This is a genomic window from Yersinia massiliensis, from assembly GCF_003048255.1.
In the GTDB taxonomy this organism is placed as follows: Bacteria; Pseudomonadota; Gammaproteobacteria; order Enterobacterales; family Enterobacteriaceae; genus Yersinia; species Yersinia massiliensis_A.
Genome location: NZ_CP028487.1, coordinates 1,326,444 through 1,384,114, shown reverse-complemented (window position 1 = coordinate 1,384,114; position 57,671 = coordinate 1,326,444). Strand labels below are relative to the sequence as shown.

Below are 57,671 nucleotides of genomic sequence, written 5' to 3'. Positions count from 1 at the left end.
AGCCACAAAGCAAAGATAATTGGCAACAATCCAATGTAGAAAAGCATGCGCCAGCCAAATGCAGGAACGACAAAGCTATAGGCTTGAGCCGCTAATACCGCGCCGATGGAGAAACCCGAAATCAGGAAACCACTGGCTTTGTTACGCATGTGCTTAGGCCAGCTTTCCATGACATAGGTGGAACTGGAGCCATACTCCCCTGCCATCCCAATGCCAATCACCAATCGGGCAATAAACAAGGTGGTGTAACCCGGCGCTAAGCCACAGGCGAGTGTTCCGAAGGAAAACAGCACGATACTGGTGATCATCGCCAATTTTCGGCCATAACGGTCACCCATGGCCCCGAGCACCAATCCCCCGAACCAGCGCGAAATAAAGGCCGCTGAAATCAGGCTCGTGGCTTGAATCAGTGTCAGACCAAATTCTTGCTTAATATCAGTCAACACCAGCGTAATCAGAACAAAATCGAAACCATCCAGGGCGTAACCGATCCAGGCGGCAATAAATGCCTTCCATTGCGCGGGGCTTAGCTGCTTGTACCAACGCAATGGTTTGTCTCCTCGAGACTCTACTGATGTGCTCATATCGTCGCTCTCTCCACCACCAGCAAAGCTCACTGGCAGAAACTGTTTTCCCCGCGGCAGGTATAACCACAGTAACCAACTGTTTTAAATAATGTAATCGGTTACTACCCGATGGTTCTCGCCACATTTATATTTATGTCATTTTACTCCACATAAAAATATACAAAGGAGTAAAACTCCATTTGAGTGTATAAGATTAGTTCGCTAATACAATCACAATGTGTTTAAAACGTGACAAAGATGGCGAAATGCTAATGTGCGGCAGAGAAGCAACAGGATAACGGGGTATTCACCCCCGCTGACGGAATATCTCCGCAGCGGTCGCGAGGAATTACAGTAGGAAATGTATTACCGATCAGCCATTTTGGCTGACCGCTTGGGTGGTTTTACGCTTAATACTTTCGGCCTGCGCCGGATCGGCTTTAACCAGCAATGCGTAGATCAAATCCAACACAAACAGTTGCGCGATTTTGGTGCCGATAGAGTCTCCTTGCAACTGACCCTGACGGTTACCGTTAATCAATACATAATCAGCCAATTCAGTAATGGTTGACCCCATATTGTGAGTCAATGCCACCGTGGTGGCTCCCGCTTGTTTAGCCAGTTTCAAAGCATGTACTGTTTCAGCCGAGGTGCCCGAGTGGCTAATCCCCATGGCGACATCACCGGGGCGCATCAAAGAGGCTTGCATATACATGAAATGGTTGTTTGTCGCCGCATCGACCCGCAGCCCGATACGCATTAATTTACCTTTGGCATCTTCCGCCGTTATCCCCGAAGAACCCACGCCAAAAATGCAGATTCGGTCAGCAGGGCGCAATAGCTTAACCACCTGCTCAACACTCTCAAGAGACAGCAGATTTAACGTTTCAGATAACACATTATTGATAGCCGATTGTAATTTAGTGCCGATCGCCAGTGCATCATCCCCTTCTTGCACATCCGCATCTAACAAGCTGTTCTCATCGTGATGACGGGTCGCCACCTCAATGGCCAGATCCATTTTGAAATCCTGAAACCCTTTGTAACCCAGCGTTCGGCAAAATCGAATAATGGTGGCTTCACCGGCCTGTGTCTGCGAGGAAAGATCAGCAATGGACAATTGGGTGACTTTAGCGGGTTCCGCCAGAATATAGGCGGCAATTCGTTGAGCTGAACGTGTCAGGCTGTTTTGCATCGCACCCAAGGCATCAAGAATTTTACCTGGCTTAAAACGGGGAGCACCAGTTTTCACGTGGACACCTCAAGGGAAAGAGAATTGATGAACAGGGGACATATCTGGGGCGCATCATTACATAGTTGGCTCATTTCGTGAAGAAAAATGGCGACATTGTGCGAAATACATTCCATTAAAAAGCATAAAAAAAACCCCGGGGGGCCGGGGAAGATGTCAAAGGTAACGGGCGTTTTTATTATTGAAAGATCAGTGCGAAGCTGGGCCATGCAATAAGCTGTGGTGCACTTTGACCACCACTTTTTTAATCGCACCCGAACCCGCAATCTGGCAGCCTGGTTTGTGTGGCTCACCGGGTAAAAAGACGGCAAACATTCCCGGCAACATGCGTAACTGGCTTTTATCAGGAATATCGGCGATGAGTTGGTAGTCATCCTCCGCATGATAAGGCTCGAGATGCTCGGTTGGGGTTAAGGTCGAATATTCGATGCCTTCAATGCCGCTGATGAGCAGTTGGACATCCGCATAAGTGCGATGCATTTCTGCTTTCTTGCTCTCAGCCGGTTGGGTATCAAACGCCATCACATTCATAAAAAGCAGCTCGCCATCAATTTCATGGCGACCGCAGCTCAGCTCTGCCAAAGGCTGTTTAGCCAAATACGCTAACACCCACTGGAGCCGTGCGGGTAACCCATCAAAAAATGCCGTTTGTGATAATGAACCGCTGATCATACTTGCCTCTATTGTTAATCGTCATTATTCGCCCTAGCGCAATTGGCGTAGGCTCAGGAACGAAGGGTTTCTTTGGCCCAGAGAGCCGCCCCTAGCAATCCACTGTCCTGCCGATGAGATGCCTCTTGCACTGGCACGCGATATATTTCCGGCAGCATTTTTTGTGCACCAATGACGCGCTCCAAATACCCGACCGCCAGCCCGACACTGCCACCCAAAATCACAACTTCCAGATCCAATGCCATTTTCATGTCTGCCAGCATCAAGGCGATTGCCGTCGCCGAGCGGCTGATGATGTTTTCCGCCTGTGCATGACCAAGTTGCGCCATTTCAAACACTTTGGCGGCGGCAACTGGCTGCTTCCAACCCAAGGTTTCAGTCCCGATGGCCGTACCTGATGCCACACTTTCAACACATCCTCGGCGACCGCAACCACACAAGGGGCCATGAGGGTCTGCCAGTGTGTGGCCGATATGACCTGCTAATCCGTGATTGCCCACCAGCAGCTTTTTATTCAATATGATGCCGCCACCGACACCGGTTGATACGGTCACAAACATCATGTTGTTCACATCACGCTGATCACTTAAAGCCTGATACTCAGCCCACGCGGCGGCTTGCCCATCATTGAGTAGCACGCAAGGTAAGTCCGTCATCGACTGGATGCAGTCTTGCAATGGGAAATCTGCCAGCCCGCCCAGATTAGCGGGGTTCAGTGCGGTCAAACGGCCACCACTGATAATGCCCGTTGAGGCGACTGCAATATAATCGACCAAATGTCGATAAGGGAGAATCAAGGATTCGAGCGCGAGAGCCAGTTGCCCTGCACCTCCCCGTGGCGTCGCCACTTGTTGGCGTCCAATTAACATGCCACTTTCAGTGACCACTGCCGCAGCAATCTTTGTTCCACCAATATCCAGTGCTAACACTTTACCCATTTGGCCCAACCCTCACGCGTCTATCACGAATATTCTGCCATTGACTATCGCAACTTTTCAGCCATAACTCCATTAATTTTTCACAATTGGAGTTACACTCCACAAAGACCGTTAATTTCACTTTTTGACCATTGCACCCAGCAAACAAAAGATCTAACATGATGGAGTAAAACTTCATTTAATTTTTAAGATCGGAGCATAAAACCGTGCGCAATCTGACTGCCAGTGACCCGACCATGAGTACCACCAGTGATCTTCGCCACAAGCTCCAAAATGGCCTGATCGCCTCTTGCCAACCCGTCCCCGGTAGCACCATGGACACGCCTGAGATTGTGGCAGCGATGGCGTGTGCGGCACTCGCTGGGGGAGCAGTTGGCCTGCGAGTTGAAGGCATCAACAATATACTGGCGGTGCGCCGAGTTACAGATGCACCGATTATCGGCATTATTAAACGTGACTTGCCCGATTCAGAAGTCAGAATTACGCCGTGGTTGGAAGATGTCGATGCGCTGAGTGACGCAGGTGCTGACATCATTGCATTCGATGTTACTTGCCGTGCTCGTCCTGTCACGGTTGAGGCATTATATCAACGGGTACGAGCAACTGGTCGCCTAGTGATGGCAGACGCTTCCAATCTTGAGGATGGGCTGTTAGCACACCGATTAGGCATCGACTTTATCGGTACAACACTCTCTGGCTATACCCAAGATCCCGTTCCGACTGAGCCTGATCTGGCATTGGTGAAACAACTGTCCCAAGCCGGTTGTCGGGTGATTGCTGAAGGCCGCTATAATTCGCCTGCACTGGCAGCAGCCGCTATTTCAGCGGGTGCCTATGCCGTGACCGTCGGTTCGGCGATTACGCGTATCGAACATATTTGCGGTTGGTTCTGCGACGCTATCGAGCAACATGAAGCCGCAAAACTGACTGAATATTAATGACATTGATGATAATTGCACCCATTTGGGTGACCCACTCTCTCTGATGTTTAAGGATGCGTATGAAAAAGTTAACTGGTCTTATCGCAGCACCGCACACCCCCTTTGATGAGCAGGGTGAGGTCAACTACCCTGTGATTGACCAAATTGCCGAGCATCTGGTCAACGATGGCGTGAAAGGCGTCTATGTTTGCGGCACCACTGGCGAGGGCATTCATTGCTCGGTCGAAGAGCGAAAAAAAATTGCTGAACGTTGGGTCAAAGCGGCGCAAGGTCAATTAAGCATCACCTTGCACACTGGCGCTCTGAGCATCAAAGATGCTGTCGATCTTTCGCGCCATGCGGAAACACTGGATATCTTCGCGACGTCAGCCATCGGCCCCTGCTTCTTTAAACCGGGTAACCTCGATGACCTGATTGCCTATTGTCAGGCCATTGCGGATGCAGCACCGTCAAAAGGTTTCTATTACTACCACTCAGGCATGTCCGGCGTGAATTTGGATATGGAACAGTTCCTGATCACAGCAGAATCCAAAATCCCGAATCTGTCAGGGATTAAATTCAATAATGCCGATTTGTATGAATTCCAGCGTTGCCTGCGGGTCAGCGGCGGTAAATTTGATATTCCATTTGGTGTGGATGAGCATCTACCCGGTGGTTTGGCGGTTGGCGCAATCGGTGCTGTCGGTAGTACCTATAACTATGCGGCTCCTTTGTTCCACAAAATCATTGCTGATTTCAATGCTGGCAATCAAGTTGCGGTACAGCGTGGCATGGATCAAGTGATTGCACTGATCCGTGTGCTGGTCGAGTTTGGTGGTGTAGCGGCGGGTAAAGCTGCAATGCAGTTGCATGGCATTGATGCGGGTAATCCACGTCTGCCACTGCGCGCATTGACCAAAGAGCAGAAACAAACTGTCGTGAACAGAATGCGTGACGCCATCTATTCTGCGTAAGGATAAAGAGAGTAGAGAACAAATAAAGGCGGGCTTTTGGTTTGATACTGAGCCAGTGGCGGAGAGAACAGGCAGATCGTAAAGACGCCGTAAATACATCCTTGTAGGCTCGAGCCGCGCCATCCTTGGCGCGGACGCTTTACTCTTCTGCCTGTTCTCACCGTTCAAGATTGAGTCATCGCGGTTTGCCAGCAATCAAAGGCCAGTTATCTGGCCTTTCGCTATTAGCATGTAAAGTGACAGCGACAACGATAATTACAGCGACAACAATTTAGTCAGCGATGGGGCAAAGTAATAGCTGCCGGTCACCGGTTTGCTGAAACCGAGTAATAAATCATGCTTGCCATCTACTGAGCCAAACATGCTCAATAATTGCTGCTCGATATTGTGCAAGCGCGCGCAATAAGCGATGAAGTACAAGCCATGTTTGCCACTGGCTTTACCGTAAGGCAGGCTTTGGCGCAAAATTTTCAGCCCTTTGCCGTTCTCTTTCAGATCGACTCGGCTAACGTGGGAGGTATCAGGGCGTTGATCAGATGACAATTCTTGGCTGTCGTGCTTGGTACGGCCAACAATTTGTTCCTGCTTATGCTCAGGGATGCGCTGCCATTTTCTCAGATCATGCTCATAGCGCTGAACTAAAACGTAACTGCCACCGGCATCTTCTTCGCCATTGGCGATCACCGCCACTTCAGGCCGACTGTCGCCTTGCGGGTTCTCGGTACCATCAATAAAGCCGGTAAAATCACGTTCTTCAACCCAACGGAAACCGTGTGTTTCTTCTTCAACCGCGATGGCATCACCAAAAGCAGCCAGCGCCGCTTGCGCTAAGGTAAAGTTAATATCCTGACGCAGTGATTGAATATGAATTAATAAATCGCGTTGTGTTGCAGGGGCAATCATTGGCGCTTTGCCCAATGGTACAAAAGGCTTCAATTCTTTCGCGCCCTGCCCGTTAGATAAATCGTGCCAAATATCAGAACCGAACGCGATAACAGCCCCTAAATGTTCATTCGGAAATTGTTGCTGCAACTCTTGCAATGAATGGCAGAACTTTTTGCATCCCTGACGAATTGCATCAAATTCACCCTGCACTTTTGCTTCCATGAATATGGCAAAACGACAATGCTCCAACAAAATGCCACTCTGTACTTGAGTCATTTTTTTCCTCACTAAAAAACCGTAGTAATACCGAATGTTTACCCAAATTAATTGGCGTAAAGGCTGAGCAGCAGCGACTGCGGCTAACGATGCTGTAGCGCCAAGTCAGGAGCGTATAATAGCTGATGCGATTAAAATAACCTTGCGTCAACGCAAAATAAAATTGAGCTAAGTAATATGGCATCAGAATATGATTAAAGCGCTAGGAAAATAGCGCCTTAATAGGAGAGTTATTGAGAAGATAATAATATTTATTCGCTTTTGGCGCGCCAGATAATCTTACTCACCTTCCAACTCTGCAAGGAATCATCCGCTGGCATTAAACCTTCTGGACCATGCCAGTCACCGGTAAATAAATAGCTCACATGTTTGCTCTCTGGCGCAGCACATTCTATTTGCGCGGCATCATCGCCAGTGCCTTTGCGGCAAGCGCCAAATGCTTTTTGATATAAATCACTAAAGGGGGTGCCTATCTTGACGCCCCATTGGCTTGGGATGGTGGTATCCATGACATCGATACGCTCTACCGTCCCTTTAGCTTGGCCGGATATCACCAGCTTAATTTGGTCATCTTTCATCGCCTGATAGAAAGAGACTAATTTGCCATCATTGGTCGCCATCCCACTGCGTAACCGAAAGTCACCTTTCAGCCCCGCTTTGATGTCATTTTCTACCAGTGGCGTGCTGGCGGTAATGCCGCCGACACCTTGATCAGTCACCTGCATACTGCTGCTACTGCCACTAAACCAGTTAAGCGGAGACAAACTTGACCAAGAAAAACCGGACATGCTTGAACACCCAGCCAGCACCAAAGGGGCTCCCAGTAACAACAACCGCACCCCAGACAACCGTGGGCGAATATTCATCTAACGCTCCTTAAAAAAGCACTACATCCAATTCGTTTTGCTGCAAAAAGCGCGTCACAGCAACATCTGTATGGGCAGTGAGAAAATGATAACCAGTGATTGGAGTCCTGAGCGGCGAAAAAGTGCCATCGCTAAGTGAAGCATTGCACGTGACCACGGGTTTGCAGTGCGACTAATTTACTGCGCGCACAAGGTGAAAGCCACTAAGGGTACTTGATATGGCGCAACTGAATCCCCATTTATTCAGCGAATTTTGATATATCAGTCTGCCTTAACGAGAATTGGACTACGCTTGAGTACCATAGCGATTTTATCGTTTCCTGTTTCAGTCGTTATTATTCATTCATTGAAGGAGCAATATGATGAAGAAATTCACTTTAGCAGCCACACTGATGATGTTATGCAGTGCCCCTCTGTTGGCCCATAGTGCCACTGACACGGCAAAGGGCGGCTTTGATGGCCCTGTAACCACGCAAACTCAGCCTGCCACTCAGGGCGGATTTACCGGCCCTAGCGCTTCGAATACCACTGTTGATAAAGTCAAAGAGATGCGAGATGACAGCCGCGTGACCTTGCAAGGGAATATCGTCGAGCGTTTAGGCCACGATACTTATACTTTCCGCGACAGTACCGGCACCATTACGGTGGATATCGATAGTAAACGTTGGCAGGGCCAAACCATCACGCCACAAGATAAAGTTCAAATTGAAGGGAAAGTCGATAAGGACTGGAACTCAGTAGAAGTGGATGTGAAAAAGATTACTAAAATTAAATAAGTTGTCACTTAATCTGCTTGAACCCCAAGGCCAGTCGGGGTTCAAGCAAGCAAACGCATCCCGATGAGCTGACACTCGTCAGTGATTCGGGTAAGTGCGCGCCGCTAACAACCTTGCGGCTTCAAGGATGAAACAGCATCAATCCCCAAAATCATTGGAGTCGCAAGTAGGCAGCAAGCAAACGCATCCCGATAAGCTGACACTCGTCAGTGATTCGGGTAAGTGCGCGCCGCTAACAACCTTGCGGCTTCAAGGATGAAACAGCATCATCCCCAAAATCATTGGAGTCGCAAGTAGGCAGCAAGCAAACGCATCCCGATAAGCTGACACTCGTCAGTGATTCGGGTAAGTGCACGCCGCTAACAACCTTGCGGCTTCAAGGATGAAGGGGATCGGGATTAACCCAAGAAGAGCCCGCCAACACCCCCCCATCTATCGTAATCGCCTGCCCCGTCAAATAAGCGGAGGCTGCTGAACTTAAAAATAACACCACACCGATTAAATCATCGGGATTCCCTAGACGCCCTTGAGGAATGAAGTTCTGGAACCATTTGGAACGATACTCGTCATCCCACAGTGGGCGGGTGAATTCTGTTTTAATAAACCCTGGTTCGATAGCATTGACTTGAATATTGTCCCCAACCCATTCACGGGCCATGGCCTTGGTTAATTGACTCACCGCCGCTTTTGATGCGGCATAAACTGAAATGGTATTAAAGGCATGTTTGGCGCTGAGTGAACTGATATTCACAATTTTCCCGCCCCCTTGCTTTGCCATGTAAGGTTGGACAGCTTGCGCCAAAAAGTAGACGCTGCGCAGATTGATATCAATGATGGCATCGAAATCCTCGGCGCTAACGTCTTTAATGGGCTTTCTGCGATTGACCCCCGCACTGGTAAGCAGGATATCAATCCGCCCCAACTTGTCATGCACGGTATCAACTAACTGCCGGCAAGCGGCAACATCGCTTAAATCAGCGGTGATGGATAAAGCCTTGCCTCCTTCCGCCTCAATCGCTTCTTGCACTGGTTTGATGCGCGCAAGATCAATGTCATGTAAGGCGACTGTCGCCCCCGCATTCGCCAACGCTTGACTCAACACTCGCCCAATGGCTCCACCTGCACCCGACACCAACACCACTTTGCCCTGTAAAGAAAAGAGTTTTTCAATAATATTGCTCATAGATACCTTCTGTCGTCGCCTGCTGACGCGCCCGCCAGCAGTGAAATAAAATGTTAAAAATGGCTATGCTGCAAAGATCTATAACTCCACGGGCCGTGAGGGATCGGTAATCCATTCACTCCATGAACCCACATAGTGTTTGGCATTCCCCAGCCCCGCATGCACCACCGCCAAAAGGTTCTGCGCAGCCGTCACGCCAGAGCCGCAATAAAATATGGTTTGCTCAATTGGCACATCGCCCAATAAATCGGTGTAATGCTGGCGCAGCGCTTGCGGTGTTCTAAAGCGCCCGTCGCTGTCGAGTGTGTTGGCGCGATCTGCCAGCCTTGCGCCCTGAATGTGGCCGCGCACCGGATCATGATAGATGCCGCCTCCGTGGAAACCCGCCTCAGAGCGGGAATCAAATACTGCCCATTCAGGGTTTTGGCGGACGTTATCGACCTGTGCCACTGTGGCAATAAAATCAGGTCGCTCTTTCGCCACAAATGCCGCAGGAGTGGGTGTTGGCACCTCGGTATCGGTTGAATTGCCTGACGCTAGCCATAAAGGCCAGCCACCATCCAATACCGCCACCGCATCGTGTCCTAACCAACGCAGCATCCACCAGGTTCGAGATGCCGCCATCAATCCCCCACTTGCGTCATACACCACGACTTGAGTGTCAGGGCCAATGCCCCACTGAGAAAGCGTATTGGTAAACACCTCAATCGGCGGCAATGGCCGCCTGCCGGTATGACCGGGAATGACGGTACCCGATAAATCAGTGGCCAAATTAGCGTAGTGCGCACCGGAAATATGGCCTGCCAGATATTGATTTTGCCCCCAGTTTTCATCATCCAACGTGAATCGCGCATCTAAGATGACCCAATTTGTATCGTGCAAATGTTCAGCTAACTCATCGACTGAAATGATTGTTTTATAAGTTTTTTTATCTGTCATATAACCCCTCCTGGTAAAATAACGGGTCTGCACTTATACCGGCAGGCCGGGTAGTGGAATCTGTTCCGCAATCAACCCCTGCTCTCTGAGTGCCAGCCAAAACGCGGTTGGGATGGGGTACTGAAAACTCGCTGAATTTTGCGTGACTTCAGCGGGTCGAGATGGGCCGTACAGCACACTGGCGACGGCGCTGAACCCCAGCGGGAATTGCAACGCTGCCGCCGCCAACGGAACCGCAAAGTCAGCCGCGATGGTTTGCAGTTTTCTGACTTTATCGGCGACGGAATGCGGCAATTTTCCGTAGTCATAACGTGCGTCATCATGGATACCGGTCGCCAATACGCCGGAATTAAACACCCCACCAATGACGATACCGGCCCCCTGTTGTTGTGCCCGCAGCAGTTCGTCAGCGTAAAGAGTCTGTTCCAGTAAGGTGTAACGCGACGCCACCAAAAACACATCTAAGGGGTAGCGATCCAGAAAACGGTTAATCATGCCCACTTCATTGATCCCAGCCCCGAACGCAGCAATCTCCCCTGCCGCTTTCAGTTCTTCCAGCGCTTTGAAACCACCCGATTCCAACTCTTTTAGCTTGCCGAGCAAATCTTGCTCATTAGGGAAATAGCCAGTATCCAAGTCATGGATATACAAAATATCGACTTTATTGATCCCCAAGCGCTGGAGGCTATCCTCATAGGAGCGCAAAATGCCGCCATAGGTATAATCATGAACATGATCAAAGGCTAAGCCGCCTTGCCAAGGGGCGGTTTGAAACGTTTTTCGTGTATGAGGCGCGAATAAACGCCGGCCCACTTTGGTTGACAGCACATAGTCATCTCTGTCTTTGCGATACAAGAATCGACCGGTTCGATGCTCGCCTTGTCCGCGCCCATACCAAGGTGCCGTGTCATACAGCCGGATACCGCTATCCCATGCGGTTTCCAGTGTTGCTTGCGCGTCCTGCTCGGTAATTTCCTCGAATAATTCGCCGAGTGGACAAGTGCCCACCCCAACCGTGGGTATCTGAAACCCTGAGTTGCCCAATGGCCGCGTGCTAGTTAGTCCCATGATGTCTCCTCGCGTCACTTAATCTCTCTCGGGCCGTTCTAGCCGCCCAGTCGACGCTGATAAATAGGCCGCTTCAAGCAAACCGTAAGTTAATAAACTGTCTCGCCCCGAGGTATCCGGTTCGCGATGTTGGCGTAAACAGTCAATAAAATGGCGCTGCGTGTGTACCACACTGTCTTGAATTTGCGTCCAAGGCTCACGGGTCCATGAACGTGCGTCAGGCGCTATTTTTTGCAGTGTGGATTCACCTTGCTTGTGCAGAGTCAGCTCTTGATTCAGCCCGATTAACAACGTGCCTGCCGTCCCTTCAATCTCAACGCCGGTCTGTGGGAAGGGATCAGGGTAGCGCCGTGAGGCATAGCTAAAATCCAGTACCGTTGTGGCACCATTGTCATGGGTAAGCAGCAGCGTGGCGGCATCCTCACCGGCGATCCCCTCTTTGATTTGCTGGGTGCGACAAAAAACACCGTCCACCTCGCCAAAGAGAAACCTCGCCAAATCCAGTAAATGGATGCCAACATCCATGATCATGAAACGCTTCACGTTGATCAGATAGGGCTGGTTCGAATAGACATCAATGGCGGTGCGCCACGAGAGACGGCCAAAGGTTAATTCGCCTAATTCACCTCTATCAATAATCTGCTTGGCGGCTCTGAAAACATGCTGAAAGCGAAAGTCCTCATGCACCATCAAGGGTACATTTGCCGCCTGTGCGAGGGCCACCATCCGGCGGCACCCCGCCAGATCAGGCGCAAACGGCTTTTGCACAATCACGGGGATCTGGTGCGACACCGCTAACGCCACCAATGCTTCATGGGTTTCCATCGTGGTAGGCAGATCAACGAAATCGAGTTTTTGTGTCGCAAACAGCGCATTAACATCATCGGTGTAATGCGCGATGCCAAATTTCGCTGCTGCCGCTTTGGCTTTCTCAATATCCAGATCGCAGACCGCCACAATCTCGACATCTTCAATATCATTCCAACCTGCCAGATGGTTCTGGGCAAAAAAGCCACAGCCCACCACCGCGCCTCGTAATCTTGACGTCATTTCGTTATTTTCTCTGATAGCTGATTTTTGCTACTGCATATGCATCCAAATTGATGCCCTGACCGATATCCCGCTCTTCACTGTGTTGGCGGAAAATAGCGGGTGATAACGCCGCCAGTTCACTGTGAGCAACATCTAAGATACGCACCCGAGCTACGTCCACATCCGCGAGCGTGACATTCACGGATTCGCTAGCAAGATTGGCGATGAGTAAGACATGCTTATCGCCATCGACCCACCCTAGCACTGCCAGTTTTTCACTGTTCGATGTGGTTTCGAGGCGCGGTTTTCCGCTACCAGAGGCTAAGTCGGCTACCACATGGAACAACGGGTACACCGCGCCTTCAACCTGCTCATCCCACCACTGACGCGCATAGGGCTGCTGGGTTGATACCACGCCAAACGGCCCCGTCGGTGCGCCCAAGACCAAGGTATCGATCCCATGTTCAGCCACCACGGCGGCGTAACCGACATGCCATGCCGCCGCCAATAGCCCTCTTTGACGTGGGTCATTAGCGGCTAGCCCCACTCTGGCAGAATCCGGATTCGCCACCGGACCACTACCATAGGGATTGAGCCGCGCGCCAATGCCTATCGGGCCGATGCGATAAGGCACACTTTCGGCGACTCCTTGGTCAGCACTGATAATTTGTCTGGCCGACCGAATGATATGCGGCAGTGACTGCAAGGTTTCGACAACGGAGGCATCGTCTGCCGCATGCACCGTCGGAGCCGTCGCGTGAGTGATAAAGTCAAATGCTCCCGCCGAGGGGCGCTTACGGTTAAGTTCAGTAAAGAAGGCCGGACTCCCACCGCCAACAGCCAGCGTAGGAAAGGCTTTTTTAGCTTCGCTGTAGATTGCCGTATCCGTAGGGGATGGCGGTCGCACCTCATCCGGCTGGAATGAACGCTCATCCACTTTCGGGAAGATAGCGACAGAGATGGGTGAAATGCCGACAATTTCCAGCCATTTTGCTGCCTGTGCAATTTCCGGCGCAGGGTCATGACTGGCCGTCAGCAGTAATTCAAACGCCACCGGTAAATGCGCGTTAGAAGCCAATTGGCTCGCCGCCGCAAGATGATCAATCGAGTGCTGAGCAGCAGGATCAAATCGCAGCAATAAGTGAACGGGGCCAAGCGCCGCCAACTGAAAGGCATAAGGAATAGCATCGGCACTTTCATTTGCAGATAGCCCTAAACCAATGGCAGGGAGAGTCTGTTTTGTCTTTTTCCCCACCGCCACTCGTATCGATTGAGCCGTATTAGCCACCGGTTCATCAGGTTGCGAAATGGCGTGGTCGTGAATATTGATGGTGACCGATTGGTGCGTCACCAGCTCAGGCAACAAGCGATAAGGATAAGGTAGCCCAATTGGGCGGCTGTACATTTTAAAGGACGCATCCGACCAATTACGATGATCTTCGGCCTCAAAAATATCACCATCAAAACGAGTCACCACCGATAGCCCCTCAATCGGCCGATGGGTTATCGCACGAATATCAAAAATGGGTTGCCCAGGGCTAATGGCCTCGGGGATCGTTAATGCTGCGCTTTCCCCTTGCGCATGTTCGACTTGGATCTCTGTCCCCGCAAATCCAGCGAGTGGATACAACACCACGAATCCAGTGCGGTTGGTATCAAAGGGCGTCTCTGCCGCAATCCGCGCCGTGGCTGACAATGTTCCATCGCTACGCCCCGCAAAATGAAGATCGACTTTGACCCGCTCGTCGCCATTGACGTATCGTGCCTGATAGCTCACTTCAAAGGCATTATCACTCTGCTGAATATCCAATCCGCTAATTTGTGGCTCGGGGGTTCCCCAACCCGGCGTGCGAACTAAAAAGGTCAGTGCGCGTAACACCTCGACACCGCGCCAGCGAATCCAGCGTAAAGCGCCATGATCAAACTCAACGGATAAAGATGCGGCTGACAGGGTAAATTTCGGCGTCTCGACAACAGAGGTGCCGGTGAGAAAGACCGCTCTGCTCATCGTTTTTGCCTCTTGATGAAGATATCAAATGTCACTGCTGCCACAATGATGATGCCAATCAGTAATTGCTGGATGTACGGCGAGATATTCAAAATGACCAGCCCATTGAGCAGGACACCAATCAGTAAGGTGCCAATCACCGTTCCCCAAATACTGCCCGTGCCGCCATACAAACTGGTGCCGCCGATCACTACTGCGGCTATCACATACAATTCATACTGATTACCCGCCACGGCTTCCGCGGAATTTAGGCGCGCCGTCAGTAAAAAGCCGCCTAGTCCCGCGAGTAATCCGGTCAACACATAAACACTGGTCACCACCCCTTTCACGTTCAGGCCACATAAACGCGCCGCTTCAGGGTTGGATCCAATGGCATAAATTGAACGGCCGTAGCGGGTAAAGTGCAGGGTCACTGAGGCGACAATCGCCACTAACGCGAACACAATCACGGGCACCGGAACCGGCCCGATCATGCCCCGCCCCCACCACCCCAAGGCGTCATCAAACCCGCTCACTGGGCTGCCGTTACTTATCATCAACGTCAGGCCACGAAATATCGTTAGCCCCCCGAGGGTCACGACAAATGCAGGCACAGCCAAGCGTGCGATAATCAATCCTTGCAATGCACCGGCCAATCCGCCGGTGAGAATGGCGGCCAATGCTGCCCATTGCCAGCCCATCGCCCGTCCATCAGCGAAAAACATAAACTGGCCTTCAATGCCGCCCTTAGCGACCACGGCGGCAACCATTCCCGCTAAAGCCGCGATGGCCCCGACGGACAAATCAATGCCTCGAGTCAAAATAATGAATGTCATCCCGACGGCGATAATGCCGTAGATAGACACTTGCCTGACGATATTAAAAAGATTGATTGATGAGAGAAAACGCGGAGCCAATAACGTAAATAGCGCCATCAATAGCACCAGAAAAATAAGCGGCGCATAGCGTGCTAACGTTGCTTTATTCTTGTGGCCGTCTTTGTTTCCAATCTGAATTGGCGAGCTCATAGTCATATCTCTAATCCAATAAATTAAGTCACACTTGCGGAATATGGCGCGTCATCAATTGCATGACGTTCTCTTCATTGGCTTCATGCGCCGACAATTCGCCCGTTAATTGGCCCGCGTGCAGCGTGAGAATGCGGTCACTGACCGCCAGGACTTCAGGTAAATCAGAGGAGATCAAAATAATCGCCACGCCTTTTGCCGCCATGTCACGTAGCAAACGATGGACGTCCGCTTTGGCGGCGATATCCACTCCACGCGTCGGTTCATCGACAATCAATAGCACTGGGTGCTGCGCCATCCAGCGAGCCAGCACCACCTTTTGTTGATTGCCCCCTGACAGCGTGGCGATTTTTGCCTCAAGGCTGACAGCGCGCAGGTTGAGCTGCTTTTTGAAATCGAGAAAGGCGAGACGCTCACGTTGACGATCAATAAATTGGCGTGCCGTGCGCGTAGGTGAATGAATGATCGCGAAATTTTCTTCTACCGTCAGAGACATAAATAACGCTTGTTGCTTGCGATCTTCTGGCACTAAACCGATACCGGCAGCAATCGCATCTCGGGGAGAGGATGGGCGGTAAGTCTTCCCCTGAAGACGCAATGTGCCGCTGCCGATTGGGTCAGCACCAAATATCAGCCGAGCAATTTCCGTTCTGCCTGCGCCCACTAACCCCGCAAACCCAACAATTTCGCCGGCTTTCACCGTAAAACTGACCTTGCGTACGCTGACGCGATCGGCACCCACTCCCACACTCGACAGATTTTCAACTTCTAGGATGGTGCTTCCGGTGTCGCCACGCGCCCCGTGGTCAACATCCGCTAAATCACGCCCCACCATGAGTCGAACCAAGTGGTCAATGGAGACATCCTCAACCGCCCCCTGCCCCACCAGTTGACCATCCCGTAATACTGTGTAGGTTTCACATAAGGATTTAATTTCTTCTAGCCGATGGCTGACATAAATAACCGCAACACCGCTGGCTGCAATGGTACGTACTACCTGTTTTAATTTTTCGACTTCTGTTGGGCTTAATGCCGCCGTTGGCTCATCCATAATAATTAAGCGAGGTTTAGACGTTAATGCCCGCGCAATTTCAACCAACTGCTGTTCTGCAATACTTAATTCAGCAATTCGCCGTGATGGATTAATCGATACACCCAGCAATGCCAATACTTGGCGCGCATCATTATTAATTGCATTCCAACGAATAAAGCCAAACCGATTAACCGGTAGATGCCCAGCAAAAATAGTTTCAGCGACAGTTAAATCAGGGAAAAGGCTAAATTCCTGATGAATAGTTGTAATACCGGACTTCCACGCATCCAGTGGTTGATTAAATGATATTTCTCGGCCTTGCAATATAATATGGCCACTATCCGGCTGATGTACGCCGCTTAATAGATTAATCAGTGTCGATTTACCCGCGCCATTCTCCCCTAATAGCGCTCTTATTTCTCCGGTTTGCAAAGAAAAAGAGACACTATCGAGCACGGTCTGACCAAAAAATGATTTAGTCAGATTCCGGACACTAATATATTCATCTCTATCCTGATCCCCCGCCAAAGAATCAGGATGTGAAGATAATGATAGAGTATCGAGTGACATTATTTTACAAGCCCAATGCGTTCTGCATCATTTAGGTTTTCACGGGTAATTGCCACCGGGCTGACTAATACGTCTGCTGTTGCTGGACGTGCGCCAGTACGGATGTAATCGGTTAGAATTTTGACCGCTTCACGGCCTTGTTTCCCCGGATACTGATCGACAGTGGCCGTGATCACGCCATCACGTACCGCTTTCAATGCATCCGTTGAGCCATCGTAACCAAAGATAGCAATCTTGCCCTTCAGGCCGCGTGCTTCAACTGCTTGAGCCGCACCCAATGCGCTGTCGTCATTGCCTGCCACGATCACGGTTGGTGGCGTCGCCAAACCGGTTAATAGGTTTTCGGTGACCGATAAACCTTGGTCACGGTTAAAGCGGGCTGTTTGCTCAGCAACAAATTTGTACAGCTCAGGATGTTTGTCTAAAGCGTCATGCACCCCTTTACTACGGTCATTAGCCGTTTTATCCCCTGGGATACCCTGCAAATTAATAATGGTGGCCCCTTGAGGGAATAATTTCGCGACTGCCTCCCCTTGGTGTTGCGCCCCAATTAAATTATCTGCCGCCACATTCGCAATCACTTCAGGTACGCCATTAACGGGACGGTCAATCGTCACGACCGAAATACCTTCTTTAATTGCAGTACGTAATACCGGCGCTAATGCCGTTGCATCCGCGGGTGCAATAATAATGCCATCAACCCCTTGAACAATTGCCGCTTCAATATCAGCAATTTGTTTCGGCGCGCTTAATTGACCATCAGAGCGAATGATTTTTACATGCCCTAATTTTTGAGCTTCATCTTCAAGTTGTTCTTGTAGAAAAACAAAATGTGGGAAGCTGTATGATAATGCAGAGACTAAAATCGTGACGTCTGCATCTTTACCTTTCGGTGCTGCATTAGCAGAAAGTGCGACTGTGCTCAGAGCAATAGCTAATGTTGTGAATAAATAAGTTATTTTGCGCATAAGATAATACTTCCCCGTTATATAAAACCATCTAATTCATAAAAATTAGAAAGATAAATTCAAAAAATCGATTAATTAAAATCGCTGTTGGTCTTTTGGGTAAAACGAATTGAATTTGACTATATCACGAGGGAAGTTAATTAAAATGACAGTCCTACAGAATATTTTCACATTTAATTATGCGAAAAATAGAATATCAATTTCAGCAAAAGCTCTCGCTAAAAAGACATCATAAATTTGGCGATACGATGGTTCAGCACATCGCCAGTTGGGGTATTAACTGCCAGAGGTAGGTAGATCGGGGCCAAGTAATAAAATAGATGCGCCTAGCTATGACGCATTGAAATGGCGTTTAGAGTTATAGCGTATCAGACGAGATTAATACTCCTGATCCACAATCAGCCGCTTGCCCAGCATGATGCTATCTTGGGTTTCGTAATCGAGTTTTTCATACATGCCGATCACCGCGTCATTATCTTCGCGCACCATGATATTGAGTTTCGGGCAGCCGCGGGCAATGAGCTTTTTCTCGAGGCGGCTGATCAGCGCATTGGCAAAGCCACGGCCACGGAAATCAGGGTGGACCCCCAGATAATAAGCCGAGCCACGGTGCCCGTCATAACCGCCCATCACTGAGCCGACGATTGCCCCGCTGACCTCGGCAACTAAAAACAACTCGGGATCATGATTCAGCTTACGTTCAATATCCATTTCCGGATCGTTCCAAGGCCGCAGCAAGTCGCAATGCTCCCACAGCAGAATTACCTCTTCAAAATCGTCTTGCTGAAATACGCGGATTTCCATGGATGTTCGCACCGTTGAATAAAATGGACGTTTTGATTATACCCAAAATAATGACGATTACAGCTAACCCCTTGTCACTTCAAGTCAGAAAGGCCTACTGAGGGGATTAATCCACACTGACGGTACAACAATCAAGGGAGATCGAGGTATACTTAGCCCCTGAACATTTCTAGGTCACAAGTAGAACCCCGCTAATGAATTTACCCGATATCGCCCAAATCAAAACCTATCTGCTCGATTTACAGGATAAAATCTGTGTTGCCTTGGCTGCTGCGGATGGCAGTGCAACCTTCACAGAAGAGAACTGGACCCGTGAAGAAGGGGGTGGCGGTCGTAGCCGCGTGTTGGTAAAGGGTGCGGTATTTGAGCAAGCGGGGGTTAACTTTTCCCATGTTTCTGGCGCGACATTACCGGCATCAGCCACTGCGCATCGCCCCGAATTAGCTGGCCGGAGCTTTCAGGCACTTGGGGTATCGCTGGTTATCCACCCCCTTAGCCCTTATCTGCCTACCAGCCATGCGAATGTGCGTTTCTTTATTGCCGAGAAACCCGGCGAAGATCCGGTTTGGTGGTTTGGTGGCGGCTTTGATTTAACGCCATTTTATGGTTTTACGGAGGATGCCGTTCACTGGCATCAAACCGCCCATCAGCTTTGCCAACCCTTTGGTGAACAGGTTTATCCACGCTATAAAAAATGGTGCGATGAGTACTTCTTTATTAAGCACCGTAACGAAGCCCGAGGTATTGGCGGCTTATTCTTCGATGATCTCAATAGCCCCGATTTTGACACCTGTTTCCGCTTCACGCAGGCGGTCGGTGATGGCTTCCTCGACGCTTATTTGCCCATTGTTGAGCGCCGCAAAACATTAAGCTGGGGGGAACGTGAACGTCAGTTCCAGCTTTATCGCCGTGGCAGATACGTTGAATTTAATCTGGTTTGGGATCGCGGTACGCTATTTGGCCTGCAAACGGGTGGACGCACCGAGTCTATTTTGATGTCTCTGCCGCCATTGGTGCGCTGGGAATATAATTATCAGCCAGAGGCCGATAGCGCAGAAGCGGCATTGTGCCGTGATTTTCTGCCGGTCAAAGATTGGCTGGCTGTAGGAGAACATCACTGATGCAAATTTGGGTTGATGCGGATGCCTGTCCGAATGTGATTAAAGAGGTGCTGTTTCGCGCCGCGGATCGTACCGGCATGATGGTGACACTGGTGGCAAACCAGCCGCTAAAAACGCCGCCTTCAAAGTTTATTCGTACTTTGCAGGTCGCTTCTGGCTTTGACGTTGCCGATAACGAGATTGTGCAGCGGGTGGAAAAAGACGATCTGGTGATTACAGCTGATATTCCATTGGCAGCCGAGGTGATTGAAAAAGGCGGTATTGCGCTCAATCCGCGCGGTGAGCGCTACACCCCAGATACCATCCGTGAGCGTTTGAATATGCGTGACTTTATGGACACCATGCGCGCGAGCGGCATTCAGACCGGTGGCCCCAATACCCTTAATCAGCGGGATCGTCAGCAATTTGCCAATGAATTAGATAAGTGGCTACAGCAGGCCCGCAAAGCTCGCTGAAAGAAAGGTTTATCCGCAAAGAAAAAACCCGCACAAGGCGGGTTCAGACTGCTGACCAATACCGATGACTCGGTCTGGAACGGTGAGGACAGGTAGAAGAGTAAAGCGTCCGCGCCATCAGGGATGATTTTACGGCGTCTTTACGATCTATTTGTCCTCTCCGCAATGAGCACCTTGTCAGCTATCTCAACCCGCACAAGGCGGGTTTTTGTTAACTGACTGAATGGAGCAACGCGTAATTACAACGGCTGGGTTTGCGCCTCCACCACGGCTAACGCCACCATATTGACGATACGCCGCACCGAGGCAATCTGCGTCAAAATATGAATCGGTTTTGAGACGCCCATTAATACTGGCCCAACAGTCACGCCTTCCGAAGAGGTCACACGCAGCAGGTTATAACTGATTCGTGCCGCTTCCATATTCGGCATAATCAGAATATTTGCCGCCCCTTTCAATGGGCTGTCCGGCATCAGGTTATGACGGATACTTTCCACTAACGCCGCATCGCCATGCATCTCACCGTCAATTTCCAGTTCTGGGGCCATCTGATTAACCAGTTCCAATGTCCGGCGCATTTTACGCGCGGCTGGACAATCAGAAGAGCCAAAGCTGGAGTGAGATAACAATGCAACTTTCGGCTCGATACCGAAGCGGCGCACGGTTTCCGCTGCCATTAAGGTGATCTCCGCCAACTGCTCAGGGGTAGGATCATCGTTCACGTAAGTATCAGCAATAAAGGTGTTACCGCTTGGCAGTAACAGCGCATTCATTGCCCCCGCCACATGAGCACCCTCGCGGAAGCCAAACACTTTCTCGACCACATCATAATGTTCATGATAGGTACCAATTGTGCCGCAAATCATCGCGTCAGCTTCGCCGCGATGCACCATGATGGCTCCAATCAGCGTCGGATTGCCAATCACGGCACGACGAGCCTGTTCCTGCGAGACACCACGGCGCTTCATGATTTGATAGTATTCATGCCAATATTCGTTAAAGCGCGGGTCAGACTCATTGTTGACCACTTCGAAATCTGTCCCGATGGCAATTTGCAGGCCCAATTTCTTCAGGCGAGTTTCAATCACACCTGGACGGCCAATCAAGATAGGGTAAGCCAGCCCTTGCGAAATCAGCTCTTGGGTCGCGTGCAGTACGCGCTCTTCTTCCCCTTCCGCCAACACGACCCGTTTCATCTCTTTCTTCGCTTGCGAGAAGATCGGCTTCATAAACAGGTTGGTTTTGTAGACGAATTCCGTCAGTTTTTCTATGTACGCATTAAAGTCAGTGATAGGTCGCGTTGCGACACCGGAATCCATCGCGGCTTTGGCGACAGCGGGCGCAATTTTGACAATCAGACGGGGATCGAATGGTTTCGGAATAATGTATTCAGGGCCAAAGGAAAGATCTTGCTCACCATAGGCTGATGCCACCACATCACTCTGCTCAGCCAGTGCTAAGTCAGCAATGGCATGCACACAAGCCAGTTTCATCTCTTCGTTAATGGTGGTGGCACCCACATCGAGCGCGCCACGGAAGATAAACGGGAAGCAGAGAACGTTATTGACCTGATTCGGGTAATCCGAACGACCGGTGCAGATGATCGCATCTGGGCGCACTGCTTTTGCCAGTGGCGGCAAAATTTCAGGCTCTGGGTTCGCCAGCGCCAGAATCAGTGGGCTAGCTGCCATGGTTTTTACCATGTCTTGGGTGAGGACGCCTGGGCCGGAACAGCCGAGGAAAATATCCGCGCCCGGCATGGCATCACCCAACGTGCGCTGGCCTTTATCCTCAATGGCGTAAACGGCTTTGGTTTCCGCCATATTGGCTTCACGGCCCTTATAGATCACGCCTTTAGAATCGCAAACAGTGATGTTGTGATGTTTTAATCCCAACGCAACCAGCAGGTTTAGACACGCAATTGACGCGGCACCCGCTCCAGATACCACCAGTTTTACATCGCTGATGTCTTTATTCACCACCCGCAAGCCATTGAGCACCGCAGCGGTACAGATAATCGCAGTACCATGCTGGTCATCATGGAATACGGGGATCTTCATGCGCTCACGTAATTTCTGCTCAATATAAAAACACTCGGGTGCTTTGATATCTTCCAGATTGATGCCGCCAAAAGTCGGTTCCAGCGAGGCGATAATATCAATCAGTTTGTCAGGATCGTGTTCATCGATTTCGATATCAAAGACATCGACGCCGGAGAATTTTTTAAACAGAACGCCTTTGCCTTCCATCACCGGTTTACCGGCTAGCGCGCCAATATTCCCAAGCCCCAGCACGGCTGTACCGTTGGAAATGACGGCAACCAAATTGCCACGCGCCGTGTATTTGTAGGCGGCAGAAGGATCAGCCGCAATTTCCAAACAAGGGGCTGCCACGCCGGGAGAGTATGCCAGCGCCAAATCCCGTTGGGTCGCGAGCGGTTTGGTGGGTGACACTTGAATCTTCCCTGGTGTGGGGAATTGGTGGAAATCAAGTGCACTCTGTTTCAATTGTTCGTCCATTGTAGGTTCCCTTTTGCTTTTATGCTTTGAGGTGGTATGACCAAGAGCAGAACCAGTATAGTGAGTCATTTAGCACAAACTATGAACTAGGGCATACTCTGCATAACATTTTTGCATCAATCAGGGAATTTACTTAGCAATCAAAAGGGAATATCAACAATTCGCGGGATTATCAGTGTTCGGGGAACGCCAAGGACGACAACCCTTCCCCAAAGTCATTGGCGTTGCAGCAAGGCAGCAAGAGAGGCGTACTGCAACAACATAATCGTCTTCCCATCCTTAATCCGCCCATCGGCCACCATGGCAAGCGCCTCGGTGAAGGGCAGTTCGACGAGATCAATGACTTCATCTTCAACGCCGAGATCATCGGTGATTTTCTGGTCTGGATGATATTCAGCAGCAAAGAAATGAATAATTTCGGTGACGCCACCGGGTGACATATAGGCTTCGAACAGCTTTTGCACCTTATCTATCTGGTAGCCGGTTTCTTCCATGGCCTCGCGGCGAATGCACTCTTCCGGTGAATCGTCATCCAATAATCCGGCGCAGGTTTCTAGCAACATACCGGTTGGGTTGCCATTCACGTAGGTAGGCATGCGGAACTGGTTGATCAATAGCACGGTGCCTTTTTCGCGGTTATACAGCAGGATGGTCGCGCCATTCCCTCGGTCATACACTTCGCGAATTTGCTGTACCCTGGTGCCATCTTCAGTGATTAAATCAAAGGTATATTTATGGAGTTTGAACCAATTCTTAGATAAAACTTCACTCTGAATATTGTCTATTTTGACTGACATGGCGCTTCTTCTCTAAATGTAACGGTATAAATGATCAATCGTTGCCCAAATCGATATCATTTCGCGGTTCTTACCCAGCCTTACTATGTGAGGCACTGTTCGATATTGCAATAAAAAATGCCTTGTCGACATCACGTCCACAAGGCATTTCAGCACGATTTTATTTATCCCGTCGCATCAAGGACGCAGGGAATTAAAAGCCGGTCGGTACCGTCTTCATGTCCGGCAATTTATGGGCGATCCCTTTATGGCAGTCGATACAGGTCTTGCCTTCGGTAATCGCCTTACTGTGCATTTTCGCCGCCACGGTTTTCTGCGCGGTGAAATCCATATTGTCGAAGTTATGGCAGTTACGGCACTCTTGCGAGTTGTTGGCTTTCATCCTCGCCCATTCACTTTCGGCCATGGTCAGGCGGTGTGCCTCGAACTTCTGTGGAGTATTAATCAAGCCGATTGTCTTGGCGTACAACTCTTTACTGGCCTTGATTTTACGCACCATTTTTGGCCCCCACTCATGGGGTACATGGCAATCTGGGCAGGTTGCCTTTACACCACTGCGGTTGCTGTAGTGAATGGTGCCCATATATTCCTGATAAACGTTGTCTTTCATTTCATGGCAGCTAATACAGAACTTCTCGGTATTCGCCATCTCCATACCGGTATTAAAGCCGCCCCAGAAAATGATGCCACTGACAAAGCCAATCAGCAGTAAAGTTCCGAGTGCCAGTCGGCTTGGCCGACGCCACCACTGCCATATCCGGCGGATAACACCCGGCTTTTTCGTTTCACTCATCACTGGCCTCTCTCATCGCTAATCTCAAAGTCATACCTGGGTTATTGACCAAAACCAGGAGCGGGTTGGAAGCTGTTACCGACAATAGGTGCAGCATCGGTTTGCGGTACATGGCATTGCAGACAGAAATAGCGACGTGGAGAGACTTCACTCGACACTCTGCCATCGCGGTCAATGAAGTGGGTCGGGCTAACACGCGGTGCGCCGGTGGTGCGGTAATGCTCAACACCGTGGCATTGCAGGCAGCGGTTGGTATTTTTGCTGACTTGGTAGCCATCCACACTGTGGGGGATCATCGGTGGCTGGTTAACATAGTTCAGCGCCATCCGTTGTTGTTGTTTTGGCATTTTCACCGCGCCTTCTTTCGTGCCAGACACTTCCGGTGATTGGGATAAGTCCATCTCGACATTGCTGGCCGCGTTGACCGCCCCGGCCATCACCAATACCGCCAACAGCGATACTATCGATAAAAACCGGCGGTTGAATGATTTAAACATGGTGCTATTCATGACTTCCTCCTGAAAGACAGCGTCTTTGCCTGAGCTTCCCTGGATATTATTATCAGTAAGTGGCAACACTCGCCCCGCAGGGCGAGCAGCCTATCACGCCACGACTCGCGCCAATTTCACTGCACATTTTTTAAAGTCAGTTTCTTTGGATAACGGATCGGTCGCGTCCAGCGTCAGGTTATTCACTAACTGCGCGGCGTCGAAGAATGGCATATACACCAGACCTTGCGGCGGGCGGTTACGGCCACGGGTTTCCACCAGCGAAATCACTTCACCACGGCGTGAAATCACTTTGACTTTATCGCCACGGCGTAAATCGCGGGCTTTGGCATCTAGTGGGTGAATAAAGAGCACAGCTTCTGGGAACGCACGGTGTAACTCAGGTACGCGGCGGGTCATTGAGCCGGTGTGCCAATGTTCCAGTACGCGCCCCGTGGAGAGCCACAGATCGTATTCTTCATCCGGGCTTTCGGCTGCCGGTTCGTAAGGCAGCGCGAATATCACGGCTTTACCGTCCGGCTTGCCATAGAAGCGCACTTCCTCGCCCTTCGGAACGAAAGGATCGAAGCCTTCGCGGTAACGCCACAGCGTTTCTTTGCCATTCACGACCGGCCAGCGCAGACCGCGTTCCTGATGGTAGCGATCGAAAGGCGCCAAATCGTGGCCATGACCACGACCAAAATCGGCGTACTCTTCAAACAGCCCTTTTTGAATGTAGAAGCCGAAATCGCGTGCTTCATCATTAAGCTGATCAGCAGGGATTTCATTCAGCGGGTACTTATTCACCACGTTGTTGGCATAGAGCACGTCATACAGTGTCTTACCGCGATATTCTGGTTTTTTGTTCAGCAACTCGGCAGGCCAAACCTCTTCCACTTTAAAGCGTTTCGCAAACTCCACCATCTGCCACAAATCGGATTTTGCTTCACCCGGTGCTGGCACTTGCTGACGCCAGAACTGCGTGCGACGCTCCGCATTACCGTAAGCGCCCTCTTTCTCTACCCACATTGCCGTCGGCAGGATAAGGTCAGCCGACAGCGCACTGATTGTCGGGTAAGGGTCAGAAACGACAATAAAGTTGCGCGGGTCGCGCCAGCCCGGCATACGATCTTCGTTGATATTCGGGCCAGCCTGCATGTTGTTGTTGCACATGACCCAATAGGCATTGAGGGTACCGTCTTTCAGTGCACGGTCTTGCGCCACCGCATGCAGCCCCACTTTTTCGGGGATAGTCCCTGCGGGAAGTTGCCATTTGGTTTCGGCAATCTGGCGGTGCTTTTCGTTGGTGACAACCATATCTGCTGGCAAGCGGTGAGAGAACGTCCCCACTTCACGAGCCGTACCACACGCGGAAGGCTGACCCGTCAGAGAGAAAGGCCCAGAACCCGGTTTAGAAATCTTGCCGGTTAACAGATGCAGGTTGTAGCACATGTTATTGGCCCACACACCGCGAGTGTGCTGGTTGAATCCCATGGTCCAATAAGACACTAATTTTACGTTCGGATCAGCGTACAGCTTAGCCAGCGACTCTAATTGGTCTTCCGGCACACCGCTCATTTTAGCGGCTTTTTCGAGGGTGTATTCCGCGACAAAGGCTTTGAAATCATCAAAGCTCATCGGTTCGGAGGCATCACTGCCTGGGTTTTTGGCCGCTTTTTCTAATGGATGCGTTGGCCGTAAGCCGTAGCCGATATCGGTCGCGCCACGACGGAAATTCACATGGCGGTCAAGGAAGGCTTGATCAACAGCATTGTTTTGAATGATGTAATTGGCGATGTAATTCATGATCGCCAAATCCGTCTGCGGAGTGAAGACCATCGGGTTGTCTGCCAGCTCAAAGCTCCGGTGTTCATAGGTGGAGAGCACGGCGATTCTGACATTGTCGTTGGTGAGGCGGCGGCTGGTCATACGTGACCATAAAACCGGGTGCATTTCCGCCATATTGGAGCCCCAGAGCACAAAGGCATCTGCTTCTTCAATATCATCGTAACAACCCATTGGCTCATCCATGCCAAAGGTACGCATAAAGCCCACCACGGAGGAAGCCATACAGTGACGAGCATTAGGATCTAAGTTGTTAGAGCGGAAGCCTGCTTTCAGTAATTTTGAGGCGGCATAACCTTCCCAGACGGTCCACTGGCCGGAACCGAACATCCCAACCGCCGTTGGGCCTTTTTCCTTCAGCGCATTTTTGAATTTCAGTTCCATGATATCAAAGGCTTTTTCCCAACTGACAGGGGTGAAATCGCCTTCTTTATCGTATTGGCCGTCTTTCATGCGGAGTAGCGGCTGGGTCAGACGGTCTTTGCCGTACATGATTTTGGGCAGGAAATAGCCTTTTACGCAGTTCAACCCGCGATTGACCGGTGAATCAGGGTCACCTTGCGAGGCCACAATGCGGCCATTTTGCGTTCCCACTAAGACACCACAGCCAGTACCACAGAATCGGCAAGGTGCTTTATCCCATTTTATTGCATTTGATGTCTCGCCCACGACGGCTTTCGCGACCGTGGGTATGGTCAATCCGGCTGCGGCAGCTGCGGCGACCGCAGCATTGGCCTTCATAAAATCCCGGCGACTGAGTTTCATGGCATTTCCTCACCTTGCTGATCCTGCTGGTGATAAACCAGCGATACAGCCAGCACACCATCCAGATTACGTGCTGACTCAATATATTTCAGGAGCACGTCTGAGCGCGCTGCCTGCATCACCACCACCAGCTTGCCTTGTGTGGCATCACTGGTCGGTATTTCTGTATTCGGAATTGCGAGCAAACTCTCAGTCAACTGCGCAAATCGCGCGGGTTTGGCTTGCAAGACTAATCCGCATACATGCCACTCTTTATCGTCCATCATCACTCCGAGTGAGGGTTACAGCCTGAACAGGGCAACTGGATAGGCAGGCACCACATCCCGTACACGCGGGTAAATCGAGTTCAGGCTGAGCGATACCATTCAGGCGTGGGCGGAATTTAATCGCTTGTGTTTCACAACTGTCCTGACAGCTACGGCATTCAACATGGTGAAAAGGCAAACAAAGGTCTGAAATGTTGATTTTAAGTGACCAAGGCGCCAGTTCTGATGAGGTAAAAACATCGGCTTCACACGCGTGCGCGCAAGCTTGGCAAAAACTGCATTCCGCACGCTGAAAATCTATTTCGGGGAAACCACCACTGCCCACCATCAATACGCCGGTTTCGCAGGCGGTCACGCAGGCATGGCATCGGGTACAACCCGCAATAAAATTTGCCTCCATTACAGACCAGGGAGGGCGAAAAACAGTCATTTGTTGTTTGTCTGCTCGCCAAGAGCCGGTCAATAATTTACGCCGTGATAAATCAGTCATGCTGACATCCTTAATACCTACTGGCGCATCCGCGTGAGCGATAGAGATGATTCGTTTAACACCTGACGCTTAATATTGCGTTGATGATAATTATTCTTATTTATAGTAATGAAGGTGCTACCCAGTGTTGACGTACTAAATACAGAATAATGGGTAATAAAATAATTACTCTTTAGAGTTAAACGATAGTAGATATTGAGCAGGATCAATTAATTTAGTGGTTATTTGCCTGATTTATCACTAATAAATCTATTTGCGTTATTTCTTTATTTATATAACGATTGAGTTAATGAGAATGACTATCAAATCAATATGATAATTAGGTCGATTTTTCCTCTGGTAGAAAACTTTCATTCAATAACAATGGCTGATGCTTGCAAACAATCGCCTCAGTTCTTATATGTAAAAATAGAGTTCCTATCGGAACACTCTTATACTACGGGGAGAGTTATCACAGGAAACTCACTCAGACTGCGGTACACTTACAACATAAGTCAGCTAACAGTGATGGCTAGCGTAAACGCCTTCATTAGCGACCAAAATGATCAGCAGTTACAAAATAGCCACTAATTAACAACCTATATTTATATCTTTTATCATTGGCATTGCAGGTTATCAGCCAGCAAAGGGTCCCCGAAAAGCAAACTTAAGTTTTAGTGCGCGGGATCAATCAGTGTCGCTCACCACGGCGATGCTACGTTAAGAAAGGTATAAGTGTTTTTTCGGTTACAGGGACATCCTTATTATGACTAAATGTCACACTATTATGATCGTTGATGATCATCCGCTTATGCGCCGGGGTATTCGCCAACTCCTTGAGTTAGATAGTAGCTTCGATGTCGTGTCGGAAGCCAAATGCGGCAGCGATGCCATTATTGAAGCCGCGAAGTACCAACCGGATGTCATTCTGCTCGATCTTAATATGAAGGGCATGTCAGGGCTGGATACCTTAAAAACGTTGCGCAATGAAGGTATTGATGCGCGAATTATTGTCTTGACCGTTTCTGATGCTCGCAATGATGTGTACGCCATGATTGATGCGGGTGCAGATGGTTATCTGCTGAAAGACAGCGAACCTGAAATATTGCTGGAGAATATTCGCCAAGCAGCGCAAGGTGAAAAAGTATTCAGTGATGAAGTCTCCCAATATTTATCTTCTCGTCACGAGCAAATTAATCCTTTCTCTGAATTAACTGAACGTGAATTAGATGTGCTACAAGAAGTGGCGCGGGGCATGTCCAATAAGCAGGTGGCCTTTGAACTGCACATTTCGGAAGAAACGGTAAAAGTACACATTCGTAATTTATTGCGTAAATTAAATGTGCGTTCGCGTGTGGCAGCAACCATCATGTTTTTAGAAAGTAAAAAATACGCGTAGCCGCCCCGCTCACTTATCACTGCTCTACTATTCTCTAGCCGCAAGGCTATTGAATGGCCGCCAAGATGAAATCATGGTGATCATTGATCCATTTTTTGTTCAGCGGCCCCCAACTCTCTAGCTGGTAATAGCCCGCATTATTTCGAATACCATCCTGCACAAACGTTAGCGTGATACCCAAACTGGGTAGCGCCTTTAAGACATCTTGCAATGTGCGCCGCGGCCAGCCGGTTAGTTCCATCAAACGAGGAACATTCATTGAGTCATGGCTGCTAATAAGCCAACACAGATAGAGACGACGAGCAAATACCGGATTGAGTTCCATACCGCTTCCTAAATTGAGTGACTGCTATTGAGTCTACTTGATAGCCCAAAAAAGACCTGTTTATCACTCTTTTTTGCCTCTGCGTAAATTAACTCAGTGTTCTTGATGTTTTTTACAGGTTCTCCATATTTTCTTCACGTTTCCTTCAGCATTCACAGGTAGAGTGCAGAGTTGATTCTGCTGCAAATAATTTCTTTCCTAATAGAGGCTGGCACTGCATGGCAAATTTTTTCATCGACCGCCCGATATTTGCTTGGGTATTGGCGATAATTATGTGTCTTACTGGGGCATTGGCTATCTCAACCTTGCCGGTTGAGCAATACCCCAATCTGGCACCGCCCAATGTACGCATCAGTGCCTCCTATCCCGGTGCTTCTGCACAAACACTGGAAAATACCGTCACGCAGGTCATCGAGCAAAGCATGACGGGCTTGGATAATCTGCTGTATATGTCCTCGCAGAGCAGCAACTCCGGTAGCGCATCCATTACCTTGACGTTTCAGGCGGGCACCGACCCAAACGAAGCCATGCAGCAAGTCCAGAATCAGTTGCAATCTGCCATCAAAAAACTGCCGCAAGATGTGCAGCAGCAAGGCGTTTCCGTATCAAAGTCCGGCGATAACACCTTGATGATGGTGGCGTTTGTTTCCACTGATGGCAGCATGGATAAACAGGATATTGCCGACTATGTTGCCAGTAACCTGCAAGATCCCCTGAGCCGAATCGAAGGGGTGGGGAGCATTGATGCTTTTGGTTCACAATATGCCATGCGTATCTGGCTAGACCCCAACAAACTCAATAATTATCAGCTCACTACGCAAGATATTGTCAGCGCGATTCAATCACAAAATAGCCAGATCGCTGTCGGTCAATTAGGTGGAACGCCGTCGGTCGACAATCAAGCCTTGAACGCCACTATCAATGCACAATCCCAATTGCAGACACCCGAACAATTTCGAGAAATTACACTGCGGGTCAATCAGGATGGTTCGCTGGTGACCTTGGGTGATGTGGCAAAAGTCGAATTGGGTGCCGAAAAATATGATTATCTCAGTCGTTTTAACGGGCAAGCCGCATCCGGTATGAGTATCAAACTGGCTTCAGGGGCGAATGAGTTACAAACCGACGCACTGGTTAAAGCAAGATTAGCTGAACTGGCCCCCTTCTTCCCTCATGGGCTGGAAGCCAAAATTGCTTATGAAACCACCCCGTTCGTGAAAGCCTCCATTAAGGATGTGGTCAAAACACTGGTAGAAGCGGTGTTGCTGGTTTTCTTGGTCATGTACTTGTTCTTACAAAACTTCCGCGCCACCCTGATCCCCACCATTGCCGTACCCGTGGTATTGCTAGGGACTTTCGCCATCCTATCGGCATTTGGCTTTAGTATTAATACGTTAACCCTATTTGCCATCGTACTCGCCATTGGATTGTTGGTTGATGACGCCATCGTGGTGGTGGAGAACGTCGAGCGAGTGATGAGTGAGGAAGGGCTAGACCCACGCGAAGCAACGCGTAAGTCTATGGGGCAAATCCAAGGCGCATTAGTCGGGATTGCCTTGGTGCTGTCGGCCGTCTTCATTCCAATGGCCTTCTTCGGTGGCACCACTGGGGCGATTTACCGCCAGTTCTCTATTACCATCGTCTCAGCCATGGTGCTCTCGGTTCTGGTGGCACTGATCCTGACACCGGCGCTTTGTGCCACCATGCTCAAGCCCATCAAACCGGGGCATCATCATGCCAAACGCGGTTTCTTCGGCTGGTTTAACCGCATGTTTGATCGTAGCGCCCATCGTTACGAGCGCGGTGTAGCCCGTGTCTTGCACCACAGCCTGCGTTATATGCTGCTGTATTTACTGTTGCTGGGTGGATTGGCGTTGCTGTTTGTCAAATTACCCACCTCATTCTTACCGTTGGAAGATCGCGGCGTGTTTATGGCACAGGTTCAGCTTCCTGTCGGTTCTACCCAACAACAGACGCTTAAAGTAGTTGAGAAGGTGGAAAACTATTTCCTAACCGCTGAAAAAGAGAATGTGCTGTCGGTGTTTTCAACGGTGGGTTCCGGCCCCGGCGGTAACGGCCAGAACGTGGCGCGACTCTTTATCAGACTATCGGATTGGAGTGAGCGCAAGAGTAGTGACGACTCCTCCTTTGCCATTATTGAACGTGCCACCAAAGCGTTTAACAAAATCACCGAAGCTCGGGTGTCGGTCAGTAGCCCCCCTGCTATTTCAGGCTTAGGCGGTTCCTCAGGTTTTGATATGGAACTGCAAGATCACGGCGGTTTAGGCCACGATAAGTTGATGGCCGCCCGTGACCAATTATTGCAAATGGCCACGAAAGACCCAGCGTTGACACGGGTACGACATAACGGATTAGACGATAGCCCACAATTACAGATAGATATCGATCAGCGTAAAGCGCAAGCGCTGGGCGTATCACTGGATGATATCAACAACACGCTGAAAACCGCGTGGGGGTCGACTTACGTGAATGACTTTGTTGATCGTGGGCGGGTGAAAAAGGTTTATGTGCAGTCCGAAGCCACGGCTCGTATGCTGCCAGAAGACGTTAACAAGTGGTATGTGCGCAATAAAAGTGGCGGCATGGTGCCCTTCGCCGCCTTTTCTACCACCCGCTGGGAATATGGTTCACCACGGCTAGAGCGTTATAACGGCTACTCTGCGTTAGAGATTGTCGGTGAGGCCGCGCCGGGTGTTAGTACTGGTACGGCGATGAATGTGATGGAAGATTTGGTGAAGCAGTTACCCAATGGCTTCGGTTTGGAATGGACGGGTATGTCTTATCAGGAGCGTTTATCTGGCTCTCAAGCCCCTGCCCTGTATGCGATTTCATTGTTGGTGGTGTTCTTGTGTCTGGCGGCATTGTATGAGAGTTGGTCAATACCTTTCTCCGTTATGCTGGTGGTGCCGCTTGGGGTGATAGGTGCGGTTGCGGCGACTTGGCTGCGCGGGCTGGAGAATGATGTTTATTTCCAAGTGGGGTTGCTGACGATTATTGGGCTGTCGGCAAAGAACGCGATTTTGATTGTTGAGTTTGCCAATGAATTGAACAACAAAGGCAAGGATTTGGTCGAGGCCACACTGGAGGCTTCACGTCAGCGGTTGCGGCCTATTTTGATGACGTCACTGGCGTTTATTTTTGGCGTTCTGCCCATGGCAATCAGTCAAGGCGCGGGCTCAGGTAGTCAGCATGCGGTCGGGACAGGGGTGATGGGGGGGATGATTTCAGCCACCGTGCTGGCGATTTTCTTTGTGCCACTGTTCTTCGTGCTGGTTCGCCGCCGCTTCCCTGGCAGACCACCGCGCGCGAAGGAATAAAGGCGGCAAGCGAGAGAGTTCCGATGAGCTGACATCAGTCAGTGATTCGGGCGCACGAGTGCAGCCAACACCGCTGCAGTTTGAAAGATATGCCACAATAATTCCCCGAAAGATTTCGAGATGCAGCAAGGCGGCAAGCGAGAGAGTCCCGATGAGCTGACATCAGTCAGTGATTCGGGCGCACGAGTGCAGCCAACACCGCTGCAGTTTGAAAGATATGCCACAATAATTCCCCGAAAGATTTCGAGATGCAGCAAGGCGGCAAGCGAGAGAGTCCCGATGAGCTGACATCAGTCAGTGATTCGGGCGTACGAGCGCAGCCAACACCGCTGCAGTTTGAAAGAGGCACCGCGATTCCCCGAAAGATTTCGAGATGCAGCAAGGCGGCAAACGAGAGAGTCCCGATGAGCTGACATCAGTCAGTGATTCGGGCGCACGAGTGCAGCCAACACCGCTGCAGTTTGAAAGATAAAGGGGAATAAAAAAGGCAGAAACCGAAACGGCCCTGCCTTCTGCGAGCGATCACTCGCCCCTGGAGATGTATCGATAAAACAACAAAAAGAAATTAACTCTTACTGCCGGTTTATTCGCTTATGCCTTACGCAGCATAGCATCGATAAACTCTTTCCACGTGCTTAACTCAAAATCAACCATAACATCCTCTCTAATTATCGCGACTCATTATACGCTTGTTTTTTGAACAATCAAAATAGAAAGATGCGCCACCATTCTCCGAAAGATTTCGAGATGCAGCAAGGCGGCCAGCGAGAAAGTCCCGATGAGCTGACATGAGTCAGTGATTCGGGCGCATGAGAACAGCCAACACCGCTGCAGTTTGAAAGATGAAGGGGAATAAAAAAGGCCTGCTTGGTTCAATAGCAGGCCTGACGCTAAAGTATCAGCTCAAATCAGATCTATCCCTTGGGGAAAATCCACAGATGCTCTGCCGGCAAAGAGAGCGAACACAGTTCTTCACGGCGTACCTGTGCACCATAGGCTCGAATGACAAAATCATCGGCTGCGGTGCGGAACAGATACTCCCAACGATCGCCCAGATACATGCTGGTCAGCAACGGTAAATTAAGCTGATTACCCTGCGGATCATCAGCCAGATTGACGCGCTCAACCCGAATCACCGCTGTCCCTTCTTGACCCGCCACCACACCTTCACCCGCCCTTCCCCACAACACCCAATCTTTTCCTTCGATTCGCGCTTTTCCTTCGCTGACTTGGGTGACTTTGCCGTGTAAGCGGTTGTTGCTGCCCATAAATTCTGCTGTAAACAGTGTTGATGGTGAACCGTACATCTCCTGTGGCGTCCCCTGCTGCTCAATTTTTCCGTTATTCAGCAGCAAAATACGGTCAGAGATTGCCATCGCCTCATTTTGATCGTGGGTGACCATTAGCGCTGACAGGCCGAGTTTGATGATCAACTCACGCAGGAATACTCGAGCCTCCTCGCGCAATTTGGCGTCCAGATTCGATAACGGCTCATCTAACAGAATGACCGGCGGGTTGTAGACCAGCGCACGACCAATGGCCACACGTTGCTGCTGCCCACCCGAAAGCTGATGGGGATGACGATGGCCCAAAGCCCCTAGCCCAAGCTGATCAAGTACCGCTTGTACTCGCTGGGTGATTTCTGCCGCTGGCGTTTTACGCAATTTCAGCGGATAAGCAATGTTCTCAAACACCGTTTTATGCGGCCATAATGCATACGACTGAAACACCAATCCCAGATTGCGCTCTTCGGCTGGAATTTCACGATTCATTTTGCCGTCATAAACCGTGTTTTCACCAATGATGATATTGCCCTGACTCGGTTTTTCTAAACCCGCTACCGCACGCAGCAAGGTGGTTTTTCCACTCCCTGACGGCCCCAGCAACGAGACGACTTCACCACGCTTTAATTGCATCGATACCCCTTTTAATACTGGGTTATCGCCATAGGTGAGATGCAGGTTATCAACTGATAATTCAATCATTTAGTTTTACTCCAAAGCGCAATGCAATACCCAACCCCAATACCACCAGCAGGATATTGATAAAGGAGAGCGCGGCAACGATATCAATCGCCCCTGCCGCCCACAGTGAAACCAGCATCGACCCAATGGTTTCCGTACCCGGCGCGAGCAGATAAACCCCAGTGGAATATTCACGCTCAAAAATCAGGAACATCAGCAGCCATGAACCAATCAGGCCATAGCGAGCTAATGGGATAGTGACATGACGGGTGACCTGACCGCGGCTGGCACCATTGCTACGCGCGGCCTCTTCCAATTCTGGCCCTACTTGCAATAGGGTTGAGGAAATCAACCGCAAACCATAAGCCATCCACACCACGGTATACGCCAGCCAGACACTGAAAATGGTACTGCGTAAGGACCGCAACCATACCACCAGATTCCCCCGCAACCATTCCGACATCGGTAACCCCGATAACCAGCCTTCTTTTAAGGAGTTATCTAGCCACATCGGTAGGAATAAGAAGACCCACAGGAAAGCTAACCCCGCTAACAGACCCGGCACCGCACGTGGCACCAGCACGCTGTAATCGAGAAAACGTGTCACGCCATCCGGTTTACGGTGCATCGCAATGCCAATAAACAGATAGCAAATGACGGCTAAAGCCCCACCGAACACCCCAATCGCCATTGAGTTAACGATCGCCCGCAGCAAGTTAGGTTGCTGCCAGATGGTGCGGAACGTGTCGAGCGACAGTTCATCCCACAGCGATACCCCCATGCCCCAGTTAGAGACAAAGGCACGAAGTACCACCCCCAGTAATGGCACGCCAATGGTGACCGTCAGCCAGAATGCCACGACAGCACCGGCTATCCAGCGCCATTTCCCCAGCGGTAAAAGCCGTGCTTGAGACGCTTTACCTTTCACCGTGACAAAACGGTTGGCCGTGCGCATCAGGACTCGCTGTAACATCACTAGCGGAATAGTAATGCAGATGAGTACCACCGCGACGGCAGCCATCAGATGGTAAGAAGGCGTGCCCAGCTTGTTGGTCAATTGGTAGAGATAGGTCGCCAAAACCAAGTTCCCTTCAGGATCACCCAATACCAACATCAGCCCGAACACTTCCAACCCGAGGAAAAATAGCAATACGGTGATATACAAAATCGAAGGGCGCACCATCGGCAAACTCACTGCGGTCATCACCTGTAAAGGCGTGGCTCCCGCCGTACGCGCCGCTTCTTCTACATCAGACCCGACGCTGCGCAATGCCGATGAGATATAGAGATAGGCGTGAGGAACGTGGGTCAAACCCGCAATCACCACGATGCTCGACATCGCATAAATATTCCAAGGCACAAACCCTATCAGCGATTCCGCCCATAAAGAGAAGAAACCGACTGGCCCTGCCGCCACGACATAACCAAACCCCAATACCATTGGCGAAACAAAGATAGGCACTAAAATCAGCGGTTCAATGATACGGCGGCCGGGTAGGTCAGTCCTGACCATCAAAAAGGCCAGAATGCCGCCTAATGGGATCGCGATGACCACTAGCCCGAAGGCCAGAATGAATCCACTTTTTAGCGCTTTATAAAAATCGGGATCAGCAAAGATGAAGCGGAAGGCCTCAAAGCTGAATACCTTGGAAGGCGAGAAAAAGGGGGCAGAGAGAAAACTTTGAATCACAATAAATGACAGTGGTACGTAGATAACCAGTGTTGTTATCAGCACGACCAAGCCGCGCGGCAAGCTTTGCCACTTTCTGCGCAATGCTCTCATAATGAGTCCCGTTGGTTAAAAGTCCATGATAAAACCAGTGAAATCAAGGTACGTAGCGACAAGGATACGTACCCAGGGGATGCCTATTTTGCGGCGGCAGTGCGCCACTGTTTGATGTAATCGAGACGTTTAGCCTGCTCCATATACTCCAAGAGGCTTTCATCAACGGCGATAGGTTTAAGTGCAGTTCCTAGCTTCTTGGTCATACCATCAATATCGTTGCTGCCTTCGATATCATTGCGTATGGAGGGAATGTCTGACTGGTTAGCCAAAATGTTTTGGCCTGCTTCTGATAGTACATAGTTAACCCACAACTTAGCAGCATTGTTGTTGGTCGCATTTTTACTGATAAAAGTCACGCGCGACAGCACCAAGGTGTAGTCTTCAGGATAGGAGATCCCCAGCGACGGATCGGTTTTAGCGCGGGTTTCCGCATAAGAACCGAGGATATTAAACCCAATCAAATTCTCACCGGATGACACCCTTTCCATCATCGTCCCAGTTGAAGATTGCACGGTTAATCCCCCCTTTGCGATATCTGCCAGCGTTGCAAAGTAATGAGGATCAGCTTTGAAATCTTGTACGGATAGCATGAAACCTAAACCTGATTTTTCAATATCATAGGTAGTGACTTTCTTTTTGAATTTATCGGGTTGGCTTGCGATAAGTTTAGCCAATGCACCATGGGTAGTGGGCACATCTGCTGCGGGAATCAAACGTTTGTTGTAGATAAAGACCACGGGTTCGTAGGTGGTACCGTAGGCACTGTTTTTCCAGACAGCCCAAGCTGGTAATTGCCCTTGCTCTGGAGAAAGGTACTCTTGCGCATAGTCCGTTGCCAGCTTCAGCGCCGTATCCATCGAGGAACTCCACACCACGTCACCACTGAGGCTACCGGATGCCTGCTCACTGATATAGCGGTTGTACAACTCAGTACTGTTCATGTCGTTGTATTCGACTTTAATCCCTGGGTAGGCGGTTTCGAATCCTTTAATCAAAGGCGCAGCAGCTTTAATATCGGTGGAGGCATAGACCACGACTTTGCCTTCTTTTTTCGCGCCATCAATAACGTTTTGGTAATCCGTGGGGTAATAGGTGGGGAGTTGAGCAAAGGCGGGAATAGTCGCCAATGCGGTGGTCGCTATCATCAGTGCTTTCACTTTCCATAACATAACGTTAACTCCAATGTTCATTTATGCAACGAAAAATAAACATATAGTTAATATGTATGGCTAAGCAATGAAGTTAATTCTTTGTCTTCGTATTTTGTGACGACACGCATTCGTCGCACGAGGATAATCTTAGGTAGCAGCATAAAATGCTGGCTTATTCGTTATGACAGTCGTATTGATGAATGGATCGATTGCACTTCACTTGCCAGCGACACATTTCCGGAGTAGCGTGCTCTTTAACGGAGGATTTAGGCGAAAGAACGGATTCCATTAACTCCTTGCTTGTTAGTAACGTTAATTGCTTGTTAATAACGATAATTGCTTATTGTTCAAATTACAGCGTGAAACTATGAAACACTCCATTGATTCGTTAAAAGAACTGGGCCGCTATGAAGACGCGGTGACAATGGCGCAGAATTTGCTGCGCAGCTCACCTGATAACGCCAGTTTGATGTATAAAATCGCCTCCCTTTATGACATTCAAGGGTTAGAATTACAGGCGATTCCCTTCTATCGTGCAGCCATTGACCACCATCTGGCAGGAAAAGAGTTACAGGAAGCTTATTTGGGGCTGGGGAGTACTTATCGTGCGCTGGGGTTATATCAGGAATCGTTAGAGACATTTGATCGTGCGTTGGCAATCTTTCCACAAGCGAAAGAGCTAACCTTGTTTCGTGCCATGACGCTGTATAATTTGGGGGAAACCAAAGAGGCAGTAGCGGCGTTGCTAATTTTGTTAGCTGAGACCTCCAATCATCAGGATATTAGCCTTTATCAAAAAGCCATCCACCAATATGCCGCTGATCTTGATCGTATTGGCTAAAACCTTAGGTTATCGCTGGCGAGTGGGGTGCTGTAGCACCATCACATCCCTGCCCGGATGGCTGCGTCAGTAAAGAATAATACACATTGTTTGAACTTGAGCATATTGAGGAATACAAGGTGACTTATGACTTAATTGACTTTCAAATAGAGCTCAATCAAATTTTTAGTCTGGTATTTTTTGTGTATATTCTGCTTATGCACTGAAACTGTTTTATCGCTAATAAATAATCTTTTTGATATGTCTTTGTTTGAAAGACCTGAAAGCATGAGTTCGAAAATATCATTCTCTCTCTTTGTCAGTCTATTTTCTTGTGACTCATCTATTTTGTTGTTTTTTTTCATAAACAACTTGTGATTAAATACGAAATTATAAACAGATCTCTCAATATAATCTTGCGATTCTGATTTGTTCATTATAAATGACGGCGACCCGGCCATTAAGTCAATATAATCACTAGACAGCGGGTTATCTTTAGTAAAGATAAACACTTCCCTTCTTTTTATTTTGCTAAATTTGACAAATCTAAACTTATCCAATTTAGACAAGCCATCCATATCAGCAATTATAACTTCACCTTTGCCGCCCTCCAAATCACCCTCTAATTCTTTTAAACAATGAAATACTTTTATTTCTAAATGATGCCCATTTTCATGAGAAAAACGCTCAATTAATTGCTTAAGGTAAAACCTAACCAAACCATGCTGACTAAATATAGTTACATTCTTCATTTTGACATCCTATTTATTTTTCTGGCTATTTAAAAAAACAAGAATACATTTTAAAATTAATATTTTAATTTTTAAGGAGAAGTAAATGATCACTTAAAGTCACTAGAGCTTATTTTAACCTCCTAAGACATTTCTTGATTTAAATTATATGACATAATAATTGTGATGGATATCATGTTATTTTCATAGGGATGCAAAAAACACATACCAAAAAATAACTGATTAAAATCAATATGATATTATTTTTATTTTCATTTAAATAACAAATATAGCGGGGCTTTTATATGAAAAACCCCACTAAGAAATGGCTTACATGTCGCTAAACTTCGCGATCTTGTTCTCTGAGTAATAAAGAGAAGGAATGGCGCAACTCATCAATGAGGGCTGAAGCAACGGGTGTTAGCTTTTTCGTTCTAGAGTAGACTAAGCTGTAGGTACCGTCAGGAAATTGTTCTTTGATGGGAATGATAGATATGCGGTCTTTGAATTGCGGTATGAGAAGCATAGTTCGAGGAGCAATAAATAAATAGTCCTCATTTGATACCAATTGTTCAGCAATAGAAGGAGAATCACCGAAAATGATAGAACCGTGCCCTTCCCCTTTATTTTGATAAATTATTTCCTCTATATCGTTATAATACCCTGTACTGGCAGTAGGTAGGTACCATTTGGCATTTTTTAACTCACTCAATGAGGTACAATGCGAAAGTGGGTGCCCTTTCCGAGCAACAACAGAGAATTTAATCGTTGCTAAATGCTCTTCAATAAAGTCATTCAATGAAATATCTGGCGAAACGACCCCCATGTAAAAATCAAGCCGATTAAGACGCAATGAGTCAATTTTCTCTGAAAGTTGTCCCTCTGAAACAGTAATGCGAGTTTCACTATAACGCTCTTGAAATTTTTTGATCACGCCAGGGACAATACTATAAGCGGGAAGGTGAGAACATCCAAAGGTAATAGTCCCATGTGAGGAGTGTTCAATTTGTTGTAATTCATCCATAGCCCGTTCTAACTCATTTAGCATGGAATTCAATCTAGGTTCAAATATTCTGCCTAACTCAGTTAATATCACACCATTGGTTCCTCTTGCGAGCAGAGAAACACCGAGGATCCTTTCAAGCTCTTGAATGCTACGCGTCATCGTCGATTGTGTCTGAAACAGAGCCTGAGAGGCAGCACTGATACTCCCATACTGTATAACTGCCCTGAGATTTCTCAGTTGATTTATTTTAGGTAATTCTTTCATTATTTTCTCCGCACACGATAAACAATTACTGCGTTCGCTATTTCATTTTAAGCACTCTAACCCTACGCCCGATGATTAGTTCATATTTGGGATCAAAGTCGTAGCAACTTGCGTTATCATCGAAGTATCTAACCAACTTAGACTCTTGGCGATCTAAATCATCGCCAAAAAGTTATTGTTCTGAACTAACACATATAGGTAACATTTTTTCATGTTTGATGATGCTCAAAAAAGTTTGCTTAAGCTATATGGCATAAAAAACTGTGACACCATAAAAAAGGCCCGCCGCTGGCTCGATGAACAAGGTATTGCCTATCATTTCCACGATTATCGCGTGGATGGGTTGAGTGACGAACGCCTGCAAGGCTTTATCGATACATTGGGATGGGAAGCGTTGCTGAATACGCGCGGCACCACTTGGCGCAAACTGCCAGACACCCAGCGGGCTGGAATAACCGATGCCCAAACGGCAAAAATGCTGATGTTAGAACATCCGGCTATCATCAAACGCCCACTGCTAGCAGCACCTAATGGCAATATGCTGCTGGGCTTTAACATAGAAAACTATCAATCCTTTATCCAAAACCAAACCGCTATTGAGGTGCAATAACATGATCTGTCCGGTAATCGAACTGGCTCAACAATTAATTAAGCGCCCGTCGCTCAGCCCGAATGATGCGGGTTGCCAGGAGATTATGATTAAGCGTCTAGAAGCGATTGGCTTTACCGTTGAGCCAATGAATTTTGGCGATACCCTTAATTTCTGGGCATGGCGTGGCGAAGGTGAGACGCTGGCGTTTGCAGGCCATACCGATGTCGTCCCTACTGGTGATGAAAGCCATTGGAGCAGCCCACCTTTTGAGCCGACCATTCGTGATGGCATGCTCTATGGCCGTGGCGCGGCCGATATGAAAGGTTCGTTGGCTGCGATGGTCGTCGCCGCTGAACGCTTTGTGGCCGCACATCCGGAACATAAAGGTCGATTGGCCTTTATGATTACCTCTGATGAAGAGGCGAAAGCGATTAACGGCACAGTGAAAGTGGTTAACGCGCTGATGGCACGCAATGAACGGCTGGATTACTGCTTAGTCGGCGAACCTTCAAGCACCGATAAAGTCGGTGATGTGGTCAAAAATGGCCGCCGAGGTTCAATTACCGCAAATTTACGTATCCATGGCATTCAGGGGCATGTCGCTTACCCGCATTTGGCGGACAATCCAGTGCACCGCGCGATGCCCGCGCTTAATGAGTTGGTTGCCACGCAATGGGATGAAGGTAATGAATTCTTCCCTGCCACCAGCATGCAGATTGCGAACTTACATGCCGGTACTGGCAGTAATAATGTGATCCCCGGTGAGCTCTATGTGCAGTTTAACTTCCGTTTCAGTACCGAACTGACCGATAGCATGATTCGGCAGCGCGTCGAAGCCCTGTTGACGCGCCACCAACTTAAATACACGTTGGAATGGGTGCTTTCCGGTCAACCTTTCCTTACCTCGCGAGGCGCGTTGGTCGATGCGGTGATCAATGCTGTCGAACATTATGCTGAAATAACACCACAACTGTTAACCACCGGCGGCACCTCGGATGGCCGCTTCATCGCCTTGATGGGCGCGCAAGTGGTGGAGTTGGGGCCGGTCAATGCCACAATCCATAAAGTGAATGAGTGTGTTCATGCGGCTGATTTACAACTGCTGAGCCGAATGTATCAGCGAATCATGGAGCAACTTATCGCATGACAGTTAAACCACTCGCACCAGAAATGTTGACGGGCCGTTCAACGGCACATTTAGTGGTGTTAAGCGGTCATCACCGTATGCAGCCTGAAGCCGTTGACGCCTTTCAGGCCATGCAACGGGCAGCGAAAACCGCAGGTTTTGATTTACAACCTGCCAGCACTTTTCGTGATTTTGACCGCCAGTTGGCTATCTGGAATGGTAAATTTCGCGGTGAGCGGCCTGTCTTAGATAACGCGAGCCAGCCGATAGATATCACCGCGCTTGACGATGGGGCCCGTTGTGAGGCGATTTTGCGCTGGTCAGCGCTACCAGGGGCAAGCCGCCATCATTGGGGTAGCGATCTGGATATTTACGATCCCTCACTTTTGCCAGCAGAGACTAAACTTCAGTTAGAGCCATGGGAATACGAAGCGGGCGGGTATTTTTATCCGCTGAGCCAATGGTTGACTGCGCATATGGCCGAATTTGGTTTTTACCGGCCTTTTCGCGAGGATAATGGCGGTGTCGCGGCAGAGCCGTGGCACTTGAGTTATCGCCCATTGGCCGCGCAAGCTGAACATTTACTGACGCCCGACATCCTGCTCCGTGCATGGCAGTCACAGGATGTGGCAGGTAGCGAGTGGCTGGCAAGCCATTTACCGCTGATTTTTTCGCGATTTATTACTGCGTCCACAACAACGGAAGGGCACTAATCATGCATTGGTTAGCAGATTATTGGTGGATAATCCTCATTATATTGGTGGGGATGGTCTTAAACGGCATCAAAGAGTTGCGCCGTCTCGATCATAAGCGTTTTTTGAGCAATAAACCGGAGATCCCGCCCCACCGCGATAATAATGCGCAATGGGACGATGACGATGATTGGCCGGATAAAAACAAGAAAAAGTAAGTGAATACGATGTCTGGTCACGCGAAGGGGCAGCTTCCCTTCGCCACACTGGCTTAGCTTAACGCGATATCCTGCCGCAAATGCGCGATTGCACGTTCCAACATCGGTTGATTGATACCGTGCCCCATGTCAGGAATAGCATCTAATGTCACATGATTTCCCAATGCCGTTAAGCTCTCTGCCGCCGCGCTAGCGTGTTCAACACGAATCACCCCGTCCTGTTCACCATGAATCAAATGGAATACCACATCCGCTATCGGGTGGGATGGCAAAGTCGCAAAGCGCCCACTGAAGGCAATAATCTGCCCCGCCAGTTGCGGTTGAGCCTTCATGCCTTCCAGCGACATGATAGTCCCCTGGGAAAACCCCACCAGTGTGGTCTGCTGCGCACTAAGGCCACTTTGTTGCTGCCATTGGCGTACCGTAGCAATAAATTCTGGCATCACGGTATCAATCCGCCCTTGGCGGCCTTCCTCGGTAATACCTTGCACGGAAAACCACTGCCGACCGTTCCCCATCCCACTGGCAAATGGCCCGTCGATACTGACCACCAGCGCCTTAGGGAACGCCTGCGCAAAATGGCTACCGACCGGTTCCATCCCTGCCGCACTGTCAGCAACCCCATGAAACAGTAAAATCAAATGTTCTGGATTTTCAGGTTGCTGCACGACGATAGATTTCTGACTCATTTGATGGCCTTTTGCATTAAGTGACGATAGCCATACTATACGGCTGCTAATAGCAGTAGGGATATTGGGTTTTCTTGATGAAGTTAGTGGGAATTATTGAAGGTGATAATGTGATCTGCTCGAGTTGTTTGACGAGTCGCATCAACCCCCGCCATTCCTTCTGCTGCTTCCTGCCGCCAACGCGCGACCAATGCCTTACGTCCAGCAAGGCCGAGTGACCTGACTATCTCCGCTATAGAGACACCTTGCTGCAAGTATTGCCGTAAAGCTGGAAGGGGTAATTCAGTCTGCGATAACAAACGCTGCAAGGCAGGTAAACTGGCCTCTAATGGGCGAAATGCAAAGGCAAAACCGGCTAGCTCACGCCAATCATCCTCATTTAACGTGAAGTCAGGCCGCTCAGGCAGGGGTAACGATGGCGGCGTATCGATCTCAATCCATTGCTGCAACCAATACCAATCTCGCGCCAATTGCCGCTGTGCGCCATCACAAAGATGCTGACCCGCCTCACTCAACGGTAAGATGGCCATGGCAGCATAACAACCACTACTGGCTTCTTGATGACTGCCAATACGTGCCAATTGAAAGCCGCAGGTCTGCCAAAAATGCGCTAACACCTCGGTATAGCCGAAACTGACAGACAGAAAATCCAGCCGTTCTGCTTGCGCACGTGTTTGTTCTGCGGCAATCATCTGTCGAGCAATGCCCTGTCGCCGCCATGATGGGGCAATCGCGACTCGGCTAACACGCCTTGATAGCAGAGTCGGTGCATACCATTGCCCACTGTGAGCGGCCAAGGATTGCGCCACTAAACTGCCTTTAGGCCGCCGTTTACCCGCCCAAACATCTTGGGCTAACGCTTCACTTAAGCCGCCCTCGTCAACCCACCATGATGCGCCGACCACGGAATCCTCGGCTTTCGCCGCCGAAAAATGCATCCCAGGCGCATCCATCAACCGTCGCAGATCAAGGGGAGTGGTGCGGTAATGTGCGCTGGAAAGTAAGCCATAGAAATGCCGCAGTAAGGCAGGATTCGCTAACCAATCATCTTGCTCACAGGCCATGATATCGACCGAGGCAAAGGAGGGGGTGATGGATGCTACTTGCTCATCAAACAGTAAGGCGGCATCCACAATACGCTCAAGGGGATCGTTGCTCGCCCAACGGATAGGATCCGTTAACGTCAGATGATGCCAATCCGTGAGCGTGGCACAAAACTTCAGTAAAAAGCCTCGCCCAGTGCCTTCATAGCCTTGTACCGTGGTGGTTAGCAGCGCTCGCGGGAAGTAAGCCAGCAACGAGGATAATAGTGCTGTGGGGATGGCGGCAGCTTCATCGATCAACAACCAGTCAACCTCACTGACATCGTGCTGTCGGCAGTAATCGAGCAAGGCATCTGGCGCCCAAAATCGCGCCCGTTCCCCTGCGCGTGCATTCAGTGCTTGAGTCGCGGCCTTACCCGGCCCAGTGACCCAACAACTGCCTTGCCACTGCGCGACTAACATGCCCGCAAGGGTTGATTTACCACGGCCACGCGCGGCGGTCAGTACCCATGTCCCCTTCTCGGCTCGCATCAAACGCTGAAGAATATTATGCTGCTCGAAGGTCGCCGTGCCATCTGGCCGTTGCCAGTTAGGACGTGAGTCCATCATTGGTACAGGCTGCGGCTTGTCCTGTTGCCACACCACGACATCAGTATCGGCTAAGAGATGGCGCTGTAAGTGGCGAATAAAGTTTGGCGTGGTGATAGGTTCGCTTTGCTCACTCCATCGTAAGCTATCGGTATCGGGTATATTCGGCCAGTGTTCCCACTCTGGCACTAACAGCACCAGCCAACTCCCAGCCTGCAATGTCCCCGCTAGCACCGCCAGCGCCTCCGTATTCAAGCCACCAGTCGCATCAAATACGCCGTGCAACCGCTCCTGCCCCAATAAGGTTTTTGCCGCAGTAGGATGAATGCCTTGGGTATCAGCGGGAAAATCTTCACCCATCCACACCCAGTCACCCGTCAATTGTTGACGCAGATTAATGGCCTGTTGGCGCGACCAATCCGCATGACCACTTAGCACGAGCAAGCGGCGAATCCCTTGCTGCGCCATCAAGGGTTGGCTGGCAACAATCCCGTTATGCACGCTAGGATTTACCAATAACCAACGAGAGCAATCCGGCGGCGATTAATGGCCCTACCGGCACGCCTCTGAACAACGCCCCCCCCAACACGGTCCCGACCAATAACCCAGCCACTACCGAAGGTTGGTGTGTCATCAGTGAAACACCGCGCCCACCGAGCCATGAGACGGCGACACCAACCACAATGGCCAATATCGACTTCCATTGAACAAAGGAGTGAAGTACCTCGCTAGCGCTAATTTTCCCGCTGGCGATAGGGGTCATCACCCCGATGGTCAAAATCAGAATGCCGATGGTTAAGCCATATTTTTCTATCCACGGGAAGAACTGATTCAGAGGAGTGATGCGAATGGCGAGTAAGGTCAAAATGGCAAGTGTCACGGTCATGTTGTGGCTGATAATGCCAAGCGCAGCTAACGCTAAGAGGATCAATAAAGTTGGATCGAGAGCGGCCATGGTTAATTCTGCCTTGCATGAAATGCCGGTCACGACAGTACCGGCAGAAGAAAGTGGCCTTATGATAATCGCTGGTGGCGTGAGGTTCTAGCGCTATTAACGGCTGGCGAAGGTGTTACAGCTATTAGGATCACCGCTGTCGAAACCTCGTTTAAACCAAGTATACCGTTGCTGTGATGTGCCGTGAGTAAAGCTATCGGGCACCACGCGCCCTTGGCTTTGTTGCTGTAGCCTATCATCGCCGATGGCTTGTGCCGCATTGAGGGCTTCTTGTAAGTCACCCACTTCAAGCACTTGCTGTTCATCCATCGCTTTGCCCCAGACCCCAGCGAAGCAGTCAGCTTGCAATTCCATTTTGACCGATAAGCGATTAGCTTCCGCTTGAGTTGCCCCCTGCTGCTGCTGGCGCACTTTGGTATCGATGCCCATTAAGTGCTGCACATGATGCCCAACTTCATGAGCAATGACATAGGCCTGAGCAAAGTCGCCCCCCGCACCCAGCTTATTTTTCATCTCTTCATAGAACGATAAATCGATATAAACCGTGCTGTCTGCTGGGCAATAAAATGGCCCCATGACTGACTGCCCCGTACCACAGCCGGTACGAGTTGCGCCACGATACATCACCAGTTTGGGCTCTTGATAAGTGCGGCCCATCTTTTGGAAAATCGGCTTCCACGTGTCTTCCGTATCCGCCAAAACGACTGACGTAAACTTGGCGTATTGGTCATCTTTGGCGCTAATAGAGCTTGGCGCTCGTTGCTGTGTCTGGGTTTGTGACATCGGATCACCGCCATTCAACAGCGGTGTTAAATCGACCCCGTAATAGCCCGCAACCAGCACGACAATGAGGATAACCAACCCGCCCTTGCCGCCAATCGGTGGGCGAAACCCGCCACCACCCGATGAACTCCCCCGCCGGTCTTCCACATTGTCACTCTCACGACGATCTTGCCAACGCATAGCTTTACTCCCAGAGATATTTCTTACTCATTATCGTAGGAAATATATTGAGCCAATACCATTAATAAAAAAGAAACAGCTGGCTGCACTAGGGCAGATCACAAGCTATAAAGCAGTTTAAATCAGGAAAGGTTTTTTGTGCGGGATACAAAAAAATAGGGGGAGATAGAGGCTACCTCCCCTGAGAAGGGTTACGTCAGGTTAACGTAATCGATTGCGCAGTTAGTCTAATTTTACGCCGATACGGTGCGCAACTTCTTCGTAGGCTTCAATCAAGCCACCCAGACTTTGGCGGTAACGGTCTTTATCCATCTTGTTCAGGGTCTTCTTATCCCACAAACGGCTGCCATCAGGTGAGAACTCATCACCCAATACCACTTCACCGTTAAACAGGCCGAATTCCAGCTTGAAATCCACCAAGATTAAGCCCGCATCGTCAAACAACTTGCTCAACACATCGTTAGCCAAATAGCTCAGTTCTTTCATCCGCGCTAATTGTGCTTCCGTTGCCCAACCAAACGTTTTGCAGTAAGACTCGTTAACCATCGGGTCGTGCATGGCATCGTTTTTCAAAAACAGATCAAACAGCGGTGGATTCAGCTCTAAGCCTTCTTCGATACCCAAACGTTTTACCAACGAACCCGCAGAGCGGTTACGGATAACGCATTCAACTGGGATCATTTCCAGTTTTTTGACCAACACTTCGGTATCAGACAACAAACGTTCCATTTGAGTAGGAATGCCGGCTGCTTCCAATTTAGCCATAATGAAATGGTTAAATTTGTTATTCACCATGCCTTTACGATCGAATTGCTCAATGCGCTGACCATCCAGTGCTGACGTATCATTACGGAACTCCAGTACCAATAGGTCAGGATTTTCGGTGGTGTAGACGGTCTTCGCCTTCCCACGATACAACTCAGCTAGCTTTTGCATCTTATGACTCCAGTGATGTGCGAAAGAATAAAGGGGCCGAAGCCCCTTTGATGTTATTTGGTACTGCTGACACCTGTCTGGCTAAACGCCGCCTGGAACACCGCAACTAGCGCATCATTCTGCGACTGAGTTAAGGTTTGCCCTTTCGGACCGATGAATTGCAGGCTACTGCGGTTATCTAGGTCACCGACTTGCAGCTTGTAATCACCTTCTGGCAATTCAGGGTCTTTGGCCCCCAACGCATCCCAGCTACTGCTGCTCATGGATTTGTTGGTGACGTTAATGGAACCTTGCGGACGGCTGCGATCGGTCACTTTCATGCCGACTTTCTCAAGCGCGGCCGGCAGACGTTCCCACAGTACAGCGTAAGGTGCGCGGACAATCAATTGCGGTAAGCCAGTATCATCACTGCCGCTTTGAACATCGAGCGTACCCACTTTGCGGGAAGCTTGACTGCTTTCGCTGTCTGAACGGACCTTATCCAAACCTTCGATAATAGCGTTCAACATAGCGCCGTTATAACGCTGGATTTCGGTATAGCTGGTCACTGGGTTGCCACCTTGCTGCAATGCAAGGGATTTCACCACCAACGCGAGCTGATAACCTTGCTCCTGCACGCTTATCTGGTAACGGCCTTCAAATTGCACGTCTTCATCGGCACGATTCCATTTAACCCAGTCAGTGGTCAGCGTTTGGCTGGCATCTTGACGGCTGGCTATCGTCCAGTTCTTATCTTGAAGAACGCGAGTAACTTGCGCCCACAGATTACGGTTTTGCGGGCTATTTTCTAACAATAGCTTGCTGGTATCGTTGGCATTTTCAGCACGAGAGCCGCTTAACAATGCCAGAGGTTGTACCGGTGGACGAATGTCCAACTGCTTGCCCACTGCGCCTTGAGAGTTGACGGAACGGACATCAAATTCGCCATTTTGGATCGGCAAAATCATGCCTGCCGGTGAGTTAAGCGGTTTCAGCCCTGGCGCTTCCAAATAAGACTCGTCACCGCTAACTTGGCGTTTGTAGCGTTGGTCAGTGGTGCAGCCTGCCAGCAGCATTGCCAGCGAAACACCCACTACCGTTACCACCGTCGACTTTTGCAATGTTATTGCCATCAAATTTCCCTAAGAGTTACAGCAAACCTGCGCTTTTCAACGCGTCTTCCACAATCCGTTTGGACGGATCAGTCAGTGGGGTCATCGGCAAACGCAATGTATCATTCGCCATTAATCCCAGTTTCTTTGCGGCCCATTTCACCGGAATTGGGTTTGCTTCTACAAATAAATGCTGATGCAACGGCATCAAGCGCTGATTCAAACGGCGTGCTTGCGCAAAGTTACCTTGTGCAGCCAATGCACAAAGTTCAGCCATTTCACGGGCAGCGATGTTCGCCGTGACCGAAATAACCCCTTTGCCACCCAGTTGCATAAAGTCCAACCCGCTCGCATCGTCACCACTGAGCAGGATGAAATCTTCATCGTCAACCAGCACTTGGATCTGACTAACACGACTTAAGTTCCCTGTTGCCTCTTTAACAGCAACAATATTTTTAATCTTGGCTAAGCGAGCAATGGTTGGCGGTAACATATCGCAACCGGTACGCGAAGGAACATTATAGAGAATTTGTGGCAAATCGGTACTTTCAGCAATCGCTTTAAAATGCTGATATAAGCCTTCTTGCATCGGCCGGTTATAATAAGGCGTTACCGTTAAGCAGCCTACAACACCGGTGTCGTTGAACCGTTGCGTAAGAGAGATGGCTTCAGAGGTGGCATTGGCGCCAGTGCCAGCAATGATGGGAATACGGCCATCAGCCAGTTCAAGGGTCTGCATGACCACATCGACGTGTTCGTCATGGTTCAGCGTGGCAGACTCACCCGTGGTGCCCACGGACACAATTGCCGCTGTCCCGCTGGCGACATGATAATCAATCAGTTTCTTAAGGCTCGCACGATCGACAGCACCTTTGTCGTCCATCGGCGTTACCAGTGCAACTATGCTGCCTGTAAACATCGGACTTCCCGTAAACATTGCCCACCCCCTCCTTAAACAAGTTACTCATGGTACTTTTGACCTCTATCCAAAAGCAAGCAAACAACTGTGTTGTAAGCGCTTGGCAGCAGGTTTTTTTTGTGTTTACCATGGTAACCCCAAAGAGCATGACAGGAAGAGCGATTTTGCCGCAGCTTGATGAACATTATCTGGTCATTACCGCACTGGGTGCTGACCGCCCTGGAATCGTGAATACCATCACCCGCCATGTCAGTAGCTGCGGTTGTAATATCGAAGATAGCCGGCTGGCCATGTTCGGTGAAGAGTTCACATTTATTATGCTGCTTTCAGGCAGTTGGAATGCCATTACGCTGTTGGAATCGACTTTGCCGCAAAAAGGCGCAGAGCTTGATTTACTCATTGTGATGAAACGGACCAACGCCCAAGACCAGAAAGCGATGCCAGATACGGTATGGGTAAAAGTTGAAGTGAATGACTCCCCACACATTATTGAACGCTTTACCAACCTGTTCCATTGCCACAATATGAATATTGCGGAGTTGGTTTCGAAAACTCAGCCGGCTGAAGGCAATACACCTCCTCGGCTGCATATCCAGATGAGTGCACACAGTCCTGCTAGCCAAAACAGTTCAACAATTGAACAGGCTTTTTATCAGCTATGTACAGAACTCAATGCACAAGGCAGTATTAGCGTTGTGAACTATCCACAGCATGACTCAAGAATGGAGAGTTAGTAATGAGCCCATTGAAAGCCGGTGATACAGCGCCAAAATTTAGTTTGCCTGACCAAGACGGTGAGCAAATTAGTTTGGCCGACTTCCAGGGACAACGTGTCTTGGTCTACTTTTATCCTAAAGCCATGACACCAGGCTGTACTGTTCAGGCCTGTGGTCTGCGGGACAATATGGATGAATTGAAACAAGCGGGTGTCGAAGTGCTGGGCATTAGCACCGATAAACCTGAAAAACTGTCACGTTTTGCCGAGAAAGAACTGCTAAATTTCACTCTGTTATCTGATGAAGATCATCAGTTGGCAGAGCAGTTTGGCGTTTGGGGCGAAAAAAGTTTTATGGGTAAAACCTATGATGGTATCCACCGCATCAGCTTCTTAATTGATGCTGACGGTAAAGTGGAGCATGTCTTTGATAATTTCAAAACGACCAACCACCACGATATCGTGCTGGACTATGTGCGCCAAAGCGCCTGAGTTATTTTGACTTTGCGATGATCCATCATGAGCAAAAAAGAGCGCCTAGGCGCTCTTTTTTATGGGCTTAATACTTAAGTTTCAATGCTGCAAAACCCAATATCGCGTTAAGTGAGTTAATCCGCTTCAAGCACCAGCTCTTCCGGCCACGCATGGATAACGGCTTTGACTAAAGTCGCTAATGGGATAGCAAAGAACACGCCCCAAAAGCCCCATAACCCGCCAAACACAATCACTGACAGAATAATCACCAATGGATGCAGGTTAACGGCTTCAGAGAACAATACCGGCACCAATAGGTTGCCATCTAACCCCTGCACCACGAGATAGGCGACAAAAAGTGTCCAAAAGTCCGCACCTAGCCCCCATTGGAATAACGCGACCAACACCACCGGAATGGTCACGATCACTGCGCCAATATATGGGATCAGTACTGAGAAGCCGACTAACACTGCCAATAACAGCGCGTAATTCATGCCCATAACAAAGAACACTAAATACGTGGCAACGCCAACAACAACCATTTCGACAACTTTGCCACGAATGTAATTAGTGATCTGCTGGTTCATTTCCAACCAGACTTGCCCAGCAAGGCCACGATTGCGCGGCAAAACACGGCGTACAGCATTGAGCATCTGCTCTTTGTCTTTGAGCAGGAAAAACAGCATCAGCGGCACCAAAATCAAATAGATTGCCAGCGTCAGTAAGCCAATGAGTGAAGCCACCGAGAATTTAACCACCGACTCCCCCATACCCGACATTTTGGTACGCAGGTTTTCTGCCATCATATCGACAATCCCGGCATCGACCAGTGCGGGGTAGCGAGATGGCAAAGTTTGGGCGAATGCATTGAATTTGTTCAGCATTTTCGGCATGTCTGAAATGAGATTATTGCCCTGTTGCCACACTGTCGGTGCTACAACAAACACCGCTAATAACGTGATGCCGCCAAAAACGACGAGGACAAGGGTGGCGGCCCAGAGACGAGAGCACCCTAAACGCTGTAACCGCGCGGTTGGCCATTCGAGTAGATACGCCAAGACGATAGCCGCCAACAGTGGGGCCAAAATACCGCTGAAAAAGTAGAGAATGACGAACCCAGCCAACAGAATAACCAGTAATGCGATCACCTGCGGGTCGGTAAAGCGCCGACGATACCATTGTAACAACAGCTCTAGCATCCGAAATTGCTCCTTAAGTACCATTAGGGATCAGCCATTTGGCGAATCCCTTTAACCGCCTCCGCGAACCAGAGGCACAACCCGAAGGTAAAATTGATGTATCGGCACATCCATAGCGCCACTGCATTGGCATCCATTAAGCTATAACTATTTCTTTATAATCGCAGGCTGGCTAAGATAGATACGTGCCTCAGCAATGGATGCTGAAGTTAGCTTTCGACAGATTTGATGCTATTTTTGTGATCTAACTCGCTTTCGTGATGATTGTACTGGAGAGCAGAGCAAGGAAGAAGAACTCTTACACATCTCGGGGTCTAATTGTCATTACATTAGCAGGGGCAGCTTCAGTTATGACGTATCGGTTTACTCAAGCAAGTCGGTTTACTCAACATCGTCAGTTGATCAAAACAGGCCGTTTCAATCCCGCTGGCCGGTTAAGTAAAACCGTGATCGCAACATTGCTCAGCAGTTTGTTGCTCACCAGTACGATACCGGCCAAGGCTGAGACGCAAGATCTGTTGCCTGACATTGGCACGTCAGCTGGGGCCACGTTGAGCATTGATCAGGAACTGGCGATGGGTGATTTTTATCTCCGCCAAATTCGCGCCAGTACCCCACTGATTTATGATCCATTACTGACGCAATATATTAACGCGTTGGGTAATCGGCTGGTTGCCAATGCCAATTCAGTGCGCACCCCGTTCCATTTTTATCTGGTCAATAACAACCAACTTAACGCCTACGCCTTCTTTGGCGGAAACGTGGTGCTCCACTCCGTGCTATTCCGGTATACCGATAACGAAAGCGAACTCGCATCGGTACTCGCCCATGAGATATCGCATGTCACTCAGCGCCATCTGGCGCGAGCAATGGAAGAGCAAAAGCGTTTGGCTCCCCTAACATGGGCTGGGGTATTAGGCTCAATTCTGTTGACGATGGCGAGCCCACAAGCGGGTATGGCAGGGTTGACGGGAACGTTAGCCGGCGCTCAGCAAGGGGTTATCAGCTTTACTCAGAGTAATGAGCAAGAGGCAGACCGGATTGGCATTCAAGTGCTGCAACGCTCAGGTTTCGATCCGCAAGCCATGCCTAATTTTTTGCAAAAATTATCCGATCAGGCGCGATATACATCAAAACCACCCGAAATGTTGCTAACGCACCCCTTACCCGATAGCCGTTTGTCTGATGCCCGTAACCGTGCCAATCAGATGAAGCCGCACCCTATCGCTTCATCGCAAGATTATCTATTCGCCAAAGTTCGTATTTTAGGTATGTACGGTTCAATGGAGAATAGTTTAACGCCCGACCTGCTTGAAACCTTAAGTAAAGGCACGGTGCGCGAACAATTAGCCGCGAAATACGGCCAAGCGATTTTGCTGTATCAGGCCAAAAAATACGACGAAGCCCGCAATCAATTGCAACCATTGCTGACCCAGCAACCGAGCAATATTTGGTTCCTCGATCTGATGACGGATATCGATTTAGGGCAAAACAAAGCACCCGCCGCGATTGCCCGTTTGCAAGCTGCCATTGCAAAGCAAAATGATGAACCGGTACTGCAATTGAATCTGGCTAACGCCTATGTTCAAGGCGGTCAGCCTGCCGAGGCTATCAAGATCCTGCGCCGGTATACCTTCAGTAACCCTAATGATCCCAATGGTTGGGATTTATTAGCGCAAGCGGCGGCGGCATTGGGCCTACGCGATCAAGAACTGGCAGCGCGAGCGGAAAGCTTGGCATTAAACGGTAAACTGACGCAGGCAATCGGTCTGCTGAGCGATGCTAGCGCACGAATGAAATTGGGGAGCCTTGAACAGGCACGTTATGACGCTCGCATCGACCAATTACGTCAGTTAAATGAGCGCTTCCGTAAATACCAGAAATCCTGATGAGCTAAGGTTTGTTTGCTGACTTATCGGCAGCCATGGTCAGCTCAAGACATGAGTGTAAAGACAGTTGCAAGGAAAGTTACGATGAAAGAAGTCACGTTTTACCATAACCCTCGTTGTTCCAAAAGCCGTGAAACACTGGCACTCGTTGAACAACAAGGCATCAAGCCACATGTCGTGCTGTATTTAGAGACCCCACCGTCAGTAGCGGCGTTAAAAACGTTGTTACAGCAGTTGGGTTTTACTGATGCTCGCCAATTAATGCGCACCAAAGAAGAGTTGTATAAAACACTAAACTTGGCAGATGCCGCACTGACACAAGATCAGTTACTGCAAGCCATGAGTGACAATCCTAAGCTGATCGAGCGCCCTATCGTGGTATCTCACGGCAAAGCGCGCATTGGCCGCCCGCCTGAGAGTGTGCTTGAGATTTTGCAGTAACGTGGTCAAAACGAAGTCAATAATCCCCCTACCACCTTGGCGGAGTGGGGGTTATAGCCCGAGGATCTCTTTCACAAAAGGGATCGTCAGCTTACGTTGGGCGGTAATAGAGGCACGATCAAGCTGATCCAGCGTCATAAACAGTGTGCGCATTTCTCTATCCAGCCGTTTGAGCAAAAAACGACCCACATCTTCCGGCAACTCGAACCCGCGCAATTTGGCGCGCAGTTGTAAAGCCTGCAGTTTTTCATCATCAGAGAGCGGCTGCAATTTGTAGATCTGCCCCCAATCGAGGCGAGAGGCCAAATCCGGTAGACCAAGATTAAGCTGGCGTGGCGGGCGATCACCTGTAATCAACAAACGAGTACGACCGGTTTCTACAATGCGGTTATAGAGATTAAACATCGCCATTTCCCACTGCTCATCACCCGCAATACACTCGATATTATCAATGCAGACCAGCGCGAGTTGCTCCATGCCATCGAGCACTTCTGGGACAAAATAGGCACGTTTATCCAGCGGAACATAACCGACAGCTTCGCCTTTTTGCGATAATTCCGCGCAAGCTGCATGTAATAGATGGCTACGGCCCCCGCCTTCGCGTGACCAGAAATAGATATAACTGCCGTGAGATTGATGAACAGCGGATTGGATAGCCGCTAATAGCGACGGGTTCTCACCCGGATAAAAACTGGCAAAAGTTTCATCATCGGGAAGATAAAGTGGCAGTGAAAGCTGTGCCGGCGTATTCAGAAAAGCACCTCAACCAACAAAACGGGCGGGAAAACTGGGCAAGCTTACCACAAAAAGTAACAACAGCATAAAAACCTAATCTGAGGCAAAAAACTGGCCGAACCGGCACTGATGGGGCTCGCAATGATTGTCCATCAGCAACAACGGCTCGGCCAGCTATTACGTTCTATCGAGCCGATTCATCTTCCACGGCATCAAGAATTTCTTCTTCCGTGTGGAACAAGCTGATCACTTTGAACAGCAAACTCAAGCCGATACCGACGACAGTCGCCAGCGCCATACCTTTCAATTCAGTCGCACCAATGTTCACTTTCGCGCCACTGACGCCGATAATCAGGATAACGGAGGTTAAAATCAGGTTTTGTGCCTTGTTATAGTCCACTTTTGACTCAATCAACACACGAATACCTGATGCAGCGATCACGCCGTACAACAGCAGTGATACGCCGCCCATGACAGGCACCGGTACCGCCTGAATGGCCGCAGCAAGTTTACCGACGCAAGACAGCAGTATCGCCAATATCGCCGCACCACCGATCACCCAAGTACTGTAAACGCGGGTGATGGCCATCACACCGATATTTTCACCATAGGTGGTGTTAGGTGTCGAGCCAAAGAAACCCGAAATCACGGTAGAAATACCGTTGGCAAACATGGAGCGATGCAGGCCTGGGTCGCGAACCAAATCTTTCTTCACGATATTGGCGGTGACGACCAAATGCCCAATATGCTCAGCAATCACAACCAACGCAGCAGGCAAGATGGTCAAAATGGCGAACCATTCAAAACGCGGAGTATAAAACGTCGGTAATGCCAGCCAATGGGCATCACTAATCGGTTTTAAATCAACAACACCCATCACGAATGACAAGGCATAACCGACCAATACACCAATCAGAATCGGGATAATGGCGAAGAAGCCACGGAAGAGCACCGAACCTAAAATGGTCACACCCAAGGTGGTCATGGAAATGATGATGGTTGTGGAGTCTACCGTCACTCCTTGCGCAGGTAATAAGCCCGCCATACCCGCAGCAACACCCGCTAATTCAAGGCCGATAACGGCGACAATCGCCCCCATCGCCGCAGGCGGGAAGAGAACGTTCAGCCATCCCGTACCGGCTTTTTTAACGATCAATGCGACCAAGCAGAACAGCACGCCGCACATGATAAAGCCGCCTAATGCAACTTCATAACCTAAAGGTAATAGCAGTAAAACCGGTGAGATAAACGCAAAACTTGACCCTAAATAAGCTGGGATCTTGCCTTTACAGATGAAAAGATAAAGCAACGTCCCGATGCCGTTAAACAGCAGCACCGTGGCCGGGTTAATTTTAAACAGGATAGGA

General features: G+C 49.5%; 54 protein-coding genes (2 of these 54 cut by a window edge). 16 read left to right on the top strand and 38 right to left on the bottom strand.

Translation table 11 applies throughout. The features are described from left to right. From DA391_RS06335 to DA391_RS06315, 4 genes are all read right to left on the bottom strand, one after another. Positions 1–584, bottom strand: the start of a protein-coding gene (locus DA391_RS06335; protein WP_108087468.1) for an MFS transporter. The gene continues 925 nt to the left of window position 1, outside the view; 584 of the gene's 1,509 nt are visible here — the first part of the coding sequence; it begins with the start codon at positions 582–584; the stop codon falls past the left edge of the window. Positions 585–939: 355 nt separating this feature from the next. Further along, positions 940–1,818, bottom strand: a complete 879-nt coding sequence (locus DA391_RS06330) for a MurR/RpiR family transcriptional regulator (RefSeq protein ID WP_019212050.1) — start codon at positions 1,816–1,818, stop codon at positions 940–942. 189 nt (positions 1,819–2,007) lie between these two features. Continuing rightward, entirely contained in the window at positions 2,008–2,490 is a 483-nt protein-coding gene (nanQ, locus tag DA391_RS06320; protein WP_098904843.1) for an N-acetylneuraminate anomerase, read from the bottom strand. 53 nt (positions 2,491–2,543) lie between these two features. Continuing rightward, positions 2,544–3,428 (bottom strand): N-acetylmannosamine kinase, encoded by an 885-nt coding sequence (locus tag DA391_RS06315; protein ID WP_108087467.1) that lies wholly within the window; start codon positions 3,426–3,428, stop codon positions 2,544–2,546. 236 nt (positions 3,429–3,664) lie between these two features. On the opposite strand from DA391_RS06315, the gene DA391_RS06310 reads away from it, so the two are divergent. Both DA391_RS06310 and DA391_RS06305 read left to right on the top strand, forming a co-directional pair. Further along, complete coding sequence (locus DA391_RS06310; RefSeq protein WP_072084845.1) at positions 3,665–4,366, top strand: N-acetylmannosamine-6-phosphate 2-epimerase; 702 nt, start codon at positions 3,665–3,667, stop codon at positions 4,364–4,366. A gap of 62 nt (positions 4,367–4,428) precedes the next feature. Next, on the top strand, positions 4,429–5,322 hold the full coding sequence (locus tag DA391_RS06305; protein ID WP_098904845.1) for a dihydrodipicolinate synthase family protein: 894 nt from the start codon (positions 4,429–4,431) through the stop codon (positions 5,320–5,322). A gap of 255 nt (positions 5,323–5,577) precedes the next feature. Here the strand turns inward: DA391_RS06305 and DA391_RS06300 are convergent, their stop codons facing one another. Further along, the gene (locus tag DA391_RS06300; protein WP_098904846.1) at positions 5,578–6,483 is read right to left on the bottom strand and encodes a Dyp-type peroxidase; all 906 of its coding nucleotides are present in this window, start codon (positions 6,481–6,483) and stop codon (positions 5,578–5,580) included. A gap of 251 nt (positions 6,484–6,734) precedes the next feature. Continuing rightward, complete coding sequence (locus DA391_RS06295) at positions 6,735–7,349, bottom strand: RpoE-regulated lipoprotein (RefSeq protein ID WP_050083462.1); 615 nt, start codon at positions 7,347–7,349, stop codon at positions 6,735–6,737. Between the two features lie 362 nt (positions 7,350–7,711). Here DA391_RS06295 and DA391_RS06290 point away from each other — a divergent pair, with 362 nt between their 5' ends. Then, the gene (locus DA391_RS06290) at positions 7,712–8,125 is read left to right on the top strand and encodes a YgiW/YdeI family stress tolerance OB fold protein (RefSeq protein ID WP_108087466.1); all 414 of its coding nucleotides are present in this window, start codon (positions 7,712–7,714) and stop codon (positions 8,123–8,125) included. 376 nt (positions 8,126–8,501) lie between these two features. Here DA391_RS06290 and DA391_RS06285 read toward each other — a convergent pair whose 3' ends face one another. The 9 genes from DA391_RS06285 to DA391_RS06245 form a co-directional block, all read right to left on the bottom strand. Beyond that, complete coding sequence (locus DA391_RS06285) at positions 8,502–9,308, bottom strand: SDR family NAD(P)-dependent oxidoreductase (protein ID WP_050083464.1); 807 nt, start codon at positions 9,306–9,308, stop codon at positions 8,502–8,504. A 78-nt stretch (positions 9,309–9,386) separates the two neighbouring features. Continuing rightward, positions 9,387–10,247, bottom strand: coding sequence for a sulfurtransferase (locus tag DA391_RS06280; RefSeq protein ID WP_108087465.1), 861 nt, complete (start codon positions 10,245–10,247; stop codon positions 9,387–9,389). Between the two features lie 33 nt (positions 10,248–10,280). Continuing rightward, positions 10,281–11,315 carry an aldo/keto reductase gene (locus DA391_RS06275; protein ID WP_108087464.1) on the bottom strand — a complete coding sequence of 345 codons (1,035 nt, stop codon included), beginning with the start codon at positions 11,313–11,315 and terminating at the stop codon, positions 10,281–10,283. Between the two features lie 18 nt (positions 11,316–11,333). After that, the gene (locus tag DA391_RS06270) at positions 11,334–12,365 is read right to left on the bottom strand and encodes a Gfo/Idh/MocA family protein (protein ID WP_108087463.1); all 1,032 of its coding nucleotides are present in this window, start codon (positions 12,363–12,365) and stop codon (positions 11,334–11,336) included. A gap of 4 nt (positions 12,366–12,369) precedes the next feature. Beyond that, positions 12,370–14,355, bottom strand: a complete 1,986-nt coding sequence (locus tag DA391_RS06265; RefSeq protein WP_108087462.1) for a hypothetical protein — start codon at positions 14,353–14,355, stop codon at positions 12,370–12,372. Then, positions 14,352–15,362, bottom strand: coding sequence for an ABC transporter permease (locus DA391_RS06260; RefSeq protein WP_050083481.1), 1,011 nt, complete (start codon positions 15,360–15,362; stop codon positions 14,352–14,354). The genes DA391_RS06265 and DA391_RS06260 overlap by 4 nt, the downstream gene beginning before the upstream one ends. A gap of 28 nt (positions 15,363–15,390) precedes the next feature. Then, complete coding sequence (locus tag DA391_RS06255; RefSeq protein ID WP_240624793.1) at positions 15,391–16,965, bottom strand: sugar ABC transporter ATP-binding protein; 1,575 nt, start codon at positions 16,963–16,965, stop codon at positions 15,391–15,393. Continuing rightward, positions 16,965–17,933, bottom strand: coding sequence for a substrate-binding domain-containing protein (locus DA391_RS06250; protein ID WP_050083469.1), 969 nt, complete (start codon positions 17,931–17,933; stop codon positions 16,965–16,967). Before DA391_RS06250 ends, DA391_RS06255 begins: the two co-directional genes overlap by 1 nt. Before the next feature lie 378 nt (positions 17,934–18,311). After that, a complete protein-coding gene (locus DA391_RS06245; protein ID WP_019212067.1) occupies positions 18,312–18,737 on the bottom strand; it encodes a GNAT family acetyltransferase in 426 nt (141 codons plus the stop codon). Positions 18,738–18,931: 194 nt separating this feature from the next. Between DA391_RS06245 and hemF the strand changes: the two genes are divergently transcribed. After that, positions 18,932–19,858, top strand: a complete 927-nt coding sequence (gene hemF / locus DA391_RS06240; protein WP_050083471.1) for an oxygen-dependent coproporphyrinogen oxidase — start codon at positions 18,932–18,934, stop codon at positions 19,856–19,858. Next, positions 19,858–20,313 (top strand): YaiI/YqxD family protein, encoded by a 456-nt coding sequence (locus DA391_RS06235; protein WP_049607490.1) that lies wholly within the window; start codon positions 19,858–19,860, stop codon positions 20,311–20,313. Before hemF ends, DA391_RS06235 begins: the two co-directional genes overlap by 1 nt. A gap of 239 nt (positions 20,314–20,552) precedes the next feature. On the opposite strand, the gene maeB is transcribed toward DA391_RS06235, so the two are convergent. The 7 genes from maeB to napF all read right to left on the bottom strand — a co-directional run bounded on the left by maeB (position 20,553) and on the right by napF (position 28,276). Next, a complete protein-coding gene (gene maeB, locus DA391_RS06230) occupies positions 20,553–22,832 on the bottom strand; it encodes an NADP-dependent oxaloacetate-decarboxylating malate dehydrogenase (RefSeq protein WP_050083472.1) in 2,280 nt (759 codons plus the stop codon). Positions 22,833–23,047: 215 nt separating this feature from the next. Continuing rightward, entirely contained in the window at positions 23,048–23,629 is a 582-nt protein-coding gene (gene nudK, locus DA391_RS06225) for a GDP-mannose pyrophosphatase NudK (RefSeq protein ID WP_108087461.1), read from the bottom strand. A 193-nt stretch (positions 23,630–23,822) separates the two neighbouring features. After that, complete coding sequence (napC, locus tag DA391_RS06220; protein ID WP_019212072.1) at positions 23,823–24,422, bottom strand: cytochrome c-type protein NapC; 600 nt, start codon at positions 24,420–24,422, stop codon at positions 23,823–23,825. Positions 24,423–24,463: 41 nt separating this feature from the next. Next, the gene (gene napB / locus DA391_RS06215; protein WP_050083474.1) at positions 24,464–24,931 is read right to left on the bottom strand and encodes a nitrate reductase cytochrome c-type subunit; all 468 of its coding nucleotides are present in this window, start codon (positions 24,929–24,931) and stop codon (positions 24,464–24,466) included. A 93-nt stretch (positions 24,932–25,024) separates the two neighbouring features. Further along, entirely contained in the window at positions 25,025–27,520 is a 2,496-nt protein-coding gene (napA, locus tag DA391_RS06210; RefSeq protein WP_050083475.1) for a nitrate reductase catalytic subunit NapA, read from the bottom strand. After that, positions 27,517–27,783, bottom strand: coding sequence for a chaperone NapD (napD, locus tag DA391_RS06205; RefSeq protein ID WP_019212075.1), 267 nt, complete (start codon positions 27,781–27,783; stop codon positions 27,517–27,519). The genes napA and napD overlap by 4 nt, the downstream gene beginning before the upstream one ends. Beyond that, positions 27,773–28,276: a ferredoxin-type protein NapF gene (napF, locus tag DA391_RS06200; protein WP_108087460.1), complete on the bottom strand. Its 504-nt coding sequence runs from the start codon at positions 28,274–28,276 to the stop codon at positions 27,773–27,775. The genes napD and napF overlap by 11 nt, the downstream gene beginning before the upstream one ends. Before the next feature lie 745 nt (positions 28,277–29,021). On the opposite strand from napF, the gene DA391_RS06195 reads away from it, so the two are divergent. Next, complete coding sequence (locus DA391_RS06195) at positions 29,022–29,654, top strand: response regulator (RefSeq protein ID WP_050083477.1); 633 nt, start codon at positions 29,022–29,024, stop codon at positions 29,652–29,654. A 46-nt stretch (positions 29,655–29,700) separates the two neighbouring features. Here the strand turns inward: DA391_RS06195 and DA391_RS06190 are convergent, their stop codons facing one another. Beyond that, on the bottom strand, positions 29,701–29,979 hold the full coding sequence (locus DA391_RS06190) for a winged helix-turn-helix domain-containing protein (RefSeq protein WP_057645763.1): 279 nt from the start codon (positions 29,977–29,979) through the stop codon (positions 29,701–29,703). Between the two features lie 218 nt (positions 29,980–30,197). On the opposite strand from DA391_RS06190, the gene acrD reads away from it, so the two are divergent. Beyond that, positions 30,198–33,317 (top strand): multidrug efflux RND transporter permease AcrD, encoded by a 3,120-nt coding sequence (acrD, locus tag DA391_RS06185; protein ID WP_108087459.1) that lies wholly within the window; start codon positions 30,198–30,200, stop codon positions 33,315–33,317. Positions 33,318–34,231: 914 nt separating this feature from the next. Here the strand turns inward: acrD and DA391_RS06175 are convergent. The 3 genes from DA391_RS06175 to DA391_RS06165 all read right to left on the bottom strand — a co-directional run bounded on the left by DA391_RS06175 (position 34,232) and on the right by DA391_RS06165 (position 38,236). Beyond that, on the bottom strand, positions 34,232–35,302 hold the full coding sequence (locus DA391_RS06175) for an ABC transporter ATP-binding protein (RefSeq protein WP_050286280.1): 1,071 nt from the start codon (positions 35,300–35,302) through the stop codon (positions 34,232–34,234). Next, positions 35,295–37,064, bottom strand: a complete 1,770-nt coding sequence (locus DA391_RS06170) for an ABC transporter permease (RefSeq protein WP_050081866.1) — start codon at positions 37,062–37,064, stop codon at positions 35,295–35,297. The genes DA391_RS06175 and DA391_RS06170 overlap by 8 nt, the downstream gene beginning before the upstream one ends. Positions 37,065–37,147: 83 nt before the next feature. After that, entirely contained in the window at positions 37,148–38,236 is a 1,089-nt protein-coding gene (locus DA391_RS06165; RefSeq protein WP_050081867.1) for an ABC transporter substrate-binding protein, read from the bottom strand. 349 nt (positions 38,237–38,585) lie between these two features. On the opposite strand from DA391_RS06165, the gene DA391_RS06160 reads away from it, so the two are divergent. Further along, positions 38,586–39,059 carry a tetratricopeptide repeat protein gene (locus DA391_RS06160; protein ID WP_050286311.1) on the top strand — a complete coding sequence of 158 codons (474 nt, stop codon included), beginning with the start codon at positions 38,586–38,588 and terminating at the stop codon, positions 39,057–39,059. A gap of 131 nt (positions 39,060–39,190) precedes the next feature. On the opposite strand, the gene DA391_RS06155 is transcribed toward DA391_RS06160, so the two are convergent. Both DA391_RS06155 and DA391_RS06150 read right to left on the bottom strand, forming a co-directional pair. Beyond that, a complete protein-coding gene (locus DA391_RS06155) occupies positions 39,191–39,790 on the bottom strand; it encodes a response regulator transcription factor (RefSeq protein WP_108087458.1) in 600 nt (199 codons plus the stop codon). Between the two features lie 319 nt (positions 39,791–40,109). Then, complete coding sequence (locus tag DA391_RS06150; protein WP_050081871.1) at positions 40,110–41,039, bottom strand: LysR substrate-binding domain-containing protein; 930 nt, start codon at positions 41,037–41,039, stop codon at positions 40,110–40,112. A gap of 211 nt (positions 41,040–41,250) precedes the next feature. On the opposite strand from DA391_RS06150, the gene DA391_RS06145 reads away from it, so the two are divergent. The 4 genes from DA391_RS06145 to DA391_RS06130 are packed head-to-tail and all read left to right on the top strand — an operon-like array spanning position 41,251 to position 43,667. Beyond that, entirely contained in the window at positions 41,251–41,649 is a 399-nt protein-coding gene (locus DA391_RS06145) for an ArsC family reductase (RefSeq protein ID WP_050286278.1), read from the top strand. Between the two features lies 1 nt (position 41,650). Next, a complete protein-coding gene (dapE, locus tag DA391_RS06140) occupies positions 41,651–42,778 on the top strand; it encodes a succinyl-diaminopimelate desuccinylase (RefSeq protein ID WP_050286277.1) in 1,128 nt (375 codons plus the stop codon). Between the two features lie 23 nt (positions 42,779–42,801). Next, positions 42,802–43,470, top strand: a complete 669-nt coding sequence (locus DA391_RS06135) for a M15 family metallopeptidase (protein ID WP_167398207.1) — start codon at positions 42,802–42,804, stop codon at positions 43,468–43,470. 2 nt (positions 43,471–43,472) lie between these two features. Further along, entirely contained in the window at positions 43,473–43,667 is a 195-nt protein-coding gene (locus DA391_RS06130) for a YpfN family protein (RefSeq protein ID WP_019212090.1), read from the top strand. Between the two features lie 53 nt (positions 43,668–43,720). Here the strand turns inward: DA391_RS06130 and ypfH are convergent, their stop codons facing one another. The 7 genes from ypfH to dapA form a co-directional block, all read right to left on the bottom strand. Continuing rightward, positions 43,721–44,356, bottom strand: a complete 636-nt coding sequence (gene ypfH, locus DA391_RS06125; RefSeq protein ID WP_108087457.1) for an esterase — start codon at positions 44,354–44,356, stop codon at positions 43,721–43,723. A gap of 83 nt (positions 44,357–44,439) precedes the next feature. Further along, positions 44,440–46,488 carry a tRNA(Met) cytidine acetyltransferase TmcA gene (locus DA391_RS06120; protein ID WP_276308731.1) on the bottom strand — a complete coding sequence of 683 codons (2,049 nt, stop codon included), beginning with the start codon at positions 46,486–46,488 and terminating at the stop codon, positions 44,440–44,442. Between the two features lies 1 nt (position 46,489). Continuing rightward, complete coding sequence (locus DA391_RS06115) at positions 46,490–46,942, bottom strand: DUF441 domain-containing protein (protein WP_108087456.1); 453 nt, start codon at positions 46,940–46,942, stop codon at positions 46,490–46,492. Positions 46,943–47,038: 96 nt separating this feature from the next. Further along, positions 47,039–47,905, bottom strand: a complete 867-nt coding sequence (gene ypfJ / locus DA391_RS06110; RefSeq protein WP_108087455.1) for a KPN_02809 family neutral zinc metallopeptidase — start codon at positions 47,903–47,905, stop codon at positions 47,039–47,041. A 222-nt stretch (positions 47,906–48,127) separates the two neighbouring features. Then, the gene (gene purC, locus DA391_RS06105) at positions 48,128–48,841 is read right to left on the bottom strand and encodes a phosphoribosylaminoimidazolesuccinocarboxamide synthase (protein WP_019212096.1); all 714 of its coding nucleotides are present in this window, start codon (positions 48,839–48,841) and stop codon (positions 48,128–48,130) included. Positions 48,842–48,894: 53 nt separating this feature from the next. Further along, positions 48,895–49,953, bottom strand: a complete 1,059-nt coding sequence (gene bamC, locus DA391_RS06100) for an outer membrane protein assembly factor BamC (RefSeq protein WP_050081879.1) — start codon at positions 49,951–49,953, stop codon at positions 48,895–48,897. 16 nt (positions 49,954–49,969) lie between these two features. Continuing rightward, positions 49,970–50,851 carry a 4-hydroxy-tetrahydrodipicolinate synthase gene (gene dapA, locus DA391_RS06095; protein ID WP_049607526.1) on the bottom strand — a complete coding sequence of 294 codons (882 nt, stop codon included), beginning with the start codon at positions 50,849–50,851 and terminating at the stop codon, positions 49,970–49,972. Between the two features lie 164 nt (positions 50,852–51,015). Between dapA and DA391_RS06090 the strand changes: the two genes are divergently transcribed. Next, complete coding sequence (locus tag DA391_RS06090) at positions 51,016–51,585, top strand: glycine cleavage system transcriptional repressor (protein ID WP_019212099.1); 570 nt, start codon at positions 51,016–51,018, stop codon at positions 51,583–51,585. A gap of 2 nt (positions 51,586–51,587) precedes the next feature. Beyond that, the gene (gene bcp / locus DA391_RS06085) at positions 51,588–52,058 is read left to right on the top strand and encodes a thioredoxin-dependent thiol peroxidase (RefSeq protein ID WP_019212100.1); all 471 of its coding nucleotides are present in this window, start codon (positions 51,588–51,590) and stop codon (positions 52,056–52,058) included. Positions 52,059–52,174: 116 nt separating this feature from the next. On the opposite strand, the gene DA391_RS06080 is transcribed toward bcp, so the two are convergent. After that, a complete protein-coding gene (locus tag DA391_RS06080) occupies positions 52,175–53,239 on the bottom strand; it encodes an AI-2E family transporter (RefSeq protein WP_019212101.1) in 1,065 nt (354 codons plus the stop codon). A gap of 350 nt (positions 53,240–53,589) precedes the next feature. Here DA391_RS06080 and DA391_RS06075 point away from each other — a divergent pair, with 350 nt between their 5' ends. Together DA391_RS06075 and arsC are read left to right on the top strand one after the other, a co-directional pair. Further along, the gene (locus DA391_RS06075) at positions 53,590–55,128 is read left to right on the top strand and encodes a beta-barrel assembly-enhancing protease (protein ID WP_050081882.1); all 1,539 of its coding nucleotides are present in this window, start codon (positions 53,590–53,592) and stop codon (positions 55,126–55,128) included. A gap of 84 nt (positions 55,129–55,212) precedes the next feature. Then, positions 55,213–55,569: an arsenate reductase (glutaredoxin) gene (arsC, locus tag DA391_RS06070; protein ID WP_050081883.1), complete on the top strand. Its 357-nt coding sequence runs from the start codon at positions 55,213–55,215 to the stop codon at positions 55,567–55,569. 51 nt (positions 55,570–55,620) lie between these two features. On the opposite strand, the gene hda is transcribed toward arsC, so the two are convergent. Both hda and uraA read right to left on the bottom strand, forming a co-directional pair. After that, the gene (gene hda, locus DA391_RS06065) at positions 55,621–56,322 is read right to left on the bottom strand and encodes a DnaA inactivator Hda (protein ID WP_042806855.1); all 702 of its coding nucleotides are present in this window, start codon (positions 56,320–56,322) and stop codon (positions 55,621–55,623) included. A 166-nt stretch (positions 56,323–56,488) separates the two neighbouring features. Then, a protein-coding gene (gene uraA, locus DA391_RS06060) for a uracil permease (protein WP_050081884.1) crosses the window boundary here: on the bottom strand, positions 56,489–57,671 show its 3' portion. Its footprint extends 104 nt past the window's final position; the window shows 1,183 of its 1,287 coding nt (coding positions 105–1,287); its start codon lies off the right edge, out of view; it ends in the stop codon at positions 56,489–56,491.

What these genes read in the sequence shown, in the direction of transcription:
- DA391_RS06305 (WP_098904845.1), top strand. Translation starts at nt 4,429, where the DNA reads ATGAAAAAGTTAACTGGTCTTATCGCAGCACCGCACACCCCCTTTGAT.
- DA391_RS06255 (WP_240624793.1), bottom strand. Translation starts at nt 16,965, where the DNA reads ATGTCACTCGATACTCTATCATTATCTTCACATCCTGATTCTTTGGCG.
- dapE (WP_050286277.1), top strand. Translation starts at nt 41,651, where the DNA reads ATGATCTGTCCGGTAATCGAACTGGCTCAACAATTAATTAAGCGCCCG.
- napF (WP_108087460.1), bottom strand. Translation starts at nt 28,276, where the DNA reads ATGACTGATTTATCACGGCGTAAATTATTGACCGGCTCTTGGCGAGCA.
- DA391_RS06315 (WP_108087467.1), bottom strand. Translation starts at nt 3,428, where the DNA reads ATGGGTAAAGTGTTAGCACTGGATATTGGTGGAACAAAGATTGCTGCG.
- maeB (WP_050083472.1), bottom strand. Translation starts at nt 22,832, where the DNA reads ATGGACGAACAATTGAAACAGAGTGCACTTGATTTCCACCAATTCCCC.
- DA391_RS06190 (WP_057645763.1), bottom strand. Translation starts at nt 29,979, where the DNA reads ATGGAACTCAATCCGGTATTTGCTCGTCGTCTCTATCTGTGTTGGCTT.
- arsC (WP_050081883.1), top strand. Translation starts at nt 55,213, where the DNA reads ATGAAAGAAGTCACGTTTTACCATAACCCTCGTTGTTCCAAAAGCCGT.
- purC (WP_019212096.1), bottom strand. Translation starts at nt 48,841, where the DNA reads ATGCAAAAGCTAGCTGAGTTGTATCGTGGGAAGGCGAAGACCGTCTAC.
- DA391_RS06150 (WP_050081871.1), bottom strand. Translation starts at nt 41,039, where the DNA reads ATGAAAGAATTACCTAAAATAAATCAACTGAGAAATCTCAGGGCAGTT.
- DA391_RS06310 (WP_072084845.1), top strand. Translation starts at nt 3,665, where the DNA reads ATGAGTACCACCAGTGATCTTCGCCACAAGCTCCAAAATGGCCTGATC.
- DA391_RS06280 (WP_108087465.1), bottom strand. Translation starts at nt 10,247, where the DNA reads ATGACAGATAAAAAAACTTATAAAACAATCATTTCAGTCGATGAGTTA.
- DA391_RS06235 (WP_049607490.1), top strand. Translation starts at nt 19,858, where the DNA reads ATGCAAATTTGGGTTGATGCGGATGCCTGTCCGAATGTGATTAAAGAG.
- DA391_RS06295 (WP_050083462.1), bottom strand. Translation starts at nt 7,349, where the DNA reads ATGAATATTCGCCCACGGTTGTCTGGGGTGCGGTTGTTGTTACTGGGA.
- bamC (WP_050081879.1), bottom strand. Translation starts at nt 49,953, where the DNA reads ATGGCAATAACATTGCAAAAGTCGACGGTGGTAACGGTAGTGGGTGTT.
- DA391_RS06160 (WP_050286311.1), top strand. Translation starts at nt 38,586, where the DNA reads ATGAAACACTCCATTGATTCGTTAAAAGAACTGGGCCGCTATGAAGAC.
- DA391_RS06145 (WP_050286278.1), top strand. Translation starts at nt 41,251, where the DNA reads ATGTTTGATGATGCTCAAAAAAGTTTGCTTAAGCTATATGGCATAAAA.
- DA391_RS06260 (WP_050083481.1), bottom strand. Translation starts at nt 15,362, where the DNA reads ATGAGCTCGCCAATTCAGATTGGAAACAAAGACGGCCACAAGAATAAA.
- DA391_RS06080 (WP_019212101.1), bottom strand. Translation starts at nt 53,239, where the DNA reads ATGCTAGAGCTGTTGTTACAATGGTATCGTCGGCGCTTTACCGACCCG.
- DA391_RS06135 (WP_167398207.1), top strand. Translation starts at nt 42,802, where the DNA reads ATGTTGACGGGCCGTTCAACGGCACATTTAGTGGTGTTAAGCGGTCAT.
- DA391_RS06285 (WP_050083464.1), bottom strand. Translation starts at nt 9,308, where the DNA reads ATGAGCAATATTATTGAAAAACTCTTTTCTTTACAGGGCAAAGTGGTG.
- napA (WP_050083475.1), bottom strand. Translation starts at nt 27,520, where the DNA reads ATGAAACTCAGTCGCCGGGATTTTATGAAGGCCAATGCTGCGGTCGCC.
- ypfJ (WP_108087455.1), bottom strand. Translation starts at nt 47,905, where the DNA reads ATGCGTTGGCAAGATCGTCGTGAGAGTGACAATGTGGAAGACCGGCGG.
- dapA (WP_049607526.1), bottom strand. Translation starts at nt 50,851, where the DNA reads ATGTTTACAGGCAGCATAGTTGCACTGGTAACGCCGATGGACGACAAA.
- nudK (WP_108087461.1), bottom strand. Translation starts at nt 23,629, where the DNA reads ATGTCAGTCAAAATAGACAATATTCAGAGTGAAGTTTTATCTAAGAAT.
- DA391_RS06275 (WP_108087464.1), bottom strand. Translation starts at nt 11,315, where the DNA reads ATGGGACTAACTAGCACGCGGCCATTGGGCAACTCAGGGTTTCAGATA.
- napC (WP_019212072.1), bottom strand. Translation starts at nt 24,422, where the DNA reads ATGAGTGAAACGAAAAAGCCGGGTGTTATCCGCCGGATATGGCAGTGG.
- DA391_RS06165 (WP_050081867.1), bottom strand. Translation starts at nt 38,236, where the DNA reads ATGTTATGGAAAGTGAAAGCACTGATGATAGCGACCACCGCATTGGCG.
- DA391_RS06265 (WP_108087462.1), bottom strand. Translation starts at nt 14,355, where the DNA reads ATGAGCAGAGCGGTCTTTCTCACCGGCACCTCTGTTGTCGAGACGCCG.
- ypfH (WP_108087457.1), bottom strand. Translation starts at nt 44,356, where the DNA reads ATGAGTCAGAAATCTATCGTCGTGCAGCAACCTGAAAATCCAGAACAT.
- DA391_RS06195 (WP_050083477.1), top strand. Translation starts at nt 29,022, where the DNA reads ATGACTAAATGTCACACTATTATGATCGTTGATGATCATCCGCTTATG.
- DA391_RS06155 (WP_108087458.1), bottom strand. Translation starts at nt 39,790, where the DNA reads ATGAAGAATGTAACTATATTTAGTCAGCATGGTTTGGTTAGGTTTTAC.
- DA391_RS06175 (WP_050286280.1), bottom strand. Translation starts at nt 35,302, where the DNA reads ATGATTGAATTATCAGTTGATAACCTGCATCTCACCTATGGCGATAAC.
- DA391_RS06075 (WP_050081882.1), top strand. Translation starts at nt 53,590, where the DNA reads ATGACGTATCGGTTTACTCAAGCAAGTCGGTTTACTCAACATCGTCAG.
- DA391_RS06290 (WP_108087466.1), top strand. Translation starts at nt 7,712, where the DNA reads ATGAAGAAATTCACTTTAGCAGCCACACTGATGATGTTATGCAGTGCC.
- napB (WP_050083474.1), bottom strand. Translation starts at nt 24,931, where the DNA reads ATGAATAGCACCATGTTTAAATCATTCAACCGCCGGTTTTTATCGATA.
- DA391_RS06170 (WP_050081866.1), bottom strand. Translation starts at nt 37,064, where the DNA reads ATGAGAGCATTGCGCAGAAAGTGGCAAAGCTTGCCGCGCGGCTTGGTC.
- hemF (WP_050083471.1), top strand. Translation starts at nt 18,932, where the DNA reads ATGAATTTACCCGATATCGCCCAAATCAAAACCTATCTGCTCGATTTA.
- napD (WP_019212075.1), bottom strand. Translation starts at nt 27,783, where the DNA reads ATGGACGATAAAGAGTGGCATGTATGCGGATTAGTCTTGCAAGCCAAA.
- DA391_RS06115 (WP_108087456.1), bottom strand. Translation starts at nt 46,942, where the DNA reads ATGGCCGCTCTCGATCCAACTTTATTGATCCTCTTAGCGTTAGCTGCG.
- DA391_RS06270 (WP_108087463.1), bottom strand. Translation starts at nt 12,365, where the DNA reads ATGACGTCAAGATTACGAGGCGCGGTGGTGGGCTGTGGCTTTTTTGCC.
- DA391_RS06300 (WP_098904846.1), bottom strand. Translation starts at nt 6,483, where the DNA reads ATGACTCAAGTACAGAGTGGCATTTTGTTGGAGCATTGTCGTTTTGCC.
- DA391_RS06245 (WP_019212067.1), bottom strand. Translation starts at nt 18,737, where the DNA reads ATGGAAATCCGCGTATTTCAGCAAGACGATTTTGAAGAGGTAATTCTG.
- bcp (WP_019212100.1), top strand. Translation starts at nt 51,588, where the DNA reads ATGAGCCCATTGAAAGCCGGTGATACAGCGCCAAAATTTAGTTTGCCT.
- nanQ (WP_098904843.1), bottom strand. Translation starts at nt 2,490, where the DNA reads ATGATCAGCGGTTCATTATCACAAACGGCATTTTTTGATGGGTTACCC.
- acrD (WP_108087459.1), top strand. Translation starts at nt 30,198, where the DNA reads ATGGCAAATTTTTTCATCGACCGCCCGATATTTGCTTGGGTATTGGCG.
- DA391_RS06250 (WP_050083469.1), bottom strand. Translation starts at nt 17,933, where the DNA reads ATGCGCAAAATAACTTATTTATTCACAACATTAGCTATTGCTCTGAGC.
- DA391_RS06130 (WP_019212090.1), top strand. Translation starts at nt 43,473, where the DNA reads ATGCATTGGTTAGCAGATTATTGGTGGATAATCCTCATTATATTGGTG.